This is a genomic window from Candidatus Binatia bacterium (assembly GCA_023150935.1).
Taxonomy (GTDB): Bacteria; Desulfobacterota; Binatia; order HRBIN30; family HRBIN30; genus JAKLJW01.
Genome location: JAKLJW010000003.1, coordinates 1 through 56481, shown reverse-complemented (window position 1 = coordinate 56481; position 56481 = coordinate 1). Strand labels below are relative to the sequence as shown.

Sequence of the window (56481 nt, the reverse complement as noted above, 5' to 3'; positions counted from 1 at the left end):
CGACCGGCTCGAGGCTGCGATCGAGTGGGCGCAACGGCGCTGACTCCGACGCCGGTCGGTTAACCTCGATACCGGGACGCCCCGGGGGGTGCGTCAAGTCTGTGGGTAAGTTCCGGAAAGAGACTGTCGATAAACTCCCGTTCACCCTTCGGCGAGTTCAGGGTGAGCGCGGAAAAACCCAATGAAATCAATTCCACCACCGCTCAGGCTGAGCTTGTCGAAGCCGGGTTTGGCCGTTTATTGACAGACTCGAAAGGGGGAATCCGGGCGGGCTGTGGTTTTCTGGACCGGGGGGTACGGCCTACGGGCATGCGGACAGCCGTTAGCGCCGGATTGCGGGTACGTCTCGCGTCTTGACCGTTCGCCACTGGCGGCGCCAGGGTGCAGCTTCGGCCTCCCGCCGCGGCCGCAAGGAGAGCTATGCGAACGTGGGTTGCGACACTGTTGGCCAGACCGTGGATGCCGGTAGCGGCTGCGCTGCTCGGCGTTGTGCTGACCCTGCCAGCGCTCCGCGCCGGGCTCCTCGCGGACGACTACATCCACCGCTCGATCTTGCTGGGCAAGGGTGCCGTCGCCGCCGGCGGTAACCCGGTCTTCGACCTCTTCGCCTTTGTGCAGCGTGGTCCGCGCCGCGAGGCGGCCCTGGCGCTCGGCACGCTCACGTGGTGGGCGCATCCGGACCTCAACCTCAGCCTCTTCCGTCCGGTCACGGCGTTGACCCACGTGCTCGACTACGCAATCTGGCCCGACGCCATCGCCGCACAGCACCTGCAGAGTCTGCTCTGGTATGCGGCCGCGGTCGGACTGGTGGGACTCCTGTACCGCCGGGTCCACGGGGCCACGGCGGCGGCAGGCCTGGCCACGGTGCTCTTCGCCGTCGACGACGCGCACGCCATGTGCGCCGGCTGGCTGGCAAACCGCCACGCGCTGGTTGCCCTGACCTTCGGAACGGTGGCCATGCTTGCGCACGTGCGCTGGCGGCGCGACGGCGGTACTTGGTGGTTCGTTACCGCCGCCATTACGCTGACCGTCGCTCTCCTCGCCAGCGAAGCGGGGATCGGGGCGGCGGCCTACCTCGTTGCCTGGGAGCTGACGATGGACGAGCGCCCGTCGGTCAACCGGGCGGCTGCGCTGCTGCCTTATGGCCTGCTCGTGATCGGCTGGCGGCTCATCTACCAGGCGCTCGGCTACGGCGCGAGCGGATCGGATCTCTACGTCGATCCCGGTCACCATCCCCTCGACTTCCTCGTCGCCCTTGGCGAGCGGTGGCCGGTCCTGCAACTCGGGCAGTGGACCCAGGTTCCCATCGATCTGTTCATCTTCCTGCCGCGTGCCGGCCAGCTCGCGCTCACCGCCGTGTCGGTCGCGGTCTGTCTCGCGCTGGCGTGGCTGTTTGCGCCGCTTGTGATAGCACGCCGTGAGGCACGCTTCTGGGCGGCCGGCATGGTGCTTTCGCTGGTACCGCTGTGCGCCGCCTTTCCGATGGACCGCCTCCTGCTCTTCAGCGGTGTCGGTGCCTGCGGCTTGCTGGCCGTACTGGCTGAGCAGGTTGGCATCCTGCCCGGCCCGAAGAGCGCGGCGGCAACGGGCCGGCGGCGCCTGGTCACCTGGGCCCTGCTGCTAATCCACGGGCCACTGGCCGCGGCGTTGCTGGTTGCGCGTGTCGCCGCCCTGCCGCTGTTTGCCGCCGCGATCGAGGTCGGCGTCGTGGCCGCACCGGCAGACGACGATGCGCCGCGGCAGACTTACGTTTTTGTGACCGGGCACGAATTCCCGGTGGTGTACCTCGCCGTCATCCGCCATCTCGAAACCCCCACCACGGCGCCCGGCCGGGTCGCCGTGTTGAGCTCGCTTTCGAACCACAACGAGGTCTACCGCGAGGACGACGATACGCTGGTCATCACCGCACGCGACGGGTTCCTGCGCCAGCCGACGGATCAACTGTTGCGTAGCCCGAGTGCCCCGTTTCGTGCCGGTGAGATCATCCAGCGGCCGGACTTCGCGGCCGAGGTGCGCGAGGTCACGCCGGACGGACGACCGGCCCGCGTCGCATTTCACTTCCGCGCCCCGCTCGATAACCCCGCGTTCCGCTGGCTCGCCTGGGGCCCCGCCGGCGTCGAGGAGTTCCGCCTCCCCGCCGTAGGGTCCAGCGTGGAAATGCCCCCGATGCCGATCATCCCGTTCCTCACCACCGGAGGAAGCGGACCGGCGAGGCAGGGTTGAGCAAACCTGAAGAGAAATGAGAAACCGGGAGCGGGATAACGGAAGCCGGTCAATGGGCGCTGCCATGTTTCTATCGGCTCTCGACGTTTGACCTGGGACCCAGGACTTCGGGCATCGCACATTGCCACGCCGGAATCATGACATCGGTCATGTTCCGTTAGTCCGTCGATCATGACCTATTCACCTCCGGTTGCTGTACTGGTCACGTTCCGCCTGGGGCCCAGGTGGAACCACGACCCTGCCTCTCAAGGATAGGGATGGCGGCGCCCGGCGTCTTCTGTACGTGTCGGACGATCGCGCACGGGCACCTGCGGTGCGCGCCGCAAATGGTTGTGCCGCCTCGCCGTCGTCGGCTGCGCGAGCGGCGCTACATCACCTCGCCACCAAAGACATTATCGTGCCGGTCTGGAACGCTACCCGAGGGCCGGGCAGCAACACCATGCACCGCGTGGCTGCCTTTGCCCGGGTGCGGCTGCTCATCGACCGACCGACCGGATCGCAGCGTACCGACAACCGTCTACGACACCACCGGCTTCCTCTACACCGGCACCAATCCTATCCAGACTGGCGTCGCCCCCGGAACCATCGAGCCACTCCGCGCCGCCGTCGTGCGCGGACAGGTGCTGACCCGTGAGGGGGCGCCTCTCCCCGGCGTGATGATCACGGTCCTCGACCGCCCCGAATTCGGAGAGACCCTCAGCCACACCGACGGCATGTTCGATCTCGCCGTCAACGGCGGCGAAACCGTGACCGTGCGCTACGAGAAAACCGGCGTCTTGCTCGCGCAGCGCCAGGTCAGCGTGCCATGGCAGGACTTCGACCTCCTCCCGGATGTCGCGATGATCCCCCTGGATGCTCAGGTCACAGCCATCGATCTAATCGGCAACATCCCGGTGCAGGTGGCTCAGGGCAGCGTCGTCTCCGACGCCGATGGTACCCGGCAGGGCTGGCGAGTGGGCCGAACCTGTACGCCTACGCCAACAACGATCCTATCGATCTCGTCGATCCGCTCGGCAACGATCCGCTCTGGCCGCTGAGGGAAGCCGGCGAGTCACTGGAGGCGTATGCGGCCAGACTGGCCGCGCTGAAGGTGTCGCCGCAGAACACCGAGATAGCCATCAAAGGCGCACGCGCGGCAGAGTCGCGTATTGCGGGCCAGGGAGTGAAGAGAGTGGCGGAAAAGCAACTTCGGAAAGATCTGGCGAAGGCGACGGAGTTTGCGGTGCGCCACGGGACCAAGTGTGGCGGGTTCATTGCCAAAGGCTTGCCCATTACTCTTTCGACTCCGGTGGCGGTGCTGTTCCTCGCGGACGATATTTACACGCTGTACAAGGCCTTCCGCGATTTCGTCCCCAACGGCGACCCGATTCCGCCGAAGCCCCTGTCCCATTCCCTCTCCGAGTTCGGGAGCCCCCCCCGACATACGCATCGAGGTCGAGTACCAGCGTCCGACACTGCCGGAGATCGTCGACCGAGAGTTCCCCTATTCGATGATGGGCTATCCGTAGGTCCGAGTCGCGCCTATTTGTTAGCTCGATGAGAGTTCGCTAAGCACTCGTCGGCATAAGTATGGCAACGTATCCGCACCCGCTCACCCTTCGACAAGTACAGCGCGGGCTGGCGCCCGCAACCCAATGGCCCGATCAGCCATGCCTTTGGGAGGGCGAGGCTCCCGTCGAGCCGCGACGGTCTGACGGCGGCTCGGCGGGAGCCTCGCCCTCCCCATCCGATTTCTTCGCGCCGTGCGCGCAAACACGGAAATCGTAAATCGGGGTGAGCGGGTCGCATCATATAGAATACGTTGGCGAATTTATGAACCAGAGTGCTGAGTCAGCCACACATTGCCCACGAATTCGACGTACACCGGGACGCCGGCTTCAGGGTTGGAGCGGTTTTTTCGATGCGGTGGACTCGCGATATGCACCGGCGACTTTGCGCGGTGAAGGAGCTCGAATGACAGGTTGGAGCGCGCGCCTCAGGTCGGCATTTTCCGCGTTGCTCGCGCTGGCGACTATCGTCGTGCCGGCGGGTGCGACCGACGACAGCCCGCAGATCGATTACCTTGGCTTCGCCCGGGGTGCCGTTCCGGTAGCCGTCGAGGGAGACGCCACGGCGTTGCAGGTCGGAATGGAACAGGCGCTTCTTGCCATCGACGGCAGCGACGACGTTTACGCCCTGGATAGAAAGCCCGGCGCAGCCGACACCAGGATAGCTTTCGTGTATCGCCTCCCGGCCAGGACAACGTTTACCGAATTTGTCGTTCCCAACATTCTCGAAACGCCGAGCCCGTCACAGACGTTTGTTAGAACCATCGAAGTCGCCGGCTCCGACAGCGGTCCTGACGGCCCGTTCCAGACGCTCGCCAGTGCCACGCTCGCCAGGCATGCGAAAAAAGGGGAGAAGACGGTCTTGTCGGCAACCGGCGACAAACCCGTGCGCTGGGTCCGGGTCACTCTCGGCGGCGGTCTCGATGTGCAACGCGACAAGACGTTTTTCGAGTTCAGCGAGATCGTCGGACACGGCCGTCAGGAGCCCGTACCCCTGCTGGAAGCATTCACGGGTAAATGGAAGGGGCGCGGCGTTCTCCTCGAGCTCAAGCAGGAGGGTGTTCGCGTGACGGGGTGTTACGACGGCGTCGGCGACCTTGCCGGTACCGTCGGCGGCAATCTGCTGCACGCCACGGGAAAGACCCGCGACAGCGGGGTGCCGAGCACCTTCGTGCTCACGGTGACGCCCGACGGCGCGATTACCGGCGTGCGCTCGACCAACGGGGCGCCGTTCAGCCTTTACGCCGGGGCGCCGGCACCGAACCTCGCGACGGAATGCTCCACTCGTGCCGTGCCCGCCCTCGGTTGCGGCTCCGTGGTCCACGGCATCAACTTCGATTTCGACTCCGCTAACGTTCGGCCCGAGTCGCGCGAAATCCTGGACGCGCTGGCCGAGGGGTTGAAGACCTCTACTGCCACCGAGGTCAGCATCGTCGGCCACACTTCGAGCGAGGGTTCCGAGGCATACAACGACGACCTGTCGAGGCGCCGTGCCGAGGCCGTCGTCGCCGCGCTCGTCGCTCGCGGCATCGCGGCGAAGCGCCTGCTCGCGGTGGGTCGCGGCGAGAAGGAACCGATCGCGGACAACGCCACCGAGGCGGGTCGATCCCTGAATCGCCGGGTGGAAATCGCCTGCCGTTGAGCACCGCGGGCGGCGCCACGCCGAACCGCTTCAGTTCCCGCGCACCAGCACCCAGGCCGCGACATCCGCGGCGGACAGTGAACCGTCCTCGTTGAGATCGCCGTCGGCGAGTTCCACTTCCGCGTCTCCGAACAAAGCGGCGATCAGGGTTTCGAGGTCGAGGTCGTCGACGACGCCGTCGCGGTTGACGTCGCCGCGCGGGATTTCCGGCGTCGGGGTCGGGGTGCGCGTCACGGTCGGGGGGGAGGTTGGGGTACGCGAACGGGTCGGGGTGCGGCTGGCGGTAGCGGTGAAAGTCGGCGTCGTGGTCAGGGTGGGGGCCGGGGTCTGGGCCGAACCGGAGTAGAAGCGGCCGTAGCGGAAGAGGTTGCGCGTCGCCACGCCCTGAGTTGCCGGCCGATCCGCGTAACAGTAGGCGAGAGTGGTCACGATGACGCGTCCCGCGCCGTAGTTGTATTCCGCCCACGTCGGTCCGTCGTCGTTACTCAATACCACGGCCGCGCCGACCGGCAGTTCGGCGAGCGTGCCGTAGTCGGAAGGAAACCAGTCGGTGAAGTCGCCTTCGGCCAGGGGTTCCCCGCCGTATCCGAGCCCGGTGATGTAGGGGTGAGACGGCAGCAGCACCGTTTGGCTGTCATGCGTTTTCCCGCCGATGAAATCCACGCCGCCCGGAGCGACGTCGAGCCAATCGCCGAGCTCGCCGGCAACGTTGATGACGACGGCGCCGCCGCTGGCGACGAACTGCTCGATGACCCCACCGACCGCCGACATTTGCTGTAGCATCGCGTAGTCGCCCGCCCCGAGGTCCGGGGCGACGTAGATCGCCTGGTACAGAGTGCGCAGCCGGTCCGTATCGGACGCGGCCAGGGTCGCGATCGGGATCGTACTGCTCGACATGAGGAGAGGAGGCCCCGCCTGAAACTCGAATGCGGCGTTCCACTGGTTTTCGCCGCGCGGGATGACGTACTCGATGCGTGGGCGCGGGGTGGGGGTTGCCGTCGGCGGCGTGCCCGTGCGGGTGGGTGTCGGCGACCGGGTTGGTGTGTACGTGGGCGTTGGTGACGGGACGGTCGCGGTCGCGGTCGCCGTCGAAGTGCCGGTGACCGACGGCGTCGGCGGCGTTGGGGTAGGCGTTGCCGCCGGCAACGCCGACTCGGTCGCGGTCAGGGTCGGCGTCGGCGACTCCGCGTCGGTTGCCGCGGGGGTCGGCGTCGCCGTTTCCGTGGGCGATGCCGTGTTCGTCCGGGTCGCAGACTCGGTGGCACTGGGAGATGCGGTCGGTGCGGGGGACGCGGTCGCCGTGTCGGTTGCGCCTGCCGTCGGGGTCGGCTCCGGAGTCGGGGTCTCGGTGGCGGTTGGTGTCGGCGTGGCGCTATCGGTCGCGGTACCGGTGGCTGTAGCCGTGGTCGTGATTGTCGGGCTGGGTGTCGGCGGATGCCAGCAGACTTCCAGGGCGACTCTGGTGGTGCGGATCTGGGTCGCTGTGCTCACCTCCTGGCGGACACCGGCCTGGACATCGACGAGGTCGGCCCACGTCCACGCCAGCGCGGTCTGCGGATTGATTGCGAAGGTCGTGCGGAACGTGTCGTAGTCGAGCGCCGGCGTAAAGGTGCGCGGCGATCGAAATCCGAGAACCGGCAACCACAGTGTCGGGCGGACCGTGCCGGTGCCGTTCACCGCCCGCGCCACGACCACGACTCGCACCTCCGCGATCGGCTCCTGCCTCGGCGTCGGCGAGGCAACCTTGTACAGATCGATGCGATCGGCGGGCGGGACGCCGCTGAAGACATAAGACGTATCGCCGTCGTCGCTCTGCGCGCATTCCCAGTTGGCGCTGCAACCGACGGGAATGTTGTCCGGGACCCCGTCGCCCGGGCCGGCGGCCGCCAGTTCGACGCAAGTCGGCGCGAAGGTCGGCGTTGGCGTTGCCGGGGGCGCGGACGTCGATGTCGCCGTCGCAGTGTAGGCGACACAGAAACCGGACGCTTCGCAGACCGCACCGAACACGGCCACGCAGCCTTCGGCGCACTGCCCGTCGACGGGAGGGCCGCAGGTCGGCTGATCGCACTGACAGCAGTCGCCGGGGCCCGGGGTTGCGGTCGCCGTTGCCGAGGGGGTTGGCGAGGGCGTCGGCGTAAACAAAGTCGGGGTGGGGCTTGGCGATGCGGTGACCGTCGGGCTCGAGGTGGCGGTCGCGGTCGGAGTGCCGCTCGGCGTTTCCGTAACCGAAGGGGTCGGCGTGGACGACGCGCTCGGCGTCGCCGTGGGGGTTGCGGTATCGGTCGGGATCTCCGTTGCCGTCGGCGTCACGGTTCCCGTCGGCGACGGGGTCGAAGTATAGGTCGGCGTAGGGGTCGGGGTGAGCGTCGCGCAGCGACCGAGCGCGCCGACGCAGACGGCGTTGTAGACCGGTTCGCACCCGACCCCGCAGGTGCCGAGGACGGGGGCGCCGCAGGAGGGAAAGGTTGTGCCGCACTGGCAGCAGTCGCGGGCGTCGTCGGGAGTCGGCGTCGGGGTGTAGGCCGGCGTCGGCGAAGCGCTCGGCGTCGGCGACGGGCTGGCGGTGTCGGTCGGCACTGGCGTTGCGGTGTCGGTCGGTGTGGGTGTCGGCGTAAACGCGACGCAGGTCCCGTCGCAGACGGCGTTCGGCACCAGCGTACACGCGGGATCGCAGGCGCCGCCGATCGCCGGACCGCAGGTGATCGGGCCCGGCTCGACGCCGCACTCGCAACAATCGTCCTGGGCGGCGCCGCGCGCCGGTGCGAGACACGAAAGCAGGACGACGAGGAACGCGAGATACGCGCTACGGGCACGGCCAGCACGATAATGACGGCTGCGCTCGGGGTACGCGCCGCACCGGGCGCTACCAGCGGTGAATACAAGGGGAGCCACGGCGCGGGTGCTTCGTTGACTCGAAATGTTCGCTTTGATACCTCTCGCCCATTTCCGGCGCAAGCTTCAGCAATGAAAATCCCCTCAGTGAAAGGGTTTCACGACATCCTGCCCGACGAGAGTGCGCGTTGGGCATGGGTGGAGACGCAGGCCCGGGCGGTGTGCTCCCGCTACAACGTGACGGAGATCCGCGTCCCGATCGTGGAACGTACGGAATTGTTCAACCGGTCGATCGGCGAAACCACCGACATCGTCGAGAAGGAGATGTACACTTTCGCCGACCGCGACGGATCTTCACTGACGTTGCGTCCCGAAGGCACCGCCTCGATCGTCCGGGCCTACGTCGAGAACGCCTTGCACCAGCGCGAGCCGGTGTCGAAGCTGTTTTACATGGGGCCGATGTTTCGCCGCGAGCGGCCGCAGAAGGGTCGGCTGCGGCAGTTCGCTCAGATCGGAGTCGAGGTCATCGGCCGCGACGATGCGGCGATCGACGCGGAGGTGGTGCTGCTGCTCGACGACATGCTGCGCGCCTTCGCCGTTCGCGGCGCGCGCATCGAGTTGAACTCGCTCGGTTGTGCCGTGTGCAGACCCGGGTACCGCGCTGCCCTGGCCGCGTTCGGCGGTACCCGCCGTGCCGATCTCTGCGAGAACTGCCGGCGCCGTCTGGAACGTAACCCGCTGCGTCTGCTCGACTGCAAGGATCCCGCCTGCCGGACGGCGACGGCCGATGCTCCGCTCATGCTCGATCGTCTTTGTGCGGCGTGCGGGGCTCACTTCGACACGGTGCGCAACGTGATCGAGCGCGAAGGCATTGCCGCCGGCCTCAATCCCCGCATGGTGCGGGGCCTCGATTACTACGTCCGCACCGCGTTCGAGGTAATCGCCGAGGGGCTGGGTGCGCAGAACGCCGTCGGCGGGGGCGGGCGCTACGACGGTCTGGTCAAGGCGTTGGGCGGTCCCGACACGCCCGGCATCGGCTTTGCGCTGGGCGTCGAGCGTCTCCTGCTGTCTCTCGCTGCCGATGCGGCCCCGCATCCGCAGGCGCCGGAGGTGTTTGTCGTGCCGCTGGGCGCCGCGGCGGAGAGGGAAGCCATCCACCTCGCGCATCGCTGGCGGCGCGACGGGGCGCGTGTCGACCTGGCCAGCGGAACGAAGAGCCTGCGCAGCCAGATGCGCCTCGCCGACAAGTCGGGTGCCAGGTACGCACTTCTGCTCGGCGAGGACGAACTGGCGGCCCGGGCGCTTACGGTGCGTGACATGGTCGCGAAGCGCGACTTCCCGTGCGCCGTCGGTTTCGAAGTCTCTGCCGCCGCGCTGCGCGAGGCGCTCGCGCGTTGCGCAGCGGCACCAACTACAACCACCCTGGAGCAGCACGCGTGAGTACAACCGGACTGGGAGAGTGGCGCCGCAGCGCCTATTGTGGAGATCTGCGCGTCACCGACGAGGGCCACACGGTCACCGTGATGGGATGGGTCGACGGCCGGCGCGACCATGGCGGTTTGATCTTCGTGGACCTGCGCGATCGCGGCGGAATCGTGCAGGTGGTGTTCAACCCGGAAGTGGAGCAGGCAGCCTTCGCGCTCGCGGAGGAGATGCGCGGCGAATTCGTCGTCGCGGTGCGCGGTCGCGTCGTGCGCCGCACGCCGGAGACCGTTAACCCCAACCTGCCGACCGGCGATATCGAGGTCATGGCCGAGTCGGCCGCCGTGCTCAACCGGGCGCGCACGATCCCGTTCCCTCTCGATGCCGGCGCCGCGATCGCGGAGAGCACTCGGCTGAAGTACCGCTACCTCGACCTGCGGCGGCCCGAGATGCAGGAGCGCATCGTCTTCCGCCACCGGCTCGGCAAGGTCGTGCGCGACTACCTCGACGGCGCCGGCTTCCTCGAGATCGAAACCCCGATCCTGACGCGCAGTACGCCCGAGGGAGCGCGCGACTATCTCGTGCCGAGCCGCGTCTCGCCGGGCGAGTTTTACGCCCTGCCGCAGTCGCCCCAGCTCTTCAAGCAGATCCTCATGGTGGCGGGCTTCGACCGCTACTTCCAGATTGTGCGCTGCTTCCGCGACGAGGACCTGCGCGCCGACCGGCAGCCGGAGTTCACGCAGATCGACCTCGAGATGTCCTTTGTCGGTCCCGACGAAGTCATGGCGGTCACCGAAGGGCTGCTGACGCGCGTGTGCGCTCTGCGCGACATCGCCGTGCCGCAACCGATCCCGCGCCTCACCTACGCCGAGGCGATGCGGCGGTTCGGCATCGATCGGCCCGATCTGCGCTTCGGCCTCGAGCTGGTCGAGGTGACCGAACTGGTTGCGGCGACCGACTTCAAGGTGTTCCGCGAGGCCGTAGCCCGCGGCGGCATCGTGAAGATGATCTGTCTGCCGGAAGGGGATCGCCTGTCGCGCAAGGACCTCGACGGCCTGCCCGAGCTGGTGGCGCCGTACGGGGCCAGGGGGGTGGCCTACGTGCGGATCACGCCGGACGGCTGGCAGTCGCCGATCGCGAAGTTCATCGCGGCCGAAACGCGAACCGCGATCGAGGGCGCCTGCGGGGCCGGGGTCGGCGACCTGCTCATGTTCGTGGCCGATACCCCGAAGGTGGTCAACGACGCTCTGGCCAACCTGCGGCTAAAGCTCGCGGAGCGGCTCGACATGATTCCGGCCGACCGACATGCCTTCGTGTGGGTCACCGACTTTCCGCTGGTCGAATACGACGCCGAGGCGAAGCGCTACGTCGCCGTGCACCATCCGTTCACGTCGCCGCACGACGACGACATCGATCGTCTGGAGACCGCGCCGCAGGCCGTGCGTGCGTGTGCGTACGATATCGTGCTGAACGGCACCGAGCTGGGCGGCGGCAGCATTCGTATCCATCGTCCCGACGTGCAATCGCGGGTGTTTGCGCTTCTGGGGATCGGCGAGACCGAGGCGCGGAACAAGTTCGGGTTTCTGCTCGATGCGTTGGCGCACGGGGCGCCGCCGCACGGGGGCATCGCACTCGGTCTGGATCGCATCGCGATGTTGCTGAGCGGGGCGACGTCGATACGCGACGTGATCGCCTTTCCCAAGACGCAGAAGGCGGTGTGCCTGATGACGGAAGCGCCGAGCCCGGTGGATGCGCGCCAGTTGCGCGAGCTGGGGCTTAAGCTCGATGTGTAGGGCGATACGCGTGCGGGCGTGGGCGACGGCGGCGGCGCTGCTCGCCGCCACCGGCTGTGGCTGGTTCAGTTCCGCCCCCGGGCTCGAGGAGCGCGTTGGCCGCGTCGCGGTGCTGCCGATCGAGCGCGAGGAGCGCAAGAGCGACCTGCCGCTGGCGCAGGCCGACGCGGGGCAGCTTGCCCCGGGCGCCGAGGAGGTGATCACGGCGCAGGTCTACGAAGTGCTGTCGAGTTCGCCGAAGTGGCGGTTCGTACCCGACCTGACCGTATCGCAGGCGCTGGAGAAGGTGTCGAAGACGGCTCCCCTGCGCGAGCGCGCAGTAGAGCTTGGCAAGCTGCTGGACGTCGACGCGGTCTTGTGTGGAACAGTATCGCGTTTTGTCGAGCGCGTGGGCCGGCAGTACGGAGCGCGGCAGCCGGCGGCAGTGTCGTTCGAGCTGCTTCTGGTGTCGACCGCGACCGGCAAAGTTCTCTGGCAGGGTTCCTTCGATCAGCAGCAGGAAGCGCTATCGACCAACCTGTTCAACTGGTGGCAGTTCTGGGAGGGCGGCCCGCGCTGGTTCACGGCGGCGGAATTCGCCCACCTCGGCGTCGAGCGCCTGCTAAACCAGCTCGCCCGGCAGATCGACTGACGCCGGCCGCCGGCGCGGGGAAGTCCACCCGCGCGGATTTCTGGCGTGCTTTCCGGGTGCGGCGGATTCGGGCCCGCCGATTTCTTCGTTACGGCCGTCGGCCGCTGGAGTCTGGCAGGCTGACGAGCCGGACCTTTTCGGTGCGGGCGACGGTGGCCAGGTCGGGGTCCGCGGTTGCAAGGGCGAGGCCCCGTTGCCGGGCAAGTGCCAGGGCGAAGCAGTCGCCTTGACTGACCTCGCAGTGGCGCCGGCGATAGTGCCTGGCGCGCAGCGCTCCCGCATCCAGGGCCACTCCCGATTCAAGAGGGACAACCGTCAACCCGCCGCTGAGGAGCCAGCGGACGCGCTCGCGTACGACGAACTCGTCGTTGCCGTGGACGCGGACGCACACGTCGAGCACCTCGGCCAGATTGGGCGCACACAGGACACCGTCCCGCAGCAGTGGCTCGACGTCGGCACGCGCCCGTTCCCCGACCAGCGCCGCGATCACCGCGTAGGCATCGAGCACGGCGTTCATCGCGCGGCGCGTTGTCGCTGCCGCGCTGCGGCAGCATCGCGCTGGCGGGCTCGGACCACTTCCGACGAGGGGCCGCGCCGGGCCAGCGAGCCGCAGGCCGCCGCGATCGGATCGTCTGGCAACGGCCGGACCACCACGCGATCTCCTTCGTCGTCAATGAGCACCTGCGCCGTCCTCCAGCGCTTGCGGACCGGGGCCGGCAGGGACACCTGGCCGCTGGTGGTCACCCTCGCGATTGTCGTACGTTGCATGATGTCTCCATATAATAGCCCAAGCCATCATATGGGAGTTAATGGATCATGTCGATGCGTTCAGCCCGCCCTAATCCAACCTTGCCTTCAATCGCCAGCGGATCGCCAGCAGTACCACCGCGAACATGACGCCGAGCACCAGCATCGGCTCCCAGACGTCGCCGAGGCCGGCGCCGCGGGTGACGACACGGCGTAACGCGATCTGGTACCAGCGCAACGGGAAGATGCCCCCCAGCTCGCGGATTCCCGCCGGCATCAACTGGTAGGGCAACACCACTCCCGACAACACGATCGACGGCAGAATGAAAAACACCGAAATGAATACCGCCTGCGCCGAAGTCCGCACCACCGCCGACACGAACACCCCGAGACCCAGCGAGGCAAGCACGAAGGGCAGGGTGACGATGGCCAGGTCTAACCAGCTTCCCCGCGGCCATACGCCGAACAGCAGCCCCGCCATCGCGGTCGCAAAGAACAGCACGAAGTACGCTACCACGCCGTACGGGACCAGCTTGCCCAGCACGATCTGAATCGGCGTGGTGGGCAACGACAGCGTCTGTTCGAAGGTCCCCAGCTCGCGCTCGGCGACCAGTCCGAGACTCATCACCGACAGGCACAGGTTGGTCAGCAGGATGCCGGCAATGGCCGCGAGGAAGAACTCGCGGTCGCGCAGCGTCGGGTTGAACCAGAACCTCTGCCGCACGTCGATCGGCTCGTCCCGGCCGGGCGGCGCCGTTACGTCGCGCACCGCGGGCCGGGCGCTCGTATCCAGTCCCCGCGCCAACTGCACGAGGTAGCCGCTGACCCGCGCTGCGGTCAGCGGATCGCTGCCGTCGACCATCGCCTGTACCCGCGGCCGCTCCCGCTCGACGGCGCGACGGAAGTCCGCGGGAATGACCACAAAGGCCGCAGCCGCGCCGCGTTGCAGCCGCGCCAGCCCTTCCTCATAACTTCCCACGCGCGCGCCAGGCAGGAAGTAGCCGCTGGCGTCGACCTCCTGAATCAACCGGCGCGAAAGGACCGTGTTGCTGCGATCGAGCACCACCCACGGCACGTTGCGCGGTTTCGTGGACAACGCCAGACCGAACAGCAGCAGCATAATCAGGGGCTGCGCGAACACCATCACCAGCAACGCCCGGTCGTGCCGCAACACCGACGCTTCCTTGTAGGCCACCGCCGCGACGTTCGACCAGAATCCGGGGGGACGCGCGACCGCGCTCATGCTCGCGCCTCGATCGAACGCAGCGCGATGGCCATCAGAACCGCGCCGAACAATGCCAGCATCGCCAGCTCCGGTGCCAGCGACAACGGCCCCTCGGCACGCAAGTAGATGGCCCGACAGATGCGGATGTAGTGAGTCGCCGGAAATACCTCCGCCACCCACTGTACGGGTGTGGGCATGTTCCGAATCGCAAACGCAAAGCCGCTCAACTGCACCAGCGGGATGCTCAGCAATACCGTCTTCTGCACCGCCTCGCCGGCCGTGGCGGAGGTCGCGGAGATAATCAGCCCGAGCGCCAGCGACACCAGCACGTAGAACGCCGACACCACAATGAAGAACACGAGACTGCCCGCCGGCCAGACGCCGAGGACAAACCCGGCCACCAGGGTCATCAGCACCACGTCGACAGCGAACACCGCGCCGTAAGGCAGGATCTTCCCCAGCAGGATCTCGAAGGCCGTCGCCGGCGTTACCTGCAGTTGCTCGAAGGTGCCGGTGAGCCGTTCGTTGACGATCGACACGGCCGTGATCAGCACGGTGACGAACGACAGCACGAACCCGAAAGTTCCGGCGACCATGAACGGCCTGCCGTCGAGGGTCGGATTGAACGCCGCTCGGGACACCACCTCGATCCCGCCGTCCGCCGGCGCGCCGCGCTCCGCAACCGGCAGATGGGAGCCCACCAGCTCCGCCCCCGTTGCGGATACGAGGCCGAGCAGGAACGCCTCGGCGTTGCCCGCCAACACCGCCTCGCCGCCGTCGTACTGAGCCTGCACCTGCGGGCGCGCCCCGCCGCGCGCGACATTGGCGAGATCGCGGGAAAAATCGGGAGGGATGACCAGCGCCGCACCGAGGTCGCCGCCGATCAAGGCCCGGTCGAGCTCCTGCCGGGTGGCGTACGGCCGCACAACGAAGTTACCTTGCGCCACCAGCTCGGCGACCAACCGGCGGCTGGCGGCACTGCCGTCGGCGTCGTGTACACCGAGCGGCATGCCGTGCACGTCGACCGACAGCAGCGAACCGAATGCCAGTAGCGCTCCCAGCGGCACGCACACCAGCACGAGGAGCGTGAACGGATCGCGGAACGTGGCCAGCACCTCGCGTCGGACGAGGGTGCGCACCCGCCGCCAACTCATGACCCTACCCCCGATTCGCCGAGCAGCCGCCGGAAGATGTCGGTCATCTGCGGCGGCTCGATGCGCACGTCGGCGGCTTCCAGTGCCTCGACCATCGCCAGCACCTCTGCCTCGATGCCCGCCACCGTCAACCGCAAGCCGGTGTCGGTGTCGTCCACGGCCCCGAATCGCGACAACCGTTCGCGGGCCGCCGCTCGCGCCGGCGGCGGCAGGGCGACGTGCACGGCGTAGCCCTGGGAGTGCTCGCGCCGCAACGTCTCCGGCGCGGCGTTGGCAATCAGCCGGCCGGCGTGGATGAAAGACACCCAGTCGCAGTAGTCGACCTCTTCGAGGAAGTGGGTCGTCACGAACACCGTGACCCCGGCGGCGGCCTCCTCGGCGATCAGGTCCCAGAACCGGCCGCGGTTGTAGACGTCGACGCCGGCGGTCGGTTCGTCGAGAAACAGCAAGCGCGGTTCGTGCAGCGTGCTGAGCGCCAGCCCCGCGCGTTGCCGCACCCCGGCGGGTAGGTCCTCGACCTTCTCTTCTTCCGCCTCGCCGAGCGAGAAGCGCTCGCGTAGCGCTCCCCAGCGCCGGGTGAGGGCGGCCCCGGCGAGGCCGTAGAGCCCGGCGTAGAACTCGACGTTCTCGCGCAACGACAGGCCGGCGTAGAGGCTGACCTTCTGGCCCATGTAGCCGATGTGGTCGCGAACCTTGCGCGGCCGCTCGATCACGTTGATGCCGTCGACTTCGACCGTGCCGGCGGTCGGTCGCAGCAGCCCGATGAGCATGCGGATCGTCGTGCTCTTGCCCGAGCCGTTAGCGCCGAGAAAGGCGAATACCTGCCCCGGCATCACTTCGAGGTCTAGGCCATCGACGGCGGTAAACTCGCCGAAGCGCCTGGTCAGCCCCCGAGCGCGGATGATCGGCGTCATGCGACCCCCCGCGCCAGCGCCAGCAGGGTGGTCTCCATGTCGATCGGCACCGCGCTGGCAAGCTGCACGTTCACCCCGGGCAGGGCGCGCAGGTCGGCGAGAACTCGCTCGCGGCCGGGCGAGGCGGTGCGGTGTACCTCGACGCGGGTCATGAGACCGCTGACGCGGGCGCCGGCGGCATAGGGAAGTTGCCTTGCCGCTGCGGCGGCGGCGCGCGGATCGTCGGCCCAGGCGACGTAGGCATCGAGCGGAATCGACGCTTCCAGCTCGGCGGGCGTGCCGACGGCGACGGCACGCCCGGCGTCGAGGTAGACGAGACGATCGCACCCGGCGGCCTCGTCAAGGTAGCTGGTGCTGATGAGCACCAGCGCCCGTTCGCGTTCCGCCTCCAGCAGCGCCCAGATCTCGGCCCGGGCGACCACGTCGACGCCGGCGGTCGGCTCGTCGAGCAGGAGCAGCGCCGGCTCCGCGAGCAGTGCGTTGGCCACGGCCAGTTTCTGCTTCATGCCTCCGGAGAGCGCCCCGGCGGCACGGTCGGCAAACGGTGCCAGCCCGGTGCGTGCAAGCAGGGCCTCGGTCCGCGAGGCGAAGACGGCGGCCGGCAGGCGGTGAACGCGTCCGGTGAAGTTGAGGTTCTCGAAGATCGACAGATCGCGGTTGAGACTGAAGACCTGCGGCACGTAGCCGATGCGCGCCTTGAGGGCGGTAACGTCGGCGCGCAGGTCATGGCCGAGGACGACGGCGCGCTCCGCCTCGACGTCGAGCAGGCCGGCAAGCGTGCGCATCAGCGTGGTCTTGCCGGCGCCGTCCGGGCCGACGACGCCGACGATCTGCCCGCCGTGCAGCTCGAGGTCGACGCCGTGCAACGCGACGCGCCGGCCGTAGCGTTTGCGCAGGCCGCGCAGGGAGATGACCGGATCAGCGTGCATGCGTGGTGCTCAGGGCGGCGGGGTCGTCTTCGAGGTAGACGTTGCCCTCGGTGCCGGGTTGCAGGCCGGCGACACCATCGAGGACGCGCACCTTGACCCGGTACACCTGACCGAGGCGATCGCTGCGGGTCTCGATCTTCTCCGGGGTGAAGTTAGCGGTATCGGCCACGAAGCTGACCTCCCCGGGAATGCGGCGGCCAGGTTGACTGTCGAGTTCGATGGAGACCTTGCGACCGAGCGGAACCGCGGCCACATCGGCAACCGGCACGTAAATCTGGACGTACTTGTCGGCCGGGTCGATAACGGCGACCACGGCGGTGCCGGGCTGCGCCAGCTCGCCCGGCCAGGCGAACTGCGTCTGTACGACGGTAGGCGTCGACGGGGCGCGCACGACGTACTTCGCGGCGAGCACATCGATCTCGCCGAGCTGGGCCCGGGCCAGATCGCGTTTGCCGCGCAGGGTGTCGAGCTCGCGCCGGGCGAGGGCGATCTGGCGTTCCTCGGCCTCGACCCGGGCGAGCACCTGCCGCGTCTTGTCGGCGATGCCGCGGGTCGTGTCGCGTTGGGCGGAGGTGTCGTCGAGGCGTTGTGCGGAGCTGATGCCGCGGGCGACGAGTTCGCGTTCGCGCGCGAAGGTCTTGTCGGCGAGTTCGGCGGCCGCCTCGGCGCTGCGCAGATCGGCGGCGCTGGCCTCGCGTTCGCGCTGCCAGGTGCTTTCGACGAGCGCGATGCGTTCAATCTGGGTCGCGATCTCGTGATCGAGGACGGCGATCTCTTCGCGTTTGGAGGCGAGGCGGGCCTGGATGTCGCGGTCGTCGAGGCGAGCGACGATGGCGTCGGCAGGTACGGCGACACCTTCGGCAAAGGGGACGTCGACGATGCGGGCGCTGACCTCGCTGCGGATGACGCGCTCTTCGCCTTCGACGAAGCCGGTGAAGTGTGCCGGGCCGTCGGTGCGCCGCACGTACCACACGGCGACGACGGCGACGGCGACGGCGACGGCCAGCGGGACGATGCGTCTAGCTCTGGGCGGCATAAGACACCTGCTTCCTCGGCCGGCCTCGACGGGAGGGGGCCGCGTGACCCTGGCGTTCGGTTCGAGACCGGCGGCCGATGCGGGCAAGGCCGCCGAGGGAGAACTCGCCGATGTGCTCGGCGGTGCGGGCTGCGAAGTCCGGCGGATAGGCTTCGGCGCCGAGCACGCCGAGCACGGCGGGCATGGCGAAGCGGAAGAAAACCACCTGACCGACGCAACTGAAGGTGCAGCGGCGCACCGCCTCGGCGTCCAGCGACGGCTCCATGCGCGCGATGATGGCGGCCATTTCCTGGAACATGGGGCGTACGAACTCGTCGAGGACGACGGGCAGGGCCTCGGTAGGGTCGGTGAACTCGCGCTGCATGAGAACGCCGTGCAGGCTGGGCGGCGGACCGAGCACGAAATCGAGCAGAATGCGGCAGCGCCTTGCGAGCGTAGCTTCGAGATCCGCGCGGGAGAGCCTGTGCCGGGCGCCCGGCGGCGGCATGCCGCCCCGCCGATCGAGCTCCTGGCGTATCATCGCGAACTGGTCTCGCAGCACGGCGATGTACAGGTCCTTCTTCGAACCGAAGTGATAATTGGCCGCCGCCAGGTTGACGCCGGCCCGGTCTGCGATCTCACGCATCGTCGTGGCCGCAAACCCACGCCCGGCAAAGAGCTCCCCCGCCGCCGCCAGCAACCGCTGCTTGGTTCCGTTCATCTCCGTTCCCATGAACGGAGGTTTTAAACGAACGTTTGACTTGGTGCAATGGGGAAGCCGGGGCCGCCGTCAGGCGAGGGTCTGGCGGCGGGGCGTCCTTGGGCGCCCGGGAGACGCACGCCCTCAGGGGCGGGCTCAGCGCCCGGCGCGATCGGGCCAGGTCATTGCGGCGGCGGTGGCGGTTGCGGGACGAGCGCGTCGACGACGTTGCACCATAAGCCGCTGCATGGCGCCGCCGCGCAGGCGGTTGCAGTGGTGCACTTGCCCGACGTGTCGTACCGCCCGGTCACGATCCCGTTGGCGCACGCTTCGGTGTCGCCGGCCCGGGCATCGAGCACGCACACGGCGGTCGGGGCCGTGAGGACCGACGCCGGCAACGTGAAGGAAAACGCCCCGCCGTTCACGAACCCGCCGGATTGCAGCTCGAGCCAGCAATTCTCGTAGCTGGGCGCGAGCGGGACGCTGCCGACGACCTGCGCCTTGCCGCCGTCGTCGCCGCTGTTCTTGCCCGCCGTTATATCGAGATCCACACTGCACGCTGTCACCTGCCCGTCCGTCCCGTCCGGCAACGTGACCGTCACCGGCTGCAGGAAGTTCATTCTCATGTTGGTTACGTAGCTGAGCCCGGCGGCGTCGGAACCCGTCGCTTTCTTTCCGGGCAGGGTGAAGTCCGCGGCGCAGTTGTCCACGCAGGGCGTAAAGGTCAGCGTCTTCTTGTTGGGCAGCGTGAAGACGATCGAGCCGACGTTCGGCATGTCGGCGCTACCCGATCCCGGGTATTCGAAGGTGAACTTGCCGAGCGTCGTCCAGTCGGTCGGTCCCGGATTCTGCGCCGTCTTCTCGACCTTCAGCCCGTAGATCGCAAGGTAGCCGAAATCGATCGCCTGCGTCGATGGAACGCCGGCAAGCGGCTTCACCTCGAAGTAGTAACTCCCGGTGGTCAGCCCGGTGGGGAACGGATAGTACGGGTCCGGATTGTTCGGGTCGGGACAGAAGCGGAACCCGGCGCTCACCATCTTGTTCGCCGGCTCCAGTCGCTGATCCTCCCGCGGGATCATGACGATGGGTGCGTACGCAGGGGTCGGGATGTTCGGGTTGACCGCGGTCGGCGCCGGCGCTTCGACGGTCTTGATCAACCATCCGGTGATCAGCTCGTACCCGGAACCTTGCAACGCCCACGTCAGATTCGCGCACCCGTCGGCGTCGACATACGCGCGAGTCAGCGTATCGGGCTGTGCGAACCAGACCTTCGGACAGTAGAATCCGGCATTCGCACTCGCGGCGCCGTTCTGGGCGTCGGAAACGCCAACGCAGCGCAGCGACTCGTTCACCGTTAGCGACGCCGCGCTCGGCACCGGAGCACCCTCGTACTTGCCGGGATCGTCGGGGTCCATCAAGAACGAGATGTTCAGCGGGAACTGCTTCCACGTCACGCCGAGATTCCACGCCCCGTCCTTGCCCTGGACGTACTTCCGGTAAAAGTCGTCGCTCGCATCCTTCGGGTACGCGAGCACGCGGTTGGCGGGAACGGTCTTTATCGCGGACGGATCGGGCGTTGCCACATCGCTCACCAGACCGAAGAAGGACACCGGGTAACTGGTCGAATTGACGAGGCAAAGGCAAGGCGGCTCCGGCTGGCCGCCGGCGGCGTAGTCGAAGTTGTAGAAGTCGGGCGCACACACGTTAGGCAGCGCCGCCGGTAGCGGCGGTCCGGGCGGGTTGTCCGGCACCTGGTGATCGACGGGAAACGCGAAACCGCACTGCGCTTCGGGCATGCCCGGGCTCTTCGGATCGAGGCCCTTCCATGGTTGATCGAAAAGCTCGTCGAAGACGAGATCTGCCGCGGTCTGCACATCGCAGATGGAATACGGATCGGCACCCGGGCAATTCGCAAACGCCTCGTAGAAGGCTGCCGCGTCGTCGCCGTACCAGCCCGTCTGCACCAGCGGCCGGCCGAACGCCGTGATGCCGCCGCTGACGAGCGGTTCCCACGTCTCCTTCAGATAAGCGAGCGCATCGCGGAACGTCAGCGACACCGGGGGGGTCCCGAGCAGCTCGGGTACGAGTTCGATCGTCACCATCGGCTGCAGATCGACCGAACTCCCCGCGGCAACCGCGTTCGGGATCGTCGCTGTCCAGTATTCCAGCAGGCTCTGCTTCGGCAGGGTCGCGCTGTTGCTGACACTGGTCTGCAACAGCCAATTGGTCGCGGATTGGTCGATGCCGACCGCGAGCGTTCTTCCCACCGCGGCGTCCTCGATGGCGCCGGTGAGGTAGGCGATCAGATCGTAGTAGTTCTGGAAGGTGAGCGACTGCATGTACGCGCCGCACCGAGCGCGCATCGCGTCGGTGTTGAAGTTGTAACCGTTGCACGCAGCGGCGAAGCCGCGGATGACGCCCTGCGTGGCCGTGCCGAGCATAATTCCGGTCACGTGCGGGTACGTCTTCGCGGCCTGGATCGCGTAATCGAGCAGCTCCTTGTTGGCGGTGACGATGGGAGACTGGCCCGCGACGCTGGTGTCGTCGGGAGTCAGGAAGAGCGGGACGAGCAACGTCGTCGGTATCGGCTCGCCGCCCTCGCCGGCGAGCGTCGCCAGCACCATGTCGTTGATGTTCGTGGTCAAGCCCGCCGGTGCGCCGGTGTAATCGACCCACACCGGGTTGAGATTGATGGCGTAGACGACACCTCCGACGTCGACCTCGCGGATGGCGGCGAGGTCGGCTTCCAGGAGCGTCTTCGCCGGGTAGTTGGTCAGGTTGGCGGCAAGGAAGAGCGATGCCGGGCTCGTGCTCCCGGGGATGTAAGTGGTCTCCGGATCCCCCTGCGTCGACGCCGGCGCGCAGCTCGGGTTCGCACCCGTAGTCGGAAAGAAGTGGTACGGCTCGTAGACGAACTGCAACCCGCGCGCGACTGCGAACTTCGCCGGAGCGGTGCTATCGCACGTGAACACGCCGCGAGTTGCCAGACCGGGGGGGACGTCCACAACGGCCTGCGAATCCCGCCGAACGCTCCGGTCTTTCGTTGCCGCGGTGCCCGACGCACCGGCAAAGAAGCTCGCGGTCTGGTCGGCGAAGTCGCTTACGTCGAAGGCCGGACAGGAATCCGGTCTCGAGCGGCAGAGCTGGAAGAACGACCACCCGCCGCCCCCGAAACCGAACGTCTGCACGAGGAAGCGGTCCGCGGGGTCGGCGTTGTTGCGGCTCTGATAGCCCATGCCGCCGCCGAAACCGCACTCGACGTAGATCGTCCGCGGATCGGCCGTGATCAGATCGTTGTACGCTTTGCCCGACCGCAACTGACTGTTGAACACCTGCATGTCACCGCTGAGGTCGGTGTCGGTCTGTTCGCACGGGCCGCCCGTGCCGCAGACCTCCGAGTTGTTCACGCCACCGCCGCCACCCCACCACGCAGTGCCGTCCTCTACGCAGGCCGCAAGGAAGGACCCTGCCGGCGGGGAGCACAGGTTCACTCCGCCGCCGTATCCGCTATCGACACCGTCGAATTCGGCAAGGCCGAATCCAAAACCGCCGCCGAACTGAATCAACGGCGGATCGATGGCTGTTCCCGATGCGTCGACTGTTCCGACATAACACCCGAAGCCCCCGCCTCCGCCGAACTCCGCCGACAACGCCAGCGGATTACGACTCAATACCGCAGCGGAGACTTCCGGCAGGTCGTAGAACAACTTGAACTGCGGATAGGCGAAATCGAGTGCCGTGCTGCTCGGCCGCGACTGCGGGTCGAACGAGGGCGGCGCCGGGTAGGGACTGAAATGGCTCTGTCCGGCGAGCGGGAACTCGAGCCGCGATCCCCAGTTCAGGTCGGCGGTCTTGAGGGCGTCGAACATGCCGACCAGGCTCTGCTTCAGCGCCGCCGAGGGGCGCGTGAAGTCGTCGGGGCGCACCAGCAATCCGCTCTCGTCGACGATGTAGAAGTTGAACGCCCCCGTGAAGTTGTACTCCTCTCCGGTGGCCTCGTGGAAGGCGTTGGCCAGGTTGACCACCTGCATGACGGTGGCGTCCTCGTACGCGGTGCACCACTGGAAGAATGTCTGGTTGACCGTCTTCCATTGACTGCAGTTGCTCTCGTCGCCCCCGCCGCTGCCGGGAAGCTTGTACTGAGAGGTGTCGATGGCCGGCGCAGTCACCGCCGGAGCCCCGAGCCGGTCCGCAGGCGGCACGGGTGGGGCCGACGTGCCGGCGATGTAAGGGTAGGGCGGGACCTCCGAGGGGCTCGCTGACGATGGCGGCGAACCGCCGTCGGAGCAATGGGTCAGCGTGACGAACAAAGCAACCAGGCCGAGCGGACGGGAAACCGTCGCCGAGAGCCGGAACAGATGCCGCATCGAAGTGACCTCCGTGTAAGACACGCGAGTATCCGCGCGGACAGCTCGTTCGAGCGCCGTGAGGTGACAGAGGGCAACGCATATTCCATGCCGCGCGCTCACGATCCCGGGCCGGGCTTGGAACGGCAGCGCACGCGTTACCGATGGGCATCCTGATGGCGGTGCCCGGTCACTTCGACAAACAGGTGACGGAAGGGCGCGAGCCGGTCTGGTCGCGCGGGGAGAATACTTTTCGCCCTCGCATGGCAGATGCCACGGCAGGTGTGCGGTACGGCGGCAACACCCGCAACGCGGCCGAGATGTTCAAGGCAAAGGGCGACTGATCGCTGGGGCAAGTGCTGTCTTCCCTGCGGACCGACGCTGTCGCCTGGGAACGACTTGCGGCTGCTTGCCCCAGGCACTTCCTCCGCCCTGCGGTTGTTGCGGCCCTTGCTCATACTCGGAACAGGGGGAACGTGGGAATGGCTGCTCTCAGCGCCGCCACGAAAACCAGCGGTCGAAGAGGCGTTTCACCGTTGGCGTGAGCCTTGTGCGGTTGTACCGGTCTCCCACCTTGCGGATCGCCTCGCCCTGCGTCGGGTAGGGATAGATCGTCGACGCGATCGCACCGAGGCCGATCTTTTGCGTCATCGCCAGAGACATCGTGCCGATCAGATTGCCGGCGTTGGCGGCCACGATGGTCGCGCCGACAATGCGGTCGGTCCCTCTGGCGACGTGGACACGGACGAAGCCCTCCGCTTCGCCTTCGAGGACGGCGCGATCGACTTCGTCGAGCTTCTGATCGAACGTGTCGATCTCGATCCCCCGCGCCTCCGCTTCGGCGGGATACAGACCCACGTGCGCCAGCTCGGGTGACGTGTATGTACACCACGGGATCGTCAATGCGCCGGCGCTCCGGCGGCCGAAAAAGAGCGCGTTCTGGATCACGATTCGCGCCATGAAGTCGGCGGCGTGCGTGAACTGGTAGCGCGAGCAGATGTCGCCGGCGGCAAAGATGCGCTTGTTGGAAGTTCGCAAACGATCGTCGACGAGCACGCCCTTTTTCCCATCGTACGCGACGCCGGCGGCTTCGAGGCCGAGCCCATCGACGTTGGGTGCGCGCCCCACGGAGACGAGAAGCCGATCGACGACGACGTCGAGACTGCTGCCGTGCGACTCCACGAGGATGCGAATCCCGTTGCCGCGTTGCTCGATGCGAAGATCCTTGCCGCAGCAGCGGAGCCGAACCCCGTCCCGATCGAGCGCCCGGCGCACGATCTCGGCTGCGTCGGTCTCCTCGCGGGGCAGAACGCCGTGCAGCGCCTCGATCAGATGGACCTCGCTGCCGAAGCGCGCAAAGGACTGTGCCATCTCGCAACCGATCGGTCCGGCGCCGACGATGCCCAGCCGCCCGGGTAGTTCGGTTAGCGAGAACACGGTCTCGTTGGTCAGATAGGGCACCTGATCGAGTCCGGGGATCGGCGGTGCGGCGGCCCGGGCCCCGGTGGCGATAACCGCGCGACTGAACTGCAGTTCGCGACCGCCGACGCCCAAGCGGTCGGGGCCGGTAAAGGTGGCCTGACCAAGGAAGACGTCGACCCCGAGATCGCGAAAGCGCGCGACCGAGTCGACCTTGCTGAGGTCGGCGCGCAGCCGCCGCATCCGCTCCATGGCGCGGCCGAAGTCAACCGTCACCCGCTCGTTTCCGGCGATGCCGAAGTCGCTGCCGTGGCGTGCCGTGGCGGCGACTCGCGCGGCGCTGACGATGCCTTTCGAAGGAACACAGCCGACGTTGAGGCAGTCGCCGCCCATCAATTCGCGTTCGACGATCGCCACCCGAGCACCGAGACCCGCCGCACCTGCCGCCGAGACGAGGCCGGCGGCGCCCGCCCCGACGACAACCAGGTTGTAGCGCCCGCGCGGCGTCGGGTTCACCCAATCGTCGGGGCGCACATTGGCGGCCAGTCGAGCGTTGTGTTCGTCGAGCGGCAGCAGTGCCGCGGGGATGTCGCTTCTCATCCGAGGTCCTTTCATTCCGGCGGTGCTCCGAAACCTGCCCGGAAGGGGTGATTTTGTTCTCCTCACTGGCGCGGGCTGGCGCCCGCAACCCAATGGCCTGATCAACCGCGCCTCCCATACGGTTTCTTCGCTCCGTGCGCGCAAACTCGGAACTCGCAAATCGGGTATCTCGGGGGGGAACCCGTGATCGGCCCCGGGAGTTTCCGGCGCCCGGACCTCCGAGCCCAATTATCGTTCACTTCATGAGAGTCGCCGCGATGCCCGCCAGGACCGCTGCCACCGGCACGGTGATCGCCCACGCCGACAGAATCCGGCCGATCATTCCCCAGCGCGCCTGCCCGGAGATCGAGCCGATACCGAACAGCGCCCCGCAGGCGACGTGAGTCGTCGATACGGAGAAGCCGAGGCGGCTGGCCAGCAGTACGAGCAAGGCGGCGGTAAGGTTTCCCGTGAAAGCCTGGCCGGGGTTCATGGCCGTGATGCGGTGACTCATCGTCTCGGCCACCCCTCTGGCGTGGAGGAGCCCACCGGCGGCGATTACCAGGCCCACGATCGCCACCTCGTGCTGCGGCGCCAGAAACGGCGCGGCGAGAAGCAGAGCGGCGATCTTAGGGGTGTCGTTGACTCCACGCGCGAAGCTTACCGCCGCCGCCGACAGGCCGTGCAATACGTTCAGCGCCCGCGAGGCTTCGATCCCGAGGATTGTGCCTCCGTAGCGCGCCGCGCATTCGTGCCGCGTTCCGACGCTTGCGGTGATCGCCGACAATGCCGCCGCCGTGCCGATGCCGTTCGGCAGCGGCACCAACTCCGCACCTACGCAAGCGCAGGTGTTGGCCTCGATCCCCAACCTCCGGCGCATCGTCTGCAACACAGGGTACTGCCCGCCCGCCAGCACGGACGCAACCAGCGGGCTGGCAATCAAGGGTGCGATGAACACCGAACCAAGCCGCGCGACGTTGACGTCCGCACCGGCGCGGGCAAAACCCGCGCCGACGAGCGCGCCGATCAGGGCGTGAGTGCTCGATATGGGAAAGCCCAGGCGGGTGGCCAACAGCACCGTCAGTGCGGCGCCCAGCCCGACGGCGGCGAGAAAGCGCGGATCGGCGGCGAGCGCGTCCGGTACCAGTCCCTTGCCGCTGAAGTTTTGGAGCAGTGCGGAGCCAAAGGCCAGGGCCGAAAACGATCCCAGCATGGTTGCGCCGGTCGCCAGCAGCAATGCCGAGCGGTAACTCAGCACCTTGCTGCCGTAGAGCGTGGCGACGCCCTTGAAGTTGTCGTTGGCGCCGTTCGAGTAGGCGAGCAGAACGACGGCGCCGGCGAGCATCCAGATCATTGCAGCGCCCCCGAGCAGCTCGACCCCGCCCCCGCCGTGCAGCCGAAACAGTGCGAGCCCGTAGCGACGTCCCGTTGGGCCAGCGCCTCGAAATCGGACAGATTCCAGACGGTTCGCTCCTCCCCGGCGCCGAGAGCGAGACCGAGCATCTGGTTGAAATCGCAGTCGTACACGGTGCCGTCCCAGGCGACGCTCACCAGGGAGCGGCACATGAGCCCCGGCAGGGTCGCGGGGTTGAAATGGTTGACCAGCAGGCCCATGTAGGCGTCGAGCTGACCGGCCTTCTCCAGCCAGGCGGCGAACCGCTTGATGGGCATGTTCGTAATCGTGAGCAGCCGATCGAATTCGACGCCGAATCCGCGTCGCAGTTCGTCCTTGTAGCGCCCTTCGAGTTCAGCCTGCGCGGGCGGGAGGAAGGCGCCGACGGGATTGTAGACGAGATCCAGCCGCCGCGAGGGATCGTCGCAGCCGTAGCCGAGCTGGTTGAGACGGCGCAACCCGCCGATGCTGGTCTCGAACGCCCGATTGCCGCGCTGCCGATCGACGTTGGCTGCGCTGTAGCAAGGGAGGCTGGCCACCACGTGAGCTTCGTTGGCGGCCAGGAACTCGGCGAGATCCTCCTGCCCGCGCTCGAAGAGCACCGAGAGGTTGCACCGGTCGATCACCTCCCGCCCGAGACGGCGCGCTTCGGTGACCAGCCGGCGAAAGCTCGGATTGAGCTCCGGGGCGCCGCCGGTGAGGTCGAGGGTAGCGACGGCAGGGTTCGCCGCCAGCAGCTCGATCACCCGCTCGGCAACCTTGCGGGGCATGATCTCGCGCCGCTTCGGCCCCGCGTCGACATGGCAGTGATGGCACGCCATGTTGCAGAGCTTGCCGACGTTGACCTGGAGTGTGGTCACGCGCTCGCGCCGCAAGCCCTCCGGTGAAACGGCCCGGGCAGCCGCGGAGAAATCCGGAAACGACTCGGCGTTCTCCGGTTGTGGCAGGGCCCCGCCTGAACGGGCCATCAGCAACAGCTCCCGTTACCGCCGCAAGCCCCGGTCTCTGCCCCGCTGGTCAGATCGTACTCCAGCCCCTTGGTCTCGCGCGGAGCGCGCACCGTGGCGCGCGAACAATCGAAAGGTTGCGCCGCCTCGGGCGCCACGGGAGTCCGCGGAGGCACCGGTATGATGTCGGCGGCGTAGGGTTCCTGCCCATAGAGACGGAACGTCTTCTCGCAAACGGCCACCGGTACGCCGCGCGTGAGGGTGTGTCCATCGTCGTCGCGGACCTCGCTCCAGGGACCGCGGTAGATGACGGCCTGATTGTGTTCCCAGCACGGCCCCTGCTTTCCCTTCCACGCCCGCACCGTGACCGAACGGAACTCGATGCCCTGCACCGTCCGCCACGGTTCGGCGTCACGCTTCAGAATCTCGATGCCGTAGAACCCGGCGGCGGCGAACGCGTCGAGAAAGGCCTTTTCCTGGAACGCTCCCGAGATGCACCCTGACCACAACTCCGGGTCTTGTTTGAGCGTCTCCGGCACCGGTTCGTCCGAGACGATATCGGAGATCGCCGCCCGTCCCCCGATTCGCAGGACGCGAAAGATCTCGTTGAGCAGTATCTGCTTGTCGTCGTCGCGGACGAGATTCAAGACGCAGTTCGACACGACGACGTCGATGGACTCGTCGGCGACCAGCGGGCGCGTCTCGCGTTGTTCCTCGCGGGTAGCCTCGAAGGCCCACAGGTCGTCCTGCGAGGCGATCGGATGCCGCGACAGGTAGCGGTCCACGGCATCGAGGTCGGTGCGCAGATCCTGGATTCGCCCACGGACGAACTGGACGTTACCGTAACCGAGCTTCGCGGCGATGTCGGGTGCGTGGCGGCGCGCCAGGGCCAGCATGTCCGGATTCATGTCCACGCCGACGACCCGCCCTGTGGGTCCGACCACCTGCGCCGCGATGAAGCAGACCTTGCCGCTTCCGGAGCCGAGATCGAGTACGACGTCTCCGGGGCGCACGTGAGCGGACGGGTCCCCACAGCCGTAGTCCCGTTCGATCACTTCGGCCGGGATGATCTCGAGGTATTTCTCGTTGTAGTCCACCGGGCAGCAGAGGCTCGCTTCGCGCCTTGCGGCGCCGCGCGAATAGCGCTCCAGGACTGACGCTTCGACTTTCAACACGATCTCACCTCTCACTTCTGATCTGGTTGCCCTGTTCGATCAGCCATGATCTGCGGTTCAGACGACGGCGCCGGCGTGCGACGACGCGGCCATCGGGTTCATTTATGTTCACCTTCTTACACCCCCTGGCTCCTGAGATGCAGCTACACGGAAGACGTTGCGCCGAAATGTGCTTCCGGCCCCGACGCTGCGGTGCTTCCGCAACACTTGCGTGCGACCGACATCTCAGAGCACAACGACACATCTATGGAGGAACGATGGAGGTGGATACGATGGCCGCGGAGCAAAAACGAGAGACGCGGCCCGGACCTCGAGGGGTTGCCGCCCGGCGGCTGAGGTTAGTTGCCGTAATCGTGGCGGGGGCTGTGGGGGCTGTACTGCTGGGTTTGGCAAGGACCCTGAATGTTCAGGAACAACTGCTCGCCCTCGTCGGCTGGATTCGCGACGCCGGCTGGCCCGGGCTCGCCCTTTTCGGGCTGGTCTACGTGGCCGCGACCGTTCTGTTCTTGCCCGGTTCGGTGCTCACTCTGGGGGCTGGATTCGCATACGGAGTCGGGCTTGGTACGGCGGCGGTGGTCGTGGCGGCGAACCTCGGTGCGGTCGTGGCGTTCTTTCTCGGACGGACCGTGGCTCGCGGCTGGGTGGCAGCCAGGGTTCAGGGCAACCCCCGTTTCGCGGCCATCGACCGCGCTGTTGGCCGGGCCGGACTGAAGATCGTGTTATTGACTCGGCTGTCGCCGATCTTCCCGTTCAATCTATTGAACTACGCTTTCGGCGTGACGGGAGTTAGCACCCGCGATTACGTGTTGGGGTCCCTGATCGGCATGCTGCCGGGAACGTTGATGTACGTGTACCTTGGCTCGCTGATCACCAGCGTGAGCGAGCTTGCCGCTGGCCGCGCCTCGGGCGGCAGCACGCAGCAGCTCTTCTACTTTTCCGGGCTTGCCGCCACGGTCGTCGTCAGCGTCTACGTCACGCACATCGCCCGCCGGGCCCTCGCCGAGGCGACCGACGGCGCCGCTCGCGGCTAGAACGGATCGGGTGTCGGGCTCACGCCGCGCCGGCGCGACGGTGGCGCGCAGCGAAAACGGACCCGGCGCAGAGCGGCAGGACCGACCCCCGGGCGCAGCGAAAGTCCCACGGTCAGCGGCTCGATCCGGTGGAATCGCAGCGAACGGACAGATCGTCGAATCCTGCCGTTACCCGCGTGCCGGTGTTGTCCGTATCGGCCATGAACGCCAGGGCCTCGACCTGGAGCGATTCTTCGCCCGGGAACGCGCGGCGGAAGTCGTTTGCCAGGTCCACCCGCTCGTTCACCCACTGCCCGACTCTCTCCGCACCGCTTTGGAGGACGACCATCCGTGCCTTCTCCGGTTCCCAGGCGTTGGGAAGGACGGTGCCTCTGGGCAGCCGGTTGTCCCAGACATAGATAAGAAGACGCTTGTCGACGGGGTTCCACCGGGACGGTCCGTCGAAGACGACGTAGAGCTTGGCCGCCGAATCGTCGCCTTCCTTGCGCTCGAGATCCGCGGTGGCGATTACGTTCGAGATCTTCCACCGCCAGCTCACTGCGGCGCAACGGAGGGGATCGAATTCCAGCCACAGACCCTTGCCGGATGTGGAGCGATCGCTGATCGCCTCCAGATATCGGTTGCCGTCCGGATCGGACACGAGGGAGAAGCGGTTGGTTCTCTCTATGCTCGGAAAGCCGCGCTCGACCCAGCGGTCCGAGAGCCCCGATTCGAAATCTTCTCGCACGAGGACATTCTGCGCGATGCCCGTGTCTGCCAGCCCCGTCAATACAACCGCTGCGAGCAGCGATTTCGCCATGACCTGTATTCTTGCCATTTCCTTCCTTCTCGTTCCTGCCGACAGTCGGCCCGGGATCGATCTCGTTGCCGTTATTGATGCCGGCCGGGCGTGGGGCGTGGCAGTCGGGCGCCATCGGCGCGGGTCGCGTGCGGTCTGTGCCTTCTGCAACGCCGGCTGTGCGTCGCGCATCTCATGGTTGGGTTCGGCTTCTGCTCCGTACACGTACTCGGCGAAGCGGTACACGTACTCGTACCCGGACTGAGGGTACGCAGCGATGAAGTTGGACCACGAACGACGGCACGTCTGCGAGGAAGTGGCCGTGTACGAGTACGTGAACGAGTACGAGTACGGAGGAGAGGCCGGCTCGGCGGCGCCGGCAGATGGAGGGCCGAACCAGTCACGGCACGCCATTGCTGAAGCGAAGCCGTGGCTGGAAACGGTCAAATCGTGTACCGTCGGGCGCAAAGTCATGGAGGAACGCGACGAAGCAGCCCTCGTTGCCGCCGTGCGGTCCGGCGACGCCGTGGCATTCGAGGACCTGATCCGCCCGTACGAAGGACGCGTCTACCAGACCGTGCTCCGGATCGTCCGCAACGAGGCTGACGCCGCCGACGTGTATCAGGGCGCGATCATGAGAGCATTCGAGAACCTCGACGGCTTTCGCGGCGATGCCGCCTTTGGCACCTGGCTGCACCAGATTGGCGTCAACGCCGCGCTGATGCACCGGCGATCCGCGCAGCGCAATCCGACGACTGCCGAAGCAGATCTCCCGCGCTTCAACTGGATGGGCGGTTACGCGCGTCCTGTGCAGGACTGGAGCGAATCGGCGGAGGACCGGGTGTATCGATCGCAGTTGCGTAAGGAACTCAGCGCCGCTCTGGACCAACTGCCGCACCCCGATCGAACCGTGGTGTGGCTGAAGGACGCCCTCGGTCTCAGTCACGACGAAATCGCAATGGCGACCGATTCGACCGTCCTCGCCGTGCGCAGCCGGCTGCACCGTGCTCGCCTTCGCCTGCGCGAACGGCTGGCGGGGCTTTTCGGGGGTGACCGATGAAGCGGCCGATGGCCTTGCTGATGCGCTTGATGGGACACCGCACCTGCGAGGACGTCGTCTCCGTCCTGCAGGGTTACTTCGACGGAACCCTCGCCCCCGGGCTCGCCGCGGCGATCGAACGACACTTCCGCCACTGTCCCGACTGCCGTGCCTTCTCCAGGACCTACGGCGAGACGATTCGGCTGACCGGCGAGCTGGCCGCGGCCGACATTCCGGACGAGGTACGAAGGCGGGTCAGAGCAGCGCTCCGCGAGCGACTCGCGCACCATGAGCGCTAGGATCGCTCGGACCATTCACTCCACCTCGACTTGTTCCCGGTGGCGAAAGGCCCCTCGCAGGGCCAGGCAATCGCGGGTTGAGGTGAGACGTGGAAGCGCAATAAAGCCGCCGGTGGGACGGGCACCCACAGCCGGCGCGACGATGCGGTGCAGGTCATTGGTTTCCTCGCGTGAATCGATATTCGCTCGTGGTTGCTTCGCAAGGCGGTGCTTGTTCTCGGTACTCGACCAGAGCTGGTGGGGCGAGCGAACGATCCGCCAGGAGTGCGGGGATCGATGCCGAAGGCGAAAGCGATGCCGAGCCGTTGCCTTACTCGGGCAGGATCGAGAACCCTTCTCGCGCCGCGGCCTCGCGCAAACGCTGGTCGAACGAGACGAACTCGCGTCCGCGGGTTTCCCCCTGTGTCCACAGCAGCGCGGCTGCGAGTTGGAAGGCGTCGGCGGCCCGTAGCGCATGCGCGCCGAGAAGTCGTTCCGCGCGACGGCGCAGCGCCGCGCTGGGTTGGATCTCCGACCACGCCGCCGACAGTGCATCGAGCGCCTCGCCGGCGTAGCGCTCGCTTGACGGGCTCAGCACCCCGTCACGGCGACGGCACGCAAAGGCCGATACGCATTCGGTGCGGCTGGCCCACCAGACGACGAACGATGAGTCAGAGTCGGTCAGCTCCCTGACCGCGGCGGTCGCCGGCTCCGTGACGCACAGCGGTACGATGGCGGAGGTGTCCCAGAACCTCACCATCCCTCCTCGCGTTCTTCGCCAACCGCCGCGCGCACAAGGCCCCGAGGATCCTCACCCCGCGGGCGCGTCCAGAAGTCCTTCGGGAGCTTCCCGCTTCCGATCTTGACGAGACCCTGTCGCTCGAGTCCACGCAGGCGCTCGTCGCCCACGGGCGCCACCGGAACGATGCGAGCCACCGGAACGTCGCGCTCGGTGACCAGGATCTCATCGCCCGCCTTCACGCGGCGAAGAAACCGACTGAGATGCGCCTTGAGCTCGGCGACAGCCGCGGTCTTGACCATAAAACCGGAATAGTCAGACGTCGATGACCAGGCAAGTCCCAACCCCCCCCCGGGAAGTCGACCCCGCAGAGTTCAATTCCTCGCGAGCCGTGAGTCGGTTCCGGGTCGGCGATCGCCACCGCCGGGGCGGGCGGCCACGACCTGTCGCCCGCAACCCAATGGTCCGATCGGCCATCTGATTTATCCGTAGCGTCGCGAGTGTGTGTCGGGTGCTCGCCACGCTTTGCCGGGCGGTGGCTGCGTTGATCGACCGGCCCCGCTCCGGTAGGCTCCGGCGGTCGAGGCTCGGCCAGGAGATCACCGCATGGCGACCGTCATCACGTCTCAGTGCATCAACTGCGGTGCGTGCGAGCCCGAATGCCCTAACGCGGCTATCTACCAGGGCGGCGTCGAGTACGAACTGAACGCGGTCAAACACCCCGCTCTGGCACAGGACGTCTTTTATATCGTCCCCGAAAAGTGCACCGAGTGTGTCGGTTTCCACGACCGGGAAGCCTGTGCCGCTGTCTGCCCGGTGGACTGCTGCATTCCCGACCCGCAACGCCCCGAAAACGAAGCCGTCCTCCTCGATCGGGCGCGGCAGTTGCACCCCGGACGTGAGTTCCCGGCCAACTTCCCCTCCCGCTTCCGTAAAGCCAACGGCGCACCCACCGCAGCGGTCGCGGCGCCGCCGCCAGTCGAGCCGCCGTCGCCCCCACCGCCGCCACCGCCGGTGGCACCGCCGCCGCAAACCCCGCCGTCCGCCGGCGGACCGCCAACCGGCGCGGCCTTCCCCGGCGAATTGCCGGGGACCTTCGAGGATGCCGTCGCGCGGCTCGAGGCCGTGCGCGCGGACGCGCCGGCGCGACGGAAATGGTTCGCCGCTCTGATGCAGCCTTTTCTCGGCGCCCTGTCCGATCCCCGCAAACGCGCCATCGAAGCCGCGGTCGGAGATGCCCGGTTCTTCACCGCCGCCGGCGCTACCGTGCTGAACCTGCTCTACAACGCCATCGTCTACCCGGTATCGGCCCTGGTCGTCGCCGTCCTGTTCGCGTCAGGGACGTTTCCCGGGCCGCGCCTGCTGGCGTGCATCGCCGCCGGATTGCTGCTCGCCCTGGTCGAGGGGGCCCTGCGCGTCGGGGCGATGGCGCGCCGGGCCGAAACGGGGCGGTCCGCGATCTACCTTGGCGCCTGGTACGGCCCGTTGGTGGCGCTGACGTTCTGGCCGTGGACGCGTACCCTGCGTCGATTGGAGCGCCGCGGGAGCGTGGGATGGGAAGGCTTCCGCGGTAGCGCGTTCGAAGATCGCATCGAGCGCGAACGTCGCTACGGAGAGGTCTACACATTGAAAGAGCTGGGCAGCGGTTTTCTGCTCGAAGTCGAATTGCCGCGTCGCGTACCGCCTTCGGCGCAGAAGGAGATCTTCGGCGTGCCGGACGCCATGCCCGACTACCGGTACGAGCTGTCATTGGAGAGCGGCTTCTTCGTCGTCCACGGGCACGTGACCGACCATACCCTAAGGCGGCTGGCCGCGGTGTCGCCGGCGTTTCCGCCAGACTTCACGACCAACGTCGAACTGCCCGTTCCGGTGCGCGGCTTCAAACACCGCCTCCGGAACAAGACCTTGGAGGTCGTCTTGCTGAAAGATGTCGAGGCCATGGAGCACCCCGCATGAGCGGCGCATTGCTCGGCGTGGGCCATTACCTGCCATCGCTTGCCGACTGCGCCGGCGTGCGGCGTCCGCGCGCGCTCGAACCCGGCGGCCCGTCGACGCTCGCGGTCCCGGCGGCCGAGGCCGCGCTTTCCCGCGCCGCACTCACGGCGGAGGACGTCGACTTCATCGTGTTTGCGACGATGACGCCGGACGTGACCTTTCCGGGCTCGGCCTGCTACCTGCAGCCGCAACTGGGCGCGCGGAAGATCGGCGCTCTCGACGTCCGCGCCCAGTGCGCCGGCTTCGTTTTCGGGCTCGTCGTTGCCGATCGGTTAGTGCAGGCCGGTAAGTACCGCCGCGTGCTGGTGGCTGGCGCGGAGGTTCACTCCGCCGGGTTGGACTACTCGCCGACGGGGGCGGATGTGGCGCGGCTTTACGGTGACGGTGCCGGTGTGGCGATCGTCGGACCATCGGCGGGCAGTGCCGGCATTCTGGCCACGGCGGTACACACCGACGGCAGCCGCTATCGCGATTTCTGGTGCGAGTATCCGGCGAGCCGCCAGCACCCGCTACGCGTCAGCGTGGAAAACTTCCGCGCCGGAGGGCATTTCCCGAAGCTCGACAAGGCAGCGGTACGCCGGTTCGGCGAAGCGTCCTTGCCGGCCGTTATCGGGGAAGTGCTGGCGGCAGCCGGGTTGCGCGCCGAGGCGGTCGACCGCTTCGTCGTCGGACACGTACTGTCCGAGGTGGGCGAAGCCGTCGGCCGCAGCATCGGTGCGCGCGCGTCGCAACTCAACATACCCGCCGCCCGGTACGGGCATCTCTCCGCGGCGGCGCTGCCGGTTGCCCTCAGCGAGGAGATCGCGGCCGGTACGCTCGGCGGCGGCGCGGTCGTGTGCCTGGCGGCTTCTGGCGCCGGTGCCGCTTGGGGCGCCGCGGTGATCCGACTGTAGGAGGGAACCAGACGCATGCGAAACGCGACGATTCTCGGCGTCGGCCGCTTCCTGCCCGACCGTGTCGTCACCAACGACGACCTGTCGAAGCTTATGGACACCAGCGACGAATGGATTCAGCAGCGCACCGGGATTCGCGAACGCCGGTTCAGCGATGACCACACCGGCGGTACCGACATGGGCCTGATCGCCGCACGCGAGGCGTTGGACCGCGCCGGCGTGTCGCCGGCACAGATCGGCTGCCTGATCTATGCGACCTTGAGTCCGGACATCGACATGCCCGCGTCAGCTTGCCTGCTGCAGGAAAAGCTCGGTTTGCAGGGCATTCCCGCGTTCGACGTGCGCAATCAGTGCTCGGGCTTCCTCTACGGTCTCGCCATTGCCGACACGTTCGTGAAGACCGGCCTTTACGACCATGTACTCCTCGTCGGCGGCGAAGTGCACTCGACCGGCATCGACCTGACCACCCGCGGGCGCGAGGTCGCGGTCATCTTCGGCGACGGTGCCGGGGCGGTAGTGGTGGGTCCGGCCGCGGGGCCCGACCGTGGCATTCTCGCGACGCACCTGCATGCCGACGGCAAGTTTGCCGAAAAGCTGTGGATCGAGAGCCCGGGCTCCCGAGAGCGGCCGCGCTTGACCGAGGAGATGATCGCCGGGGACCCGCCGCGGGTCTTTCCGCGCATGGAAGGGAAGTACGTGTTCCGCCATGCGGTGACGCGATTTCCCGAAGTCGTCCGCGAGGCGCTCGATACCTGCGGGTATACCCCGGCCGATCTCGACTTGCTCATTCCGCATCAGGCGAACCTGCGCATCAGCCAGATGGTGGCGATGTCGCTCGAACTGCCGGAAGAGAAGATGTTCAACAACATCGATCGTTACGGCAACACGACCGCGGGATCGATCCCGATCGCCCTCTACGAGGCGATGGAGGCCGGGTTGGTGCAGTCGGGCAAGCTGGTGTGTCTTGCGGCATTCGGTGCTGGTTTCACGTGGGCGTCGGCGCTAATTCGGTGGTGATGCCCGCGGTGCGGTTGTCGCCGATGGAGAGCGCCGACCTCGATGCCGTCGTCGAGATCGAGCGCCGATCCTTTCCCACGCCGTGGAGTCCGGGGTTGTTCCTGCACGAGTTGAAGATCCCGTTCTCGCGAACGACGCTGGCGCGACTCGGCAACGGCGCGAGCCGTGTGGTCGGGTACGTGTGCCGCTGGCTGGTTGGCGACGAGATGCACATCCTCAACCTGGCCGTCGATCCCGACCATCGGCGTGCCGGCATCGGCCGTCTGCTCGTCGAGCACATCCTCGAGGAGGCCGCGGTAAACGCCGTGCGCCTGATCACCCTCGAGGTGCGGCGCGGCAACGAAGCCGCGGTGGGGTTGTACGGCCGCTTCGGGTTCAGGCAAACCGGTGTGCGCCGGAATTACTACGGCCGTGGTGAAGACGCCCTTGTGATGAGCCTTACGCGGGCCGCGGAGGACGCCGCGACGACGAACGTGTGAGCGCGCGTTCTTGACTGAACCTTGGGCCAACGATATAGGCCGCGCAAGCTGCGTTCCGCGCAGACACGACAACATGTCATCGTCGAGCGACCGTTGGCGAACGGAGGATGAAAAAGCGTCTTGAGGGACTGCTTCAGCAGGCGTTGACCCGAGCCATAGAGGGGGGAGCGCTGCGGTCCGCCAGCCTCCCCCCTCTGGTTTTTGAGGTCCCGAAAGACCCAAAGTTCGGCGACCTCGCGTCGACCGTGGCGCTTGGCCTTGCGCGTGCGGAGCGGACGTCGCCGCGCAAGTTGGCCGAGGCCATCGCCGGTTACATCGAGGACTCGGAGGGCCTGCTCGCGGGGGTCGAGGTCGAGGGCCCCGGGTACATCAACTTCCGCTTCTCGCCGCGGTTCTGGGCGCAGTGTCTGGCGGAGATCGAGGCCGACGGATTCGGCCCCGCACCGATCGGGCGCGGGAGACGCGTGCTGGTCGAGTTCGTCAGTGCCAACCCGACAGGCCCGCTCACCGTCGGCCACGGCCGCAACGCCGTGCTCGGCGACGCCATCGCGCGGATTCTCGAACAGACCGGTCATACCGTCGAACGCGAGTACTACTTCAATAATGCCGGGCGGCAGATGACGTTGCTTGGCGCCTCGGTGCAGGCGCGGTATCTCGAAGCCATCGGTGCGCCGGTTGCTTTTCCCGAAGACGGGTATCGCGGTGCGTACATCGGTGCGATCGCCGACGAACTGGTGACGGCGCACGGCACGGCGCTGCGCGATGCGCCGGCGACCGGGCCGTTCAAGGATGCCGCGGAACGAGCTATTCTCGCCGATATCGAAGCCACGCTGAAGCGCCTTGGGGTGCGCTTCGACGCTTACTTCAACGAGGATTCGCTTTACCGGGACGGTCGGATCGAGGCTGCTCTGGGGGCGCTGCGCGAGCGGGAACTGGCGTTCGAGCAAGACGGCGCGGTGTGGCTGCGTGGCGAGCCGCTGGGGTTGCCGAAGGACCGCGTGCTCGTGAAGTCCTCGGGCGAGCCCGCCTATAGGTTGCCCGACATTGCCTATCACCAGGACAAGTTGCGTCGCGGTTTCGATCTGCTTGTCGACGTGCTCGGTGCCGACCATATCGACGAAAACGTCGAGGTACGGGCGGCGATTGCGGCGCTCGGGCTCGATGCGGAGAAGATCAAGCCGATCATTTATCAGTTCGTCACGCTGACGCGCGGGGGCGTACAGGTGAAGATGTCGACGCGCCGCGCCGAGTACGTCACCGTCGACGAGTTGCTCGACGAGGTCGGCGCCGACGCCGTGCGCTTCTTCTTCCTGTTGCGCAAGGCCGACAGTCATCTCGAGTTCGACCTCGACCTCGCCCGGAAACAGTCGGCGGAGAATCCGGTCTTCTACGTGCAGTACGCGCACGCGCGGGTGTGCAGCCTTTTTCGGCAGGCGGCGGCCGCGGGGAGCACGCGGGCGCCGGCGGCGGTCTCGCATCTGGAGAGTCTGGTCGAGCCCGAGGAGGTGGCGGTCGTAAAGCTGCTGGCGCAGTATACCGACGTGGTCGAGGATGCCGCACGGCTGCTCGAGCCGCACCGGGTGGTCTTTTTCCTCATCGACCTCGCGGGCGAGTTCCATAGGTTCTACAATCGCCACCGCATCGTCACCGACGATGCCGTCCGTACCGCGGCGCGGCTCTATCTGGCGTTTGCGGTCGGGCGTGCGATTCGCTGCGGGTTGAACGTGCTGGGCGTGACGGCGCCCGAGACGATGTGAGGGGAAGCGATGCGACGGCGGGCGGGTACGGCAGGTTTCACGTACGTGCAGGTCTTCCTGCTGCTGAGCGGCTTTGTTCTGGCATCCGTGGTGATCTTCTTCCTCGGTTTCGTCATCGGCAAGCGACAGACCGAATTCCTGATGGCGAAAGAGGAGCGGGTGGTGAAGCGCGAGATGCCCGCGGCGCCGACCCCGGCCGAGGCGCTCGGGCCCGCCGACCAGCAGTTCTTCGAATCGATGAAGGGCAAGGCGTATCGGCGCATGCAGGAGACGCAGGTCGCAGAGGTGGCGGTGGCGGCGCAGTACACGGCGCCGCCGGCGGCTGCCCGGACGCCCGCGGCGCCGGCCGCGGCGGGAACGCCGACGCGGCGGCCGACGGTACGCGACACGCCGGCGGCCGTGACGCCGCGGCCCACCCGCACCCCGGCGCCGCGACCGACGCCGCCGAGCGGACGTGACGAGTGGGCCGATGCCGGGTGGACCGTGCAGGTCAACGCGACCACCAATCCACAGCAGGCGCAGGACCTGGCCCGCTCGCTGCGGGCCAAGGGCTACGATGCGTATACGGTCCAGGCACCGGTGCGCGGCCAGACCTGGTATCGGGTGCGGGTGGGCCGTTTCGGGTCGCGCGACAAGGCAGCCGAACTCGAAAGCCGCCTGAAGCGGCGCGAGGGCCTGGAGAACGCGCACGTGACGCCGCAGTAAGATCGGCCGGAGACCGCGGCGGCGAGCGGCAAGACCGGCGGCAGACGAGACCATGTACACCCCAAACTTCGACGAGTTCTGTGCGCTGGCGCGCGCGGGCAACCTGGTGCCGGTGTCGCGCCAGATCCTCGCGGACCTCGAAACCCCGGTGTCGGCTTTCCTCAAGATTGACGACGGCGGTGACGCCTTCCTGCTGGAGAGCGTGGAGGGTGCGGAGAAGTGGGGTCGCTACAGCTTCCTGGGAGTCGCCCCGCAGGTCGTGTTTCGGAGCCGGGGCGGGAGGGTCGAGATTGCGCCGCCCGGACAACCTGGCATCCCTGCCGAGGTCGCCGATCCGTTCGTGGCGCTGCGCGAGTTCCTCGGGCGCTACAGGCAGGTGCCCGTGCCCGGGCTGCCGCGGTTTTCCGGCGGGCTGGTCGGGTACCTGGGCTACGACGTCGTGCGCCACTTCGAACGTTTGCCGGCCACCGCCCGCGACGACCTCGAGCTGCCCGACCAGTACCTGATGCTGGTCGACACGCTGCTGATCTTCGACAACACGGCGCAAACGATCCGGGTCGTTGCCCATGCCGCCGTCGGTCCCGACATCGACCTGCACGCCGCTTACGATGCCGCCTGCGCGCGCATCGAAGAGTTGATCGCGCGGCTCGACCGGCCGTTGGCGGCGCCGACGCGCTTGCATCCCGAAGGCGCGGGGCCGGCGGTCAGCTCCAACACGACGCAGGAGCAGTACGAGAACGTGGTCCGCCGCGCCAAGGACTACATCGTCGCTGGCGACATCATTCAGGTGGTGCTGGCGCAGCGGTTTTCCTGCCCGCTGCGGGTGCGGCCGTTCGACATCTACCGCTGCCTGCGGACCGTCAACCCGGCTCCGTACATGTTTTACCTGCGCCTCGGCGACGTGCAGCTCATCGGCTCGTCGCCGGAGGTCATGGCCCGCCTCGAAGGGCGTGAAATCACCGTGCGGCCAATCGCCGGCACGCGCCCGCGCGGCACGTCGGAGCGGGGCGATGCCGAACTCGAGCGGGAGCTGGTAACCGATCCGAAGGAGATTGCCGAACACATCATGCTCGTCGATCTGGGGCGCAACGACGTCGGCCGCGTCGCGACCGTCGGCAGCGTCGAAGTGACCGAAAGACTGATCGTCGAGCGCTACTCGCACGTCATGCACCTGGTCTCCAACGTGCGCGGCGAGCTGCAGCCGGGGCGCGATTGCTTCGATGTGTTCCGGGCGACGTTTCCTGCCGGCACGCTCAGCGGAGCGCCGAAGATCCGAGCCATGGAGATCATCGAGGAGCTCGAGCCGGTGCGCCGGGGTGTCTACGGCGGGGCGGTCGGCTATTTCTCGTTTTCGGGCAATATGGACACGTGCATCGCCATCCGTACGATCCTGGTCAAGGGCGGCCAGGTTTACATCGGCGCCGGCGCCGGCATCGTTGCCGATTCGGTTCCGGAGCGCGAGTATGCCGAGTGCATCAACAAGGCCAGAGCGATGGTACAGGCGTTGCGCCTGGCGGAAGGCATGCGGTGAGGGGGCAGTGGACAGTGGGCAGTGGACAGTGTGCAGTGGCCGATAGCCAGTAACGAACGACGAACGACGGCCAACGATGTTGCTGATGATCGATAACTACGACTCCTTCACCTACAACCTGGTCCAGTACCTGGGCGAGTTGGGGGCGGACGTGCGCGTGTACCGGAACGACGCGCTCGCGGTGGACGATATAGTGGCCCTGCGTCCGACCCAGATCGTCATTTCGCCCGGGCCGTGCACGCCGGCGGAGGCGGGGATCTCGGTGGCGGTCATCGAGCGCTTCGCCGGCGAGATCCCGATCCTCGGGGTGTGTCTGGGGCATCAGAGCATGGGGGTGGCCTTCGGCGGACACATCGTGCGCGCCGCGCGCCTGATGCACGGCAAGACGTCGCCGATCCTGCACGACGGCCGCACCATCTTTCGAGGCCTGTCGAATCCGTTCGAGGCGACTCGCTACCACTCGCTACTCATCGAGCGTGCGACCCTGCCGGCGTGTCTCGAGCTGAGTGCGTGGACGGCCGAAGGGGAGATCATGGGAGCGCGCCATCGCGAGTTCCTTGTCGAGGGAATTCAGTTCCACCCGGAGTCGATCCTCACGGTCGAGGGCAAACATCTGCTGCGCAACTTCCTCGATTTGACGCGGGGCGGGGGCGGACGACGCGTGGAGGCGGCGCGATGACCGACGTGCGCGCGGCGCTGGCGCGGATCGTCGCCGGCGAGGTTCTGAGCGAGGCGGAGATGGAGAACGTCATGACGCAGCTCATGACGGGCGTGGCGACGCCGGCGCAGATCGGTGGGTTGCTGGTGGGGCTGCGCATGCGCGGCGAAACGGTCGAGGAGCTGGCGGGTGCGGCGCGCGCGCTGCGGGCGCACGCGACGCGTATTCGCCCGCGCGCGTCGGTCGTGGTCGACACCTGCGGTACGGGTGGCGACATGCGCGGGACGTTCAACATCTCGACCGCCGCCGCCTTCATTGCCGCCGGTGCCGGCGTTACCATCGCCAAGCACGGTAACCGCGCCGCGTCGGGGACAGTGGGTGGGGCCGACGTGCTCGAAGCTCTCGGTGTCCGCATCGACTTACCGCCGGAACGAGTGACCGAGTGTATCGACGAGGTCGGGTTCGGTTTCCTCTTCGCACCCAACTTCCATCCCGCGACCCGACACGCGGCCGGGCCGCGTCGCGAGCTTGGCGTGCGTACGATCTTCAACCTCCTTGGCCCGCTTTCCAACCCCGCCGGCGCGCGCCATCAGGTCGTCGGCGTCTTCGCGGCGTCGTGGACCGAGCCCCTGGCGGCCGTGCTCGGTCGTCTCGGCAGCGTTCATGCTCTGGTGGTGAGTGGGGAGGACGGGCTCGACGAGATCTCCACCGCCGCTCCAACGCAGGTGTCGGAATGGAAGGACGGGGCCGTGCGTTCGTATCGTATCGTCCCCGAGGACTTCGGGCTGGCGCGTAGCCGGGAGGGCGATCTCGCTGGCGGGGACCGGGAAACGTGCGCGGCGATCTTGCGCGGCATTCTGGGCGGGGCGACCGGGCCCCGGCGTGACGTTACCGTCCTCAACGCCGCCGCGGCGCTGTACGTTGCCGGCATGGCGCCGTCGATTGCAGCCGGCATTCGACTGGCAGAGGACGCCATTCGCAGCGGCCGTGCGGCGCAGAAGCTTGCCCGGCTGGTAGAGATCGCGAACCGATGATTCTCGACGACATTGTGCGTGACCGGCGTGCGGATCTGGACCGGACGCGTGCGGCGGTACCGTTGGCGGCGCTCCGGCAGCGGCCGTCGTTTATCGCCGCCCGCCGGGACTTCGCCGCCGCGCTGGCGCACCGGCCGCGCGCCATCGTCGCCGAAGTCAAGAAGGCGTCGCCGTCTCGGGGCGTCATCCGCGCCGAGTTCGATCCGGTGGCGATTGCGACGGCGTACGATGCCGCCGGTGCGGCTGCGATTTCCGTGCTCACCGAGGAGCGGTATTTCCAGGGCCGACTCGAGTACCTCGAAAGCGTGCGCGCGCACGTGACGGTGCCACTGTTGCGCAAGGACTTCACGATCGACCCTTACCAGCTCTACGAGGCGCGCGCCTACGGCGCCGACGCGGCGTTGCTGATCGTGGCGATTCTCGACGACGAAGCGTTGCGCGAGTTGCTGTTTCTCGCGCAGGAGCTGAACCTGACCGCGCTGGTGGAAGTGCACGACGCAGGCGAGCTGCGGCGTGCGCTGGCGGCCGGTGCGACGCTCATCGGCATCAACAATCGCGACCTGCGCACGTTTCGCACCTCCCTGGAGACGACGGAGGCGCTGATGGCATCCGTGCCCGCCGGCGTTCAGGTCGTTGCCGAGAGCGGCATCGAGACGGCGGCGGACATGAGACGGCTCGAACGCTGCGGGGTGCACGCGTTTCTGATCGGCGAGACCCTGATGCGCGCCCCGGATCCGGGTGCGAAACTCGGCGAGTTGCTGCGCGACGGATGAGTTCATGGGCGAACGGGTTCGCGTCAAGATCTGCGGGATCACCAACGTCGCCGACGCGCTCGCCGCCGCAGGGGCGGGGGCCGACGCGCTCGGATTCAACTTCTATACGGGCAGCGTGCGCTACGTTTCTCCCGACGCGGCCGCGGCCATCGCGGCGCAGTTGCCGAAGGCGGTGTGTACGGTGGGGGTATTCGTCAACGCCGCGCGCGCCGAGATCGAGCGGATTGCGGCGCAGGTCGGTTTGCAGGCGCTGCAATTCCACGGCGACGAAGAGCCGCCGGAATGCGCGGGTTGGTCGCGGAAGACGATCAAGGCGCTGCGGGTTCGGGACCGCGGTGCCGCCGCACTGGCGCAGCGATACGCGGTGGACTTCGTGCTTGCCGATGCGTACGTAGCGGGGCGGCACGGGGGCACAGGGGCGTCCGTTCCCCCGGAGCTGATCGAGGGGTTCGACCGTCGCCGGTTGATTCTTGCCGGGGGGCTGACGCCGGAAAACGTGCGGGCGGCCGTGCGGGCCGTGCAACCTTTTGCCGTCGACGTTGCCAGCGGGGTCGAGTCGGCGCCGGGGAAGAAGGACCACGAGAAAATGAGGCGGTTCATCGACCATGTACAATCTGCCTGATCGTCAGGGTCATTTCGGTCGTTTTGGCGGGCGCTTCGTGGCCGAGACGCTCATGCCGGCGCTGCTCGACCTCGAGACCGCTTACCGGCGGATCCGGCGCGACGCGGCGTTCAAGCGCGAACTCGGCGCCTATCTCCGCGATTACGCCGGCCGGCCCACGCCGCTGTATTTTGCCGCCCAGCTCACCGCGAAGCTGGGCGGGGCGAAGATCTACCTGAAACGCGAGGACCTCTGTCACACCGGCTCGCACAAGATCAACAACGCGCTCGGGCAGGCGCTACTGGCGCGGCACATGGGCAAGCGGCGCATCATCGCCGAAACCGGTGCCGGGCAGCACGGGGTGGCGACGGCGACCGTGTGCGCGCTGTTCGGCCTCGAGTGCGAGGTGTTCATGGGCGCCGAGGACGTGCAGCGGCAGTCGCTCAACGTGTTTCGCATGAAGCTGCTCGGTGCCACGGTGCGCCCGGTCACCAGCGGCAGCCAGACGCTGAAAGATGCCATCAACGAGGCGCTACGCGATTGGGTGACGTACGTCGAGACGACACACTATCTGGTTGGCTCGACGATGTCGGCGCATCCGTACCCGATGATGGTGCGCGACTTTCAGTCGGTGATCGGCCGCGAGGTGCGGCGCCAGATCCTGAAGGCGGAAGGGCGGCTGCCGGACCTTTTGGTCGCCTGTGTCGGCGGTGGCAGCAACGCCATGGGGTTGTTTTATCCGTTCGTCGGGGACGCCGGGGTGCGCATGGTAGGTGTCGAGGCGGGCGGTAGCGGCGTGGACACCGGGCAGCATGCGGCCTCGATCAGTGCCGGCTCGGTCGGTGTGTTGCACGGCAAGCGTACGTACATCTTGCAGGACGAGCTCGGGCAGGTGCGGCCGGCGCACTCGATCTCGGCCGGGCTCGACTATCCGGGCGTGGGTCCGGAGCACAGTTACCTGCACGACACCGGACGCGCCGAGTACTGCACGGTGAACGACGACGAGGCGCTCGCCGGCTTGGAGCTGCTGACGCGCACCGAAGGCATTATTCCGGCTCTGGAGACGGCGCACGCGGTGGCCTACGCGGTGCGCGCGGCGCCGGCGATGCCCCGGGATCGGATCCTCGTGCTCAACCTGTCCGGGCGCGGCGACAAGGACATGATCACCGTCGCACGTCATCTCGGCGTGACCCTCTGATTTACGAATTCCGCGTTTGATTGCATGGTGCGAATAATTTTGGAATGCGGATTTCGGATTGCGGACGACGGATTCATGAGTTCCGCAATCCGCAATCCGCAATGGGTTGCGGGCGAAGCCCGCGCTGAGGCGGCATGAATCGCATCGATCGGACCTTCGAAGCGCTGCGCGCAGCGAATACCGCCGCGCTGATTCCGTTCCTTACCGCGGGCGACCCCGATGTCCCGACCACGCTCGAGCTCATGCGCGTTGCGGTCGACAGCGGGGCCGACCTGATCGAGCTCGGGGTGCCGTTTTCCGATCCCTCGGCGGACGGGCCGGTGCTGCAACGGTCGCTGGAGATCGGCTTGCGCGCCGGCGCTTCGCTGGGGCGCGTGCTCGAACTGGTGGCGACGTTCCGGCGCGAATCGGATGTGCCGGTCATTCTCTACGGGTACTACAACCCGATCCTGCACTACGGGCCGGAGCGTTTCGCCGCCGACGCGCACGGGGCGGGCGTCGACGGCCTGTTGGTGGTGGATTTGCCGCCCGAGGAGGCGCGCGAGTTGCTGGTGCCGGCCCGGGCGCAAGAAGTGCACATCATTTTCTTGCTGGCGCCGACGAGCGGACCGGGGCGCGTGCGCGCGGTGCTGCGGCACGCCGCCGGCTTCGTGTATTACGTCTCGGTCACCGGCGTCACGGGTGTGCGGCCGATGCTTGCCGAGGCCGTCGAACCCGCGATCGCGCGGCTGCGGGAGGCGACCGGGCTGCCGATCGGCGTGGGCTTCGGCATTTCGACCCCGGCGCAGGCCGCCGCCGTGGCGCGCTTCGCCGATGCGGCCGTGGTCGGCAGCGCCATCATGCGCATCGTCGACGCGCACCGTGGCGCCCCGGACCTGCTGTCCGAGGTGGGCGCCTTTCTCCGTAGCCTCAAGGCCGCCATGCGAGCGGCGCGCAGTGGCTGAGTTCCGGAGCGCCGGATGGTCCACAACGAATATGCCGAGGTCCTGGCGTGGCTCTACGGTCTCGAGGCCGCCAGGGGCATGGACTTCAAGCTCGAGAGGGTCGAGCTTGCACTGCGGCATCTCGGCGATCCGCACCGGCGCTATCCGGTGCTGCACGTGGCTGGGACCAACGGCAAGGGTTCCGTGGCGGCGATGCTCGATGCCGTGTACGGCGCCGCCGGGTATCGCGTTGGCCTGTACACCTCGCCGCACCTCGTGAGTTTCGGAGAGCGAATCCGGGTCGGCGGTTCGACAATTCCGCCGGAGACGGTGGTGGCGCTCACCCGGGAAATCCAGTCGGCGGTGTTGGCTCGCGGCATCGAGCTGACGTTCTTCGAGCTGGTCACCGTGATGGGCCTGCTGCACTTCGCGCGCGCCGAGGTCGATCTCGCCGTGATCGAAGTCGGGTTGGGGGGGCGGCTCGACGCCACCAACGTGGTGCTGCCGGAGGTTGCGATCGTCACCAACATCGGACGGGACCACGAGGAGTACCTGGGCGAGGCGCTGGCGGCGATCGCGCGGGAGAAGGCCGGGATCGTCAAGGCCGGACGGCCGGCGATCGTCGGGCCCATGACCGAGGAGGCGGCCGGGGCCATTGCGGAGAGGGCGGCACAGGTGCAGGCGCCGACTTACTGGTACGGCCGCGATTTTTCGGTGAGCGACGACGTGCCGTTTCGCTTCGACGGGCTGGGAGCGAGGATCGAGGGGCTCACTGTCGGTCTGCGAGGCTCGTATCAGCGGACGAACGCGGCGCTGGCGCTGGCGGCGATCGTCTGGGCTCAGCCGCGATTCCCGGTGTCGGAAGTAGCCGTCAGGCGCGGCCTTGCCGAGGTGCGATGGCCCGGACGGCTCGAGGTGGTGCAGACGCAGCCGCTTGTGGTACTGGATGGCGCCCACAACACCGACGGCCTCGCGGCGCTGGTGGCCGAGGTGCCGCGTGTAACCGGCGGGCGGCGGGTGCACGTGCTCTTTGCGGTTATGCGAGACAAGCGTTGGGAGGACATGGTCGCGGTGCTGGGACCGATCGCGGCGTCGGCAACGGTGACCCGCGTGTTGCCGCCGCGAGGCGCGGACCCGGAGCCGGTAGCGCGGGCTTTCAGGGCGTTCTGTCCGGCGCGTGCGGTCGATAGTCCGGAGTCGGCGCTGGAGTGCGTGTGCGCGCAGGCCGGCTCCGACGATGCGGTGCTGGTGTGCGGATCGTTGTTCTTGATCGGGGCCGTCTATCCTTACTTTCTCGACAGGCGGGGCGTACGGTCGCTCTTCGACCCCTCCGATGCGGTGCGGGTTTCGTGAGGCGGCGGCGCGGCGAGTCCGCTGGGCGCTGCTCGTTTTCGTCCTCGCCGCGGTTGCCGGTGGGGCGGGGGCGCAGATCCGCCCCGTCTTCGAGAGCGAGCAGGTTACCATCGACGCCGACGAGGTGACCTACGACCGGCGCACCGATACCGTCTCGGCGCGCGGCAACGTCGTGGTAAAACGGGGCGACACCGAGTTGCACGCCGACGAGGTGCGCTTCAACCGTATCACTAACATCGCCGATGCCAGTGGCCGGGTCCTGCTGAGCGACCCGCAAGGGCTGCTGACGGCCGATGCGCTTTCGCTCAATCTCGAGGAGGAAACCGGCATCATCGAAGGCGCCAATATCACCTCGCGCCTCAACCAGTATTCGCTGCAAGGCGCGCGGGTCGAAAAGGGGCTCGGCCAGAGTTTTCGTATTCGCGACGGCCGTTTCACCACATGCCGCTGCGCGGAGGGGCCTCCGAGCTGGAGCATCAGCGGCGAAGACCTCGAGGTAACCCTCGGGGGTTACGGCCGGTTGAAGGGAGGAACCTTCAACATCCTCGACGTGCCCGTGCTGTACGTGCCGCGCGCGATCTTCCCCGTGGAGCTGGATCGACAGACGGGTTTTCTGGTGCCGCAGTTCGGGTTCTCCAACCGCCGCGGCTTTCAGACGCTGCTGCCGTTCTACTGGGCGATCGACCGCAGTCAGGACTTAACGATCGCCGGCGACGTCGAGACGAGTGCGCGCATCGGAGTGGTCGGGGAGTACCGCTACTTCTGGCCCCGGGACGCGGCCGGAGTCATCGAGACCTCGTACTTCAACGAGTTCTTCCGCGGGCAGGCGACCGGTACGTCATTCGAGCCGGTGATTCCCGAGAACCGCTGGAGCGTGGTCAACCAGCACCGGCAGCCTGTCGCGGGGCCGCTGCAGCTCTACGCCGACTCGCTGGTGGTCAGCGACGATCTGTTCCTGCGCGAGATCAACACTTATGCCTTTACCTACGGTCGCGAGGTTGCGGTGCGGACGTTGCCGTACACGCGCACCTGGGGAGGGCTCGGGGCGGGATGGGATCGTGTCGCGGTGCGCGGGCAGGGCGTGTATTACCAGAACCTGCTCGGTCCCGAGTCGCAGGTGCTCCAGCGGGTGCCGGAGCTCGACGCCGATGCGCAGATGAGCTTCGGCCGCTGGGCCCTCGGCGAGCTCGATCTGGGGGGCATGTTATACCAGCGCGGACAGGGCACGGACGGCATGCGCCTCGACGTCGTGCCGGGGGTGACCGTGCCGCTGCCGGTGGGGCGGTACGCCTTCGGTGCCGTGCGCGCCGCGTTCCGGGAGACGGCCTATTACGTTACCGATCCGGACGTGGTCGGGCCGCGTTACGCGGGTGCGCCCGCCGTGCTGCCGGCCACCGCAAACCGCGCGTTGCCGATCGTCCACGCCGGCGTGGGCACGTCGATCGCGCGGGTGTTCGACTTCGATCTGCTCGGGGTCGACAAGGTGAAGCATTCGATCGAGCCGATGCTCGAATATCTCTATGTGCCGTTCGTATCGCAGGAGAGTCTGCCGTTCTGGGACGGTGTCGACCGCGTGGATCAGCGCAGTCTGTTCACGTACGGGGCCACGACCCGCCTGGTGGGGCGATTTGCCGACCCCGGCCTGTCGCCGGCTCCGGCACCGGAGACGGAGAGCTTTCTTGGCGGGGGCGATCTGGGTCCCGCGGACGAGCGTTACCGCGAGCTGGCGCGGTTATCGTTAATGCAGAGCGCCGACGTGCTGCGCGAGATCGAGCCTTTGCAGCCGGGGCGAGCGGCGGATCATTTCTCGGACATCGATTTTGCAGGTCGGGTCAATCCCGCGCGCGCGTTGTCGTTCCGCTTTGCGGCGAACTACGACGTGTCCAACAACGATCTGACGGCGACGCGGGTGGGGTTGTTCGTCGAGGATCCGTGGACGGCGCGGGGCGAGCGATTCCTGGAGACGCGCACGAGTGCCGGCATTACCTATCGGTTCATCAGCGGGAACCAGTTGCGCGAGGTCAACGGCAACGTCGTGTTGCGGGTTACGGACTGGTTCGGCCTGTTCTACGCCGGCCGTTACGACGCGGTGACGTCCAACTTCCTCGGCAACTACTGGGGGGTACGTTTTATTTCGACGTGCGATTGCTGGTCGGTGGATATCGCGGTTAACCAGCGCACCAGTCCGTCGGAAACGGAGGTGCGGGCCCAGTTCGTCCTGGTCGGGCTGGGCGCCAGCGGTCCGCGCACGCGCGTGGCCAGCGGCCCGTAAGAACGGGCCGCGGTGTCCCGGCCGGCGTTTGCGAGCGCCGTTGGCGCGGCTTACCGTGTACACGTCCACGCCGAGGTCCGGCACCCACGCAAGGAGGACGGGCCGGCCTGACCGGGCGGTCTTCCTTGCGGCCGGACCGGCTTCCGGGTCATATTGGCGAAGGGTAGAAATCAGTCTACCCTGGAGGACCAGATGAGTCTCAACATTAAGGACCCGGCCGCCCACACGCTCGCACAGGCTCTTGCCAAGGAGACCGGCGAGACGATGACCCGGGCGGTCACGGCAGCGATCCGGGAGCGCCTGGAGCGGGTCCGCAGGCAGCGAAGGCCCGAGGCGACCGTCGCCGAGCTGCTTGCGATCGGGCATCGCTGCGCGAGCACGCTGCAGGGCCAGCCGGTCGATCACGGCGACATGCTGTACGACGAGCGCGGGCTGCCGAAATGATCGTCGACACTTCGGCCGTACTGGCGATTCTCTTCGAGGAAGGCGACGCAGAGCTTTACGCGCGTGCCCTGACGCAGGCCGACTCATGCCGCATGTCCGCCGCAAGCTTCGTCGAGGCGGCCGTGGTCATCGATGCCCAGACGAATGACAAGGGCAGCCGGCAATTGGACGCCTTCATTCGCCGGGCGGCAATCGCAATCGAACCTGTCACGGAGGAGCAGGCCCACATCGCCCGGCAGGCTTACGCCGACTTCGGCAAGGGCCGGCATCCCGCCGGGCTTAATTTCGGCGACTGCTTCTCTTACGCGCTCGCCAAGGCGACCGGCGAGCCGCTGCTCTTCAAAGGCAAGGACTTCAAGAAAACCGACATCGTCTCGGCGCTCGAAACCGGCGGCCACCGGCAATGAAGGAGCGCCAGCCGTTGCGCTTCCTGCTCGCTGACGAACCCGGCGCCGGCAAGACGATCATTCAGACTACGTGCGCCGGTGGTCTGACCACGCCAAGGTTGCGCTACGATGGTCAAACCACCATCGCTCGCGATGGGATGATTCAGCCGTTGCCAGTATGATTCAGTTGCGATAGATACCCATCGTGTCACGCGTCAAGGCCCGCTGGCTGTTGCTGATCCACCAGCTACCGCCGAAGCCTGATTACTTCCGCGTCAAGATCTGGCGCCGCCTGCAACGGCTCGGGGCCGTGGCAATCAAGAACTCTGTGTACGTGCTGCCGTGGAGCGATCAGTCCCAGGAAGACTTTCAATGGGTCGTCCGCGAGGTCACGGAGGGCGGCGGCGAGGCTTCCGTCTGTGCGGCTCGCTTTGTCGATGGTCTATCCGATGCGCAAATCGAGGCTCTCTTCCACGCCGCCCGCGCCGCCGACTACGCCCAGATCGCCGAGGATGCCCGCACGATCGCGGCCGAGTTGCCGGTCGAGGACGCGAGCAGTAACGATCAAGCCACCACGCTACACGCCCAGGTAACCCGGCTCCGGAAGCGGTTCGCGGAGGTGGCGGCACTCGACTTCTTCGATGCCCCCGGCAGGGAAGCTACCGCCGGGCTGCTCCAAGCCCTGGAGGCGCGCGTGCATACCGCAGACACCCCCAGGGGGAGGGTGCTCATAGATCCCAAAGAGCTTCGCGGTCGTACATGGGTCACGCGTCGGGGCATCCACGTCGATCGCATGGCGAGCGGGTGGCTCATCAAGCGCTTCATCGATGCTGCCGCGCGCTTCAAGTACGTCGCCACACGCGACTACCACCCCACAGCCGGCGAACTGCGCTTCGACATGTTCGAGGGCGACTTCACCCACGAAGGCGACCACTGCACTTTCGAAGTGCTGCTCACGCGCTGCGGCATCACCGACCCCGCGCTGCGACCGATTGCCGAGATCGTCCACGATATAGACCTCAAGGACGGCAAGTTCGGGCGCGCGGAGACCACCGGAATCGACAAGCTCATCGCGGGCATCGCGATGGCGCACAAAGAGGATGAAGACCGCCTCGAACGCGCACGCGCAGTCTTCGACGACCTGTACGAGTACTACCGGAGGAAACGCGCATGACGCAGCCATCCAGTTCCGATCTCACGCGCCGCCAGACCGGTTGAAAAGGCGAACATCTCTTCGACGTCCAGGACATGACCTTCCCGAGTGCCGGCAAAGTTGGTCTCTGGACCAAGGCCGACAGCGTGACCTCGTTTGACGACTTCACGATTGAGCCACTTGAGAGTGCGAAGCCATGAGCCAAGCGATTGCAGGCCGTCACGACGAACAACCCGCCATCGTGCCCTGCACGCTGAACCAGCTCCTATTCTACTTTCTGCATCTCGGCAGCTTCGGCTTTGGCGGCCCGATCGCGCTCGCCGGTTACATGCAACGCGACCTGGTCGAGAAGCGACGATGGATCTCGAAGCAGGACTATGTCGAGGGCCTCGCGCTGGCGCAGCTGGCGCCCGGCCCGCTCGCCGCCCAACTCGCCATCTACCTCGGTTGGGTCCGCGCCGGGAATCTCGGCGCCACGCTCGTCGCTGCCGCCTTCATCCTGCCGTCGTTTGTCATGGTGCTGGCTCTTTCGTGGCTCTACCTGCGCTACGGCGGTCTCTGGTGGATGCAGGGTCTCTTCTACGGGATCGGGGCGGCCGTGATTGCCATCATCGCGCGCAGCGCCTTCAAGCTCATGCGCATGACGCTCAGCCGCGACGCGCTTCTGTGGGGTATCTTCGGGCTGAGCGCCGTCGTTACGGCCTGGACCGAGTCGGAGATCGTGTGGCTCTTCGTACTCTCCGGCCTCGCCGTGCTCGTCCTACGCGCTGCGCCGCGGCCCGCTGCCGCAGCCGTCTTCGTGCCGTGGTTCTTCACCGGCCTCGACGGCCCGGCACCGAGCAGCACGCTCGCCACCATCGCCTGGTACTTCGCGGAAGCGGGCGCATTCGTCTTCGGGAGCGGACTGGCGATCGTGCCGTTCCTGTACGGTGGTGTCGTGCAGGAGTTTCACTGGCTCACCGAGCAGCAGTTTCTCGACGCAGTCGCCGTCGCCATGATCACTCCCGGACCCGTGGTCATTACCGTCGCCTTCATCGGCTACCTGGTCGCCGGCCCCGCCGGGGCCACCGTGGCCGCCATCGGCGTGTTTCTCCCGTGCTACCTCTTCGTGATCATCCCGGCGAAGTACTTCCGGCAGTCGGTCAACAATCGCCACGTCAGAGCCTTCGTTGACGGGGTGACGGCAGCTGCGACCGGTGCGATCGCCGGGGCGGCATTCGTACTCGGCCGTCGCGCGATCTTCGATATCCCGACGGCGCTTATCGCGCTGGTAACGCTGGTGGTCCTAGCACGGGTCAAAAAGATCCCGGAGCCGCTGGTGATCGCCAGCGCCGGGGTGGCCGGATTGATGCTCAAAGGGGGCATCACCCCATGATGAAGAGGGCTATGATTCGCAGCGTAAGGGAGGGCGTTGCCGCAACCGTTGCGCTCGCCGCATGTACATTGGTGTTGGTCTCACAGGTGGCCGCGCAGGACTCGCCGCCTGCAACCGTGGCCTGCGCGTACGTGACGAGCTTCGGCGGTGAGGATGTCTGCGCGATCGAGGTACCGAGCGGTAAGGCGCTGGGCTGCGTGCGGACAGGGGCGAAGCCGCACGGGGTGGCTGTGGCGGCCGACGGGCGTCGAGTCTACGTTTCGAACGAGGGGGCGAATTCGGTTGCGGTTGTCCATGCTTCAGCTATGCGCGTTGCCGCGGAGGTGGCCGTGGGCCGGGCACCGAATCAGCTGGCGTTGGCGCCCAAGGGCGATCGCCTGTGGGTCACGAATAACTCCGACTCGACCGTCTCCGTAATCGACACGCAGGGCCTGGCGGTCGAGCAAACCATCCCGGTTGGCCGAGCACCACATGTGGTCGTGACCAACGCCGCCCGCAACATCGCCGTCGTCACGTCGGAAGGCGATAGCGCCCTCGATGTGTTCGACCTCACGACCTTGAAGCCGCTCTCACACATACCCGTGTTCGCGTTTCCTCGCGTCCTGGCGGTGTCACCCGCGGGCGATACGGCCTATCTGACCGTTCGGTGGATCAACGGCGCGCTCGTCGTCGACCTCTCGGGCCGCGGCCCGCGTGAGCGCATCGCCCTTGGCGAGACGCGCTTCGCGCCGGAAGGAAAGGACGCGCACGGTCTGGCGTTGACCCCGGATGGCGAAACGGTGCTGCTCACCACGCAGATCACCAACGAGCTGACATTCGTCGATGCGAAGACGCTCGCGTTCGAGGGGCGCGTGCACGTCGGACGGAATCCAAATTGGGTGGAGGTGACGCCGGACGGTCGTTACGCCGTCGTCAGCACGACAGACGACGATTCGGTATCGATCGTCGACGTGACGACGCGGCAGGTGACGGCAGTAACCAAAGTCGGCCGTCAACCGAAGCGGCTCGCGGTAGGTCGGTGTGGCGAACGGCCGTAGGCACGTGAGGCGGCGAGCGGCGCCGCCTGACACCGGCTGCGTTCGACTGGGAGCTTACGCTCGGGCTGACGTTGAGCTTCAGCACCCCGGAATTCTTCGCAGGCATCAAGGAGCGAGAGCGATGATACGCAAGTGGCAAGCGACGCTGGCGGTGCTGCTCATGACCACCGCCCGGATCGCCGCGGCGGACGAGGTCGTGGTCTACACGTCGGTCGACGAGATCTTCGCGCGGCCTATCGCGCGAGACTTCGAGGTGGAAAGCGGCATCACCGTCCGCCTCGTGCCCGACACGGAGGAGACCAAGAGCACGGGTCTGGTGAATCGCCTGATCGCGGAAAGGGCGCGGCCGCAGGCAGACGTGTTCTGGAGCGGCGATCCCGTGCGTGCTGCCGTACTCGCGGGCAAGGGCGTTACGGCGTCGTATCAATCTCCGCAAGCAGCCGGGTTGCCAGCGCAGTTCTCCGACCCCAACGGACACTGGACCGGATTCTCGGCCCGGGCACGGGTGCTCATCTACAACCGCACCCTGGTGCCCGAGGGGCAAACGCCCACTTCGGTGATGGATCTACTCGCGCCGCGCTTTCGAGGCAAAGCATGCCTTGCCAACCCCCTTTTCGGGACAACATCGATGCACGCGGCGGCGTTATTTGCCGTGCTCGGTGACGACAAAGCCCGGGCGTTTTTCGAGGGCTTTACCGTCAACGGCGGAAGGATGCTGTCTTCCAACGGCGAGGTGCGCCGGCGAGTGGCCAACGGCGAATGCGCCGTGGGCATCACCGACACGGATGATGCGAACGTTGCACGCCTGGAGGGCAAGCCCATCGGCGTCGTGTTCCCCGACGCCGATGGCATCGGCACGCTCGTGATCCCGAACTGCGCCGTACTGATTGCTGGCGCGCCGCACCCGGCAACCGCACGGCGGTTCATCGACTACCTCCTGCGTCCGGAGACCGAGCGGGCGCTGGCGGAGAGCGCGGCAGCGCAGATGCCGCTGCGTGCCGGCGTACCTGTGCCAGCGGGTGTCGTGCCCCTCGCGCAGCTCCGGCCCATGCAGGTGGACTATGGCGTCCTGGCTCAGCTTCTCGAAACTCTCTCGCGCGACTACCTGAAAGACTGGGTCGATCGAGCCAGCTCGGGAATGTGAGAGCGCTACGTCAGATGACGAGTGCGAAGGCCCCCGGTTGGGTGATGATCAGCAGCTTGGCTTTGGAGCGGCCGGGGCGGTGGCGCGCCGGTGGCATCGGATTGCTCCTGGGCTTGATTGCCGTGCCGGACGTGCTGCTGCTCTGGCAAGCGCTGGGTGATGGCGCGGCCGGCGCGATCGGATCGTCGTTCGTCCGGTCGATCGGGCGAAGCGCCTGCATTGCTGGCAGTGCTGGGCTCCTCGGCCTGATGTGCGGGCTGCCGTTGGGAGTCGGTGCAGCCCTCTATCGATTTCCAGGCCGCGCCCTGCTTCTGGCGCTGGTGACGCTTCCCTTGCTTGTTCCGTCGTTCCTGTGGGGGATCGGCTGGTCGTCTCTGGCGGCCGCACTGGGCGTGCCGTTCCTGCTCTCCGGCCTGCCGGCGTGCGTCCTGGTGTTCGCCGCAGGGTTGGTTGTGCCGCTGGCCTTGCTCACGGCCTACGCTGCGACGGCGTCGCTCACGGGATCGCAGGTAGACGCGGCGCGGCTCGCGGGTGGAGAACGGCAGGTGGTGTGGCAAGCGAGTCGAAACGCGAGTGCACCGGCGCTGCTTGCCGCAGCGTTGGGCGGGGTCTTAACACTCGCCGACCCGGGGCCAGGGCAGATTTTCGGGGTGCAGACGGCGGCCTCCGAGATTCTGACGAGCTTTGCTGCTCTCTACGACTTCGGCCTCGCCGGACGGCAGTGCGCCTTTCTAGCAGGCCTCGTCCTCGTGAGCGCGGTGCCGCTCGCCCTCCTTGCCACATCGCGCTTCGCAGACGATCTCCTGGCCAAGCAGACACGCCAGGCGGTCCCTGTGACGCATGAACGCATGGCGCTGCTCATGGTCGGCGCGATGGCCGTGCTGACCGTTGCCGCGACTATCCTGCCGACCCTCGGACTACTGTTGCCGATGGTGACCGGTGGTCCAGAGCTGTTGGCGCGGACGACACGCGATCCGTTCCAGATGAACCACCCGGAGCTGGTGCTCCTCGGTGCAGTCGCGGAAGTTGGGCGGACTGTCGCGAACAGTTTCCTCTACGCCGGCGGCGGGGCGGTGGTGGCGATGTTGCTCGGTATCGGGGCGGCCGTGTGCGTTGGGCGCTTTCCGCGCCTGCGGGCAGCCTGGCTGGCCGCCACGTTGACGCTCTTCTGCGTGCCGCCGGCTCTACCGGCGCTCGGCATCGTGGGGCTCGCCACGAGCGCGCCAGCCTGGGCAGATGCGTTGCTGCGCAGCCG

At 67.2% G+C, this 56481-nt stretch carries 51 protein-coding genes and 2 pseudogenes (1 of these 53 only partly in view); 35 read left to right on the top strand and 18 right to left on the bottom strand.

Annotated elements, in window-relative coordinates; all coding sequences use genetic code 11:
- The 4 genes from L6Q96_03465 to L6Q96_03450 form a co-directional block, all read left to right on the top strand.
- Positions 1–43, top strand: partial view of a 2-hydroxychromene-2-carboxylate isomerase gene (locus L6Q96_03465; protein MCK6553634.1) — the end only. Its footprint begins 494 nt before the window's first position; the window shows 43 of its 537 coding nt (coding positions 495–537); its start codon lies off the left edge, out of view; its stop codon occupies positions 41–43.
- A gap of 377 nt (positions 44–420) precedes the next feature.
- On the top strand, positions 421–2223 hold the full coding sequence (locus L6Q96_03460; protein MCK6553633.1) for a hypothetical protein: 1803 nt from the start codon (positions 421–423) through the stop codon (positions 2221–2223).
- Between the two features lie 257 nt (positions 2224–2480).
- Entirely contained in the window at positions 2481–3260 is a 780-nt protein-coding gene (locus L6Q96_03455) for a hypothetical protein (GenBank protein MCK6553632.1), read from the top strand.
- Positions 3261–4176: 916 nt separating this feature from the next.
- On the top strand, positions 4177–5412 hold the full coding sequence (locus L6Q96_03450) for an OmpA family protein (protein ID MCK6553631.1): 1236 nt from the start codon (positions 4177–4179) through the stop codon (positions 5410–5412).
- Positions 5413–5442: 30 nt separating this feature from the next.
- Here the strand turns inward: L6Q96_03450 and L6Q96_03445 are convergent, their stop codons facing one another.
- The gene (locus tag L6Q96_03445; protein MCK6553630.1) at positions 5443–8304 is read right to left on the bottom strand and encodes a dockerin type I domain-containing protein; all 2862 of its coding nucleotides are present in this window, start codon (positions 8302–8304) and stop codon (positions 5443–5445) included.
- A 72-nt stretch (positions 8305–8376) separates the two neighbouring features.
- On the opposite strand from L6Q96_03445, the gene hisS reads away from it, so the two are divergent.
- The 3 genes from hisS to L6Q96_03430 are packed head-to-tail and all read left to right on the top strand — an operon-like array spanning position 8377 to position 12090.
- On the top strand, positions 8377–9684 hold the full coding sequence (hisS, locus tag L6Q96_03440) for a histidine--tRNA ligase (GenBank protein MCK6553629.1): 1308 nt from the start codon (positions 8377–8379) through the stop codon (positions 9682–9684).
- On the top strand, positions 9681–11459 hold the full coding sequence (gene aspS / locus L6Q96_03435; protein MCK6553628.1) for an aspartate--tRNA ligase: 1779 nt from the start codon (positions 9681–9683) through the stop codon (positions 11457–11459). Before hisS ends, aspS begins: the two co-directional genes overlap by 4 nt.
- A 10-nt stretch (positions 11460–11469) precedes the next feature.
- Positions 11470–12090, top strand: coding sequence for a hypothetical protein (locus tag L6Q96_03430; protein ID MCK6553627.1), 621 nt, complete (start codon positions 11470–11472; stop codon positions 12088–12090).
- 88 nt (positions 12091–12178) lie between these two features.
- Here the strand turns inward: L6Q96_03430 and L6Q96_03425 are convergent, their stop codons facing one another.
- From L6Q96_03425 to L6Q96_03380, 10 genes and pseudogenes are all read right to left on the bottom strand, one after another.
- Positions 12179–12607: a PIN domain-containing protein gene (locus L6Q96_03425; protein ID MCK6553626.1), complete on the bottom strand. Its 429-nt coding sequence runs from the start codon at positions 12605–12607 to the stop codon at positions 12179–12181.
- Positions 12604–12858, bottom strand: a complete 255-nt coding sequence (locus tag L6Q96_03420; GenBank protein MCK6553625.1) for an AbrB/MazE/SpoVT family DNA-binding domain-containing protein — start codon at positions 12856–12858, stop codon at positions 12604–12606. The genes L6Q96_03425 and L6Q96_03420 overlap by 4 nt, the downstream gene beginning before the upstream one ends.
- A 70-nt stretch (positions 12859–12928) precedes the next feature.
- Complete coding sequence (locus L6Q96_03415; GenBank protein MCK6553624.1) at positions 12929–14080, bottom strand: ABC transporter permease; 1152 nt, start codon at positions 14078–14080, stop codon at positions 12929–12931.
- Complete coding sequence (locus tag L6Q96_03410) at positions 14077–15216, bottom strand: ABC transporter permease (GenBank protein MCK6553623.1); 1140 nt, start codon at positions 15214–15216, stop codon at positions 14077–14079. Before L6Q96_03410 ends, L6Q96_03415 begins: the two co-directional genes overlap by 4 nt.
- Positions 15213–16130 (bottom strand): ABC transporter ATP-binding protein, encoded by a 918-nt coding sequence (locus L6Q96_03405; protein ID MCK6553622.1) that lies wholly within the window; start codon positions 16128–16130, stop codon positions 15213–15215. Before L6Q96_03405 ends, L6Q96_03410 begins: the two co-directional genes overlap by 4 nt.
- On the bottom strand, positions 16127–17059 hold the full coding sequence (locus tag L6Q96_03400) for an ABC transporter ATP-binding protein (protein ID MCK6553621.1): 933 nt from the start codon (positions 17057–17059) through the stop codon (positions 16127–16129). Before L6Q96_03400 ends, L6Q96_03405 begins: the two co-directional genes overlap by 4 nt.
- On the bottom strand, positions 17049–18095 hold the full coding sequence (locus L6Q96_03395) for an HlyD family efflux transporter periplasmic adaptor subunit (GenBank protein ID MCK6553620.1): 1047 nt from the start codon (positions 18093–18095) through the stop codon (positions 17049–17051). Before L6Q96_03395 ends, L6Q96_03400 begins: the two co-directional genes overlap by 11 nt.
- Positions 18079–18459, bottom strand: a complete 381-nt coding sequence (locus tag L6Q96_03390) for a DUF1956 domain-containing protein (protein ID MCK6553619.1) — start codon at positions 18457–18459, stop codon at positions 18079–18081. Before L6Q96_03390 ends, L6Q96_03395 begins: the two co-directional genes overlap by 17 nt.
- A gap of 174 nt (positions 18460–18633) precedes the next feature.
- Positions 18634–18795, bottom strand: a pseudogene (locus L6Q96_03385) (TetR family transcriptional regulator).
- 161 nt (positions 18796–18956) lie between these two features.
- Positions 18957–23141 (bottom strand): hypothetical protein, encoded by a 4185-nt coding sequence (locus L6Q96_03380; GenBank protein ID MCK6553618.1) that lies wholly within the window; start codon positions 23139–23141, stop codon positions 18957–18959.
- A 143-nt stretch (positions 23142–23284) separates the two neighbouring features.
- Between L6Q96_03380 and L6Q96_03375 the strand changes: the two genes are divergently transcribed.
- Entirely contained in the window at positions 23285–23464 is a 180-nt protein-coding gene (locus L6Q96_03375) for a hypothetical protein (protein MCK6553617.1), read from the top strand.
- A 148-nt stretch (positions 23465–23612) separates the two neighbouring features.
- Here the strand turns inward: L6Q96_03375 and L6Q96_03370 are convergent, their stop codons facing one another.
- The 4 genes from L6Q96_03370 to L6Q96_03355 form a co-directional block, all read right to left on the bottom strand.
- Positions 23613–25139 (bottom strand): mercuric reductase, encoded by a 1527-nt coding sequence (locus L6Q96_03370; protein MCK6553616.1) that lies wholly within the window; start codon positions 25137–25139, stop codon positions 23613–23615.
- Positions 25140–25374: 235 nt separating this feature from the next.
- Positions 25375–26472 carry an inorganic phosphate transporter gene (locus L6Q96_03365; GenBank protein ID MCK6553615.1) on the bottom strand — a complete coding sequence of 366 codons (1098 nt, stop codon included), beginning with the start codon at positions 26470–26472 and terminating at the stop codon, positions 25375–25377.
- Positions 26469–27479 (bottom strand): arsenosugar biosynthesis radical SAM protein ArsS, encoded by a 1011-nt coding sequence (gene arsS / locus L6Q96_03360; protein MCK6553614.1) that lies wholly within the window; start codon positions 27477–27479, stop codon positions 26469–26471. The genes L6Q96_03365 and arsS overlap by 4 nt, the downstream gene beginning before the upstream one ends.
- On the bottom strand, positions 27479–28630 hold the full coding sequence (locus tag L6Q96_03355) for a methyltransferase domain-containing protein (GenBank protein ID MCK6553613.1): 1152 nt from the start codon (positions 28628–28630) through the stop codon (positions 27479–27481). Before L6Q96_03355 ends, arsS begins: the two co-directional genes overlap by 1 nt.
- Positions 28631–28890: 260 nt before the next feature.
- Here L6Q96_03355 and L6Q96_03350 point away from each other — a divergent pair, with 260 nt between their 5' ends.
- Positions 28891–29664, top strand: a complete 774-nt coding sequence (locus L6Q96_03350) for a TVP38/TMEM64 family protein (GenBank protein MCK6553612.1) — start codon at positions 28891–28893, stop codon at positions 29662–29664.
- 112 nt (positions 29665–29776) lie between these two features.
- On the opposite strand, the gene L6Q96_03345 is transcribed toward L6Q96_03350, so the two are convergent.
- Entirely contained in the window at positions 29777–30463 is a 687-nt protein-coding gene (locus L6Q96_03345; GenBank protein MCK6553611.1) for a DUF3047 domain-containing protein, read from the bottom strand.
- Here L6Q96_03345 and L6Q96_03340 point away from each other — a divergent pair.
- Genes L6Q96_03340 through L6Q96_03330 form a run of 3 tightly spaced genes read left to right on the top strand, consistent with a single transcriptional unit; the run spans position 30462 to position 31780 of the window.
- Entirely contained in the window at positions 30462–30707 is a 246-nt protein-coding gene (locus L6Q96_03340; GenBank protein ID MCK6553610.1) for a hypothetical protein, read from the top strand. The two genes, L6Q96_03345 and L6Q96_03340, sit on opposite strands and share 2 nt — an antisense overlap.
- A 12-nt stretch (positions 30708–30719) precedes the next feature.
- Complete coding sequence (locus L6Q96_03335) at positions 30720–31502, top strand: sigma-70 family RNA polymerase sigma factor (GenBank protein MCK6553609.1); 783 nt, start codon at positions 30720–30722, stop codon at positions 31500–31502.
- The gene (locus L6Q96_03330; protein ID MCK6553608.1) at positions 31499–31780 is read left to right on the top strand and encodes a zf-HC2 domain-containing protein; all 282 of its coding nucleotides are present in this window, start codon (positions 31499–31501) and stop codon (positions 31778–31780) included. The genes L6Q96_03335 and L6Q96_03330 overlap by 4 nt, the downstream gene beginning before the upstream one ends.
- A gap of 310 nt (positions 31781–32090) precedes the next feature.
- Here L6Q96_03330 and L6Q96_03325 read toward each other — a convergent pair whose 3' ends face one another.
- Both L6Q96_03325 and L6Q96_03320 read right to left on the bottom strand, forming a co-directional pair.
- Positions 32091–32519: a type II toxin-antitoxin system VapC family toxin gene (locus L6Q96_03325; GenBank protein ID MCK6553607.1), complete on the bottom strand. Its 429-nt coding sequence runs from the start codon at positions 32517–32519 to the stop codon at positions 32091–32093.
- Complete coding sequence (locus L6Q96_03320; protein MCK6553606.1) at positions 32513–32800, bottom strand: type II toxin-antitoxin system prevent-host-death family antitoxin; 288 nt, start codon at positions 32798–32800, stop codon at positions 32513–32515. Before L6Q96_03320 ends, L6Q96_03325 begins: the two co-directional genes overlap by 7 nt.
- A gap of 304 nt (positions 32801–33104) precedes the next feature.
- Between L6Q96_03320 and L6Q96_03315 the strand changes: the two are divergent.
- The 23 genes and pseudogenes from L6Q96_03315 to L6Q96_03205 form a co-directional block, all read left to right on the top strand.
- Positions 33105–33374, top strand: a pseudogene (locus L6Q96_03315) (4Fe-4S dicluster domain-containing protein).
- 1076 nt (positions 33375–34450) lie between these two features.
- Positions 34451–35386 (top strand): 3-oxoacyl-ACP synthase III family protein, encoded by a 936-nt coding sequence (locus L6Q96_03310; protein MCK6553605.1) that lies wholly within the window; start codon positions 34451–34453, stop codon positions 35384–35386.
- Positions 35387–35401: 15 nt separating this feature from the next.
- The gene (locus tag L6Q96_03305; GenBank protein ID MCK6553604.1) at positions 35402–36403 is read left to right on the top strand and encodes a ketoacyl-ACP synthase III; all 1002 of its coding nucleotides are present in this window, start codon (positions 35402–35404) and stop codon (positions 36401–36403) included.
- A 23-nt stretch (positions 36404–36426) separates the two neighbouring features.
- Positions 36427–36882, top strand: coding sequence for a ribosomal protein S18-alanine N-acetyltransferase (gene rimI / locus L6Q96_03300; protein ID MCK6553603.1), 456 nt, complete (start codon positions 36427–36429; stop codon positions 36880–36882).
- Between the two features lie 107 nt (positions 36883–36989).
- Positions 36990–38639, top strand: a complete 1650-nt coding sequence (gene argS, locus L6Q96_03295) for an arginine--tRNA ligase (protein ID MCK6553602.1) — start codon at positions 36990–36992, stop codon at positions 38637–38639.
- A gap of 9 nt (positions 38640–38648) precedes the next feature.
- Entirely contained in the window at positions 38649–39344 is a 696-nt protein-coding gene (locus L6Q96_03290; GenBank protein MCK6553601.1) for an SPOR domain-containing protein, read from the top strand.
- A gap of 52 nt (positions 39345–39396) precedes the next feature.
- On the top strand, positions 39397–40875 hold the full coding sequence (trpE, locus tag L6Q96_03285) for an anthranilate synthase component I (protein MCK6553600.1): 1479 nt from the start codon (positions 39397–39399) through the stop codon (positions 40873–40875).
- A 76-nt stretch (positions 40876–40951) separates the two neighbouring features.
- Positions 40952–41554 carry an aminodeoxychorismate/anthranilate synthase component II gene (locus L6Q96_03280; protein ID MCK6553599.1) on the top strand — a complete coding sequence of 201 codons (603 nt, stop codon included), beginning with the start codon at positions 40952–40954 and terminating at the stop codon, positions 41552–41554.
- On the top strand, positions 41551–42567 hold the full coding sequence (gene trpD, locus L6Q96_03275; protein MCK6553598.1) for an anthranilate phosphoribosyltransferase: 1017 nt from the start codon (positions 41551–41553) through the stop codon (positions 42565–42567). The genes L6Q96_03280 and trpD overlap by 4 nt, the downstream gene beginning before the upstream one ends.
- Complete coding sequence (gene trpC / locus L6Q96_03270; protein ID MCK6553597.1) at positions 42564–43340, top strand: indole-3-glycerol phosphate synthase TrpC; 777 nt, start codon at positions 42564–42566, stop codon at positions 43338–43340. Before trpD ends, trpC begins: the two co-directional genes overlap by 4 nt.
- 4 nt (positions 43341–43344) lie before the next feature.
- Positions 43345–43962, top strand: a complete 618-nt coding sequence (locus tag L6Q96_03265; GenBank protein MCK6553596.1) for a phosphoribosylanthranilate isomerase — start codon at positions 43345–43347, stop codon at positions 43960–43962.
- Positions 43946–45139 (top strand): tryptophan synthase subunit beta, encoded by a 1194-nt coding sequence (trpB, locus tag L6Q96_03260; GenBank protein ID MCK6553595.1) that lies wholly within the window; start codon positions 43946–43948, stop codon positions 45137–45139. The genes L6Q96_03265 and trpB overlap by 17 nt, the downstream gene beginning before the upstream one ends.
- Before the next feature lie 134 nt (positions 45140–45273).
- Positions 45274–46083 (top strand): tryptophan synthase subunit alpha, encoded by an 810-nt coding sequence (gene trpA / locus L6Q96_03255; protein MCK6553594.1) that lies wholly within the window; start codon positions 45274–45276, stop codon positions 46081–46083.
- A 15-nt stretch (positions 46084–46098) separates the two neighbouring features.
- On the top strand, positions 46099–47415 hold the full coding sequence (locus tag L6Q96_03250) for a bifunctional folylpolyglutamate synthase/dihydrofolate synthase (protein ID MCK6553593.1): 1317 nt from the start codon (positions 46099–46101) through the stop codon (positions 47413–47415).
- Complete coding sequence (gene lptD, locus L6Q96_03245) at positions 47396–49687, top strand: LPS assembly protein LptD (GenBank protein MCK6553592.1); 2292 nt, start codon at positions 47396–47398, stop codon at positions 49685–49687. Before L6Q96_03250 ends, lptD begins: the two co-directional genes overlap by 20 nt.
- Positions 49688–49879: 192 nt before the next feature.
- Positions 49880–50131: a type II toxin-antitoxin system VapB family antitoxin gene (locus L6Q96_03240; protein MCK6553591.1), complete on the top strand. Its 252-nt coding sequence runs from the start codon at positions 49880–49882 to the stop codon at positions 50129–50131.
- Positions 50128–50538 (top strand): type II toxin-antitoxin system VapC family toxin, encoded by a 411-nt coding sequence (locus L6Q96_03235; protein MCK6553590.1) that lies wholly within the window; start codon positions 50128–50130, stop codon positions 50536–50538. Before L6Q96_03240 ends, L6Q96_03235 begins: the two co-directional genes overlap by 4 nt.
- Positions 50535–50699, top strand: a complete 165-nt coding sequence (locus L6Q96_03230; GenBank protein ID MCK6553589.1) for a hypothetical protein — start codon at positions 50535–50537, stop codon at positions 50697–50699. The genes L6Q96_03235 and L6Q96_03230 overlap by 4 nt, the downstream gene beginning before the upstream one ends.
- 23 nt (positions 50700–50722) lie before the next feature.
- On the top strand, positions 50723–51691 hold the full coding sequence (locus tag L6Q96_03225; GenBank protein MCK6553588.1) for a chromate resistance protein: 969 nt from the start codon (positions 50723–50725) through the stop codon (positions 51689–51691).
- 175 nt (positions 51692–51866) lie between these two features.
- Entirely contained in the window at positions 51867–53045 is a 1179-nt protein-coding gene (locus L6Q96_03220) for a chromate transporter (GenBank protein MCK6553587.1), read from the top strand.
- Positions 53042–54082 carry a beta-propeller fold lactonase family protein gene (locus tag L6Q96_03215; protein MCK6553586.1) on the top strand — a complete coding sequence of 347 codons (1041 nt, stop codon included), beginning with the start codon at positions 53042–53044 and terminating at the stop codon, positions 54080–54082. Before L6Q96_03220 ends, L6Q96_03215 begins: the two co-directional genes overlap by 4 nt.
- Before the next feature lie 121 nt (positions 54083–54203).
- Positions 54204–55226, top strand: a complete 1023-nt coding sequence (locus L6Q96_03210) for an extracellular solute-binding protein (protein ID MCK6553585.1) — start codon at positions 54204–54206, stop codon at positions 55224–55226.
- A gap of 14 nt (positions 55227–55240) precedes the next feature.
- On the top strand, positions 55241–56481 hold a 1241-nt coding region (locus L6Q96_03205), incomplete at its 3' end, for a hypothetical protein (protein MCK6553584.1).

What these genes read in the sequence shown, in the direction of transcription:
- L6Q96_03460 (MCK6553633.1), top strand. Translation starts at nt 421, where the DNA reads ATGCGAACGTGGGTTGCGACACTGTTGGCCAGACCGTGGATGCCGGTA.
- L6Q96_03455 (MCK6553632.1), top strand. Translation starts at nt 2,481, where the DNA reads ATGGCGGCGCCCGGCGTCTTCTGTACGTGTCGGACGATCGCGCACGGG.
- L6Q96_03450 (MCK6553631.1), top strand. Translation starts at nt 4,177, where the DNA reads ATGACAGGTTGGAGCGCGCGCCTCAGGTCGGCATTTTCCGCGTTGCTC.
- hisS (MCK6553629.1), top strand. Translation starts at nt 8,377, where the DNA reads ATGAAAATCCCCTCAGTGAAAGGGTTTCACGACATCCTGCCCGACGAG.
- L6Q96_03425 (MCK6553626.1), bottom strand. Translation starts at nt 12,607, where the DNA reads ATGAACGCCGTGCTCGATGCCTACGCGGTGATCGCGGCGCTGGTCGGG.
- L6Q96_03420 (MCK6553625.1), bottom strand. Translation starts at nt 12,858, where the DNA reads ATGCAACGTACGACAATCGCGAGGGTGACCACCAGCGGCCAGGTGTCC.
- L6Q96_03415 (MCK6553624.1), bottom strand. Translation starts at nt 14,080, where the DNA reads ATGAGCGCGGTCGCGCGTCCCCCCGGATTCTGGTCGAACGTCGCGGCG.
- L6Q96_03410 (MCK6553623.1), bottom strand. Translation starts at nt 15,216, where the DNA reads ATGAGTTGGCGGCGGGTGCGCACCCTCGTCCGACGCGAGGTGCTGGCC.
- L6Q96_03405 (MCK6553622.1), bottom strand. Translation starts at nt 16,130, where the DNA reads ATGACGCCGATCATCCGCGCTCGGGGGCTGACCAGGCGCTTCGGCGAG.
- L6Q96_03400 (MCK6553621.1), bottom strand. Translation starts at nt 17,059, where the DNA reads ATGCACGCTGATCCGGTCATCTCCCTGCGCGGCCTGCGCAAACGCTAC.
- L6Q96_03395 (MCK6553620.1), bottom strand. Translation starts at nt 18,095, where the DNA reads ATGCCGCCCAGAGCTAGACGCATCGTCCCGCTGGCCGTCGCCGTCGCC.
- L6Q96_03390 (MCK6553619.1), bottom strand. Translation starts at nt 18,459, where the DNA reads ATGCAGCGCGAGTTCACCGACCCTACCGAGGCCCTGCCCGTCGTCCTC.
- L6Q96_03380 (MCK6553618.1), bottom strand. Translation starts at nt 23,141, where the DNA reads ATGCGGCATCTGTTCCGGCTCTCGGCGACGGTTTCCCGTCCGCTCGGC.
- L6Q96_03375 (MCK6553617.1), top strand. Translation starts at nt 23,285, where the DNA reads ATGGGCATCCTGATGGCGGTGCCCGGTCACTTCGACAAACAGGTGACG.
- L6Q96_03370 (MCK6553616.1), bottom strand. Translation starts at nt 25,139, where the DNA reads ATGAGAAGCGACATCCCCGCGGCACTGCTGCCGCTCGACGAACACAAC.
- L6Q96_03365 (MCK6553615.1), bottom strand. Translation starts at nt 26,472, where the DNA reads ATGATCTGGATGCTCGCCGGCGCCGTCGTTCTGCTCGCCTACTCGAAC.
- arsS (MCK6553614.1), bottom strand. Translation starts at nt 27,479, where the DNA reads ATGGCCCGTTCAGGCGGGGCCCTGCCACAACCGGAGAACGCCGAGTCG.
- L6Q96_03350 (MCK6553612.1), top strand. Translation starts at nt 28,891, where the DNA reads ATGGAGGTGGATACGATGGCCGCGGAGCAAAAACGAGAGACGCGGCCC.
- L6Q96_03340 (MCK6553610.1), top strand. Translation starts at nt 30,462, where the DNA reads ATGACCTGTATTCTTGCCATTTCCTTCCTTCTCGTTCCTGCCGACAGT.
- L6Q96_03345 (MCK6553611.1), bottom strand. Translation starts at nt 30,463, where the DNA reads ATGGCGAAATCGCTGCTCGCAGCGGTTGTATTGACGGGGCTGGCAGAC.
- L6Q96_03335 (MCK6553609.1), top strand. Translation starts at nt 30,720, where the DNA reads ATGAAGTTGGACCACGAACGACGGCACGTCTGCGAGGAAGTGGCCGTG.
- L6Q96_03330 (MCK6553608.1), top strand. Translation starts at nt 31,499, where the DNA reads ATGAAGCGGCCGATGGCCTTGCTGATGCGCTTGATGGGACACCGCACC.
- L6Q96_03325 (MCK6553607.1), bottom strand. Translation starts at nt 32,519, where the DNA reads ATGGTGAGGTTCTGGGACACCTCCGCCATCGTACCGCTGTGCGTCACG.
- L6Q96_03320 (MCK6553606.1), bottom strand. Translation starts at nt 32,800, where the DNA reads ATGGTCAAGACCGCGGCTGTCGCCGAGCTCAAGGCGCATCTCAGTCGG.
- L6Q96_03310 (MCK6553605.1), top strand. Translation starts at nt 34,451, where the DNA reads ATGAGCGGCGCATTGCTCGGCGTGGGCCATTACCTGCCATCGCTTGCC.
- L6Q96_03305 (MCK6553604.1), top strand. Translation starts at nt 35,402, where the DNA reads ATGCGAAACGCGACGATTCTCGGCGTCGGCCGCTTCCTGCCCGACCGT.
- rimI (MCK6553603.1), top strand. Translation starts at nt 36,427, where the DNA reads ATGGAGAGCGCCGACCTCGATGCCGTCGTCGAGATCGAGCGCCGATCC.
- argS (MCK6553602.1), top strand. Translation starts at nt 36,990, where the DNA reads ATGAAAAAGCGTCTTGAGGGACTGCTTCAGCAGGCGTTGACCCGAGCC.
- L6Q96_03290 (MCK6553601.1), top strand. Translation starts at nt 38,649, where the DNA reads ATGCGACGGCGGGCGGGTACGGCAGGTTTCACGTACGTGCAGGTCTTC.
- trpE (MCK6553600.1), top strand. Translation starts at nt 39,397, where the DNA reads ATGTACACCCCAAACTTCGACGAGTTCTGTGCGCTGGCGCGCGCGGGC.
- L6Q96_03280 (MCK6553599.1), top strand. Translation starts at nt 40,952, where the DNA reads ATGTTGCTGATGATCGATAACTACGACTCCTTCACCTACAACCTGGTC.
- trpD (MCK6553598.1), top strand. Translation starts at nt 41,551, where the DNA reads ATGACCGACGTGCGCGCGGCGCTGGCGCGGATCGTCGCCGGCGAGGTT.
- trpC (MCK6553597.1), top strand. Translation starts at nt 42,564, where the DNA reads ATGATTCTCGACGACATTGTGCGTGACCGGCGTGCGGATCTGGACCGG.
- L6Q96_03265 (MCK6553596.1), top strand. Translation starts at nt 43,345, where the DNA reads ATGGGCGAACGGGTTCGCGTCAAGATCTGCGGGATCACCAACGTCGCC.
- trpB (MCK6553595.1), top strand. Translation starts at nt 43,946, where the DNA reads ATGTACAATCTGCCTGATCGTCAGGGTCATTTCGGTCGTTTTGGCGGG.
- trpA (MCK6553594.1), top strand. Translation starts at nt 45,274, where the DNA reads ATGAATCGCATCGATCGGACCTTCGAAGCGCTGCGCGCAGCGAATACC.
- L6Q96_03250 (MCK6553593.1), top strand. Translation starts at nt 46,099, where the DNA reads ATGGTCCACAACGAATATGCCGAGGTCCTGGCGTGGCTCTACGGTCTC.
- lptD (MCK6553592.1), top strand. Translation starts at nt 47,396, where the DNA reads ATGCGGTGCGGGTTTCGTGAGGCGGCGGCGCGGCGAGTCCGCTGGGCG.
- L6Q96_03240 (MCK6553591.1), top strand. Translation starts at nt 49,880, where the DNA reads ATGAGTCTCAACATTAAGGACCCGGCCGCCCACACGCTCGCACAGGCT.
- L6Q96_03235 (MCK6553590.1), top strand. Translation starts at nt 50,128, where the DNA reads ATGATCGTCGACACTTCGGCCGTACTGGCGATTCTCTTCGAGGAAGGC.
- L6Q96_03230 (MCK6553589.1), top strand. Translation starts at nt 50,535, where the DNA reads ATGAAGGAGCGCCAGCCGTTGCGCTTCCTGCTCGCTGACGAACCCGGC.
- L6Q96_03220 (MCK6553587.1), top strand. Translation starts at nt 51,867, where the DNA reads ATGAGCCAAGCGATTGCAGGCCGTCACGACGAACAACCCGCCATCGTG.
- L6Q96_03215 (MCK6553586.1), top strand. Translation starts at nt 53,042, where the DNA reads ATGATGAAGAGGGCTATGATTCGCAGCGTAAGGGAGGGCGTTGCCGCA.
- L6Q96_03210 (MCK6553585.1), top strand. Translation starts at nt 54,204, where the DNA reads ATGATACGCAAGTGGCAAGCGACGCTGGCGGTGCTGCTCATGACCACC.